The sequence below is a fragment of the Pseudomonas extremaustralis genome, assembly GCF_900102035.1.
In the GTDB taxonomy this organism is placed as follows: domain Bacteria; phylum Pseudomonadota; class Gammaproteobacteria; order Pseudomonadales; family Pseudomonadaceae; genus Aquipseudomonas; species Aquipseudomonas extremaustralis.
In genome coordinates, this window is sequence record NZ_LT629689.1 from 1,350,087 (window position 1) to 1,407,202 (window position 57,116).

At 61.6% G+C, this 57,116-nt stretch carries 50 protein-coding genes and 1 pseudogene (2 of these 51 cut by a window edge); 25 read left to right on the top strand and 26 right to left on the bottom strand.

Features of this window, described 5'->3' with window-relative positions; translation table 11 throughout:
* Nucleotides 1–1,016, bottom strand: partial view of an AMP-binding protein gene (locus BLR63_RS06545; protein WP_010565477.1) — the 5' portion only. The gene continues 64 nt to the left of window position 1, outside the view; only the first 1,016 of its 1,080 coding nucleotides appear in the window; its start codon is at nt 1,014–1,016; its stop codon lies beyond the left edge, outside the window.
* A 389-nt stretch (nt 1,017–1,405) separates the two neighbouring features.
* Between BLR63_RS06545 and BLR63_RS06550 the strand changes: the two genes are divergently transcribed.
* From BLR63_RS06550 to BLR63_RS06575, 6 genes are read left to right on the top strand one after another with little or no spacing between them, the layout of a single operon-like run.
* Nucleotides 1,406–1,912: a hypothetical protein gene (locus BLR63_RS06550; protein WP_010565476.1), complete on the top strand. Its 507-nt coding sequence runs from the start codon at nt 1,406–1,408 to the stop codon at nt 1,910–1,912.
* A complete protein-coding gene (locus tag BLR63_RS06555) occupies nt 1,909–2,730 on the top strand; it encodes a sulfotransferase family protein (RefSeq protein ID WP_197676788.1) in 822 nt (273 codons plus the stop codon). Before BLR63_RS06550 ends, BLR63_RS06555 begins: the two co-directional genes overlap by 4 nt.
* A 43-nt stretch (nt 2,731–2,773) precedes the next feature.
* On the top strand, nt 2,774–3,892 hold the full coding sequence (locus tag BLR63_RS32100) for an ESPR domain-containing protein (RefSeq protein WP_083365935.1): 1,119 nt from the start codon (nt 2,774–2,776) through the stop codon (nt 3,890–3,892).
* Nucleotides 3,893–3,942: 50 nt separating this feature from the next.
* Nucleotides 3,943–5,889 carry an autotransporter family protein gene (locus BLR63_RS06565; protein ID WP_010565472.1) on the top strand — a complete coding sequence of 649 codons (1,947 nt, stop codon included), beginning with the start codon at nt 3,943–3,945 and terminating at the stop codon, nt 5,887–5,889.
* Nucleotides 5,890–5,893: 4 nt separating this feature from the next.
* Entirely contained in the window at nt 5,894–6,754 is an 861-nt protein-coding gene (locus BLR63_RS06570) for an alpha/beta hydrolase (protein WP_010565471.1), read from the top strand.
* Nucleotides 6,744–6,938, top strand: a complete 195-nt coding sequence (locus BLR63_RS06575) for a hypothetical protein (RefSeq protein WP_010565470.1) — start codon at nt 6,744–6,746, stop codon at nt 6,936–6,938. Before BLR63_RS06570 ends, BLR63_RS06575 begins: the two co-directional genes overlap by 11 nt.
* Nucleotides 6,939–6,989: 51 nt before the next feature.
* Here the strand turns inward: BLR63_RS06575 and BLR63_RS06580 are convergent, their stop codons facing one another.
* Both BLR63_RS06580 and BLR63_RS32545 read right to left on the bottom strand, forming a co-directional pair.
* Complete coding sequence (locus BLR63_RS06580; RefSeq protein ID WP_420893342.1) at nt 6,990–8,087, bottom strand: methyl-accepting chemotaxis protein; 1,098 nt, start codon at nt 8,085–8,087, stop codon at nt 6,990–6,992.
* A 201-nt stretch (nt 8,088–8,288) separates the two neighbouring features.
* A pseudogene (locus BLR63_RS32545) lies at nt 8,289–8,555 on the bottom strand (PAS domain-containing protein); the annotation flags it as partial.
* A 163-nt stretch (nt 8,556–8,718) separates the two neighbouring features.
* On the opposite strand from BLR63_RS32545, the gene BLR63_RS06585 reads away from it, so the two are divergent.
* The gene (locus BLR63_RS06585) at nt 8,719–10,917 is read left to right on the top strand and encodes an OsmC domain/YcaO domain-containing protein (protein ID WP_010565468.1); all 2,199 of its coding nucleotides are present in this window, start codon (nt 8,719–8,721) and stop codon (nt 10,915–10,917) included.
* A 46-nt stretch (nt 10,918–10,963) separates the two neighbouring features.
* On the opposite strand, the gene BLR63_RS06590 is transcribed toward BLR63_RS06585, so the two are convergent.
* The 3 genes from BLR63_RS06590 to BLR63_RS06600 are packed head-to-tail and all read right to left on the bottom strand — an operon-like array spanning nt 10,964 to nt 13,486.
* Nucleotides 10,964–11,680, bottom strand: coding sequence for an ABC transporter ATP-binding protein (locus tag BLR63_RS06590; protein ID WP_010565467.1), 717 nt, complete (start codon nt 11,678–11,680; stop codon nt 10,964–10,966).
* Nucleotides 11,677–12,504 (bottom strand): ABC transporter permease, encoded by an 828-nt coding sequence (locus tag BLR63_RS06595; RefSeq protein WP_010565466.1) that lies wholly within the window; start codon nt 12,502–12,504, stop codon nt 11,677–11,679. The genes BLR63_RS06590 and BLR63_RS06595 overlap by 4 nt, the downstream gene beginning before the upstream one ends.
* Nucleotides 12,505–12,514: 10 nt before the next feature.
* Nucleotides 12,515–13,486 (bottom strand): aliphatic sulfonate ABC transporter substrate-binding protein, encoded by a 972-nt coding sequence (locus BLR63_RS06600; RefSeq protein ID WP_010565465.1) that lies wholly within the window; start codon nt 13,484–13,486, stop codon nt 12,515–12,517.
* Nucleotides 13,487–13,807: 321 nt separating this feature from the next.
* On the opposite strand from BLR63_RS06600, the gene BLR63_RS06605 reads away from it, so the two are divergent.
* Nucleotides 13,808–14,023, top strand: a complete 216-nt coding sequence (locus tag BLR63_RS06605) for a TOBE domain-containing protein (RefSeq protein ID WP_003173733.1) — start codon at nt 13,808–13,810, stop codon at nt 14,021–14,023.
* Nucleotides 14,024–14,074: 51 nt separating this feature from the next.
* Here the strand turns inward: BLR63_RS06605 and BLR63_RS06610 are convergent, their stop codons facing one another.
* Nucleotides 14,075–15,220, bottom strand: coding sequence for a MalY/PatB family protein (locus tag BLR63_RS06610; protein WP_010565464.1), 1,146 nt, complete (start codon nt 15,218–15,220; stop codon nt 14,075–14,077).
* 180 nt (nt 15,221–15,400) lie between these two features.
* Here BLR63_RS06610 and ggt point away from each other — a divergent pair, with 180 nt between their 5' ends.
* Entirely contained in the window at nt 15,401–17,125 is a 1,725-nt protein-coding gene (gene ggt / locus BLR63_RS06615) for a gamma-glutamyltransferase (protein WP_010565463.1), read from the top strand.
* Here the strand turns inward: ggt and BLR63_RS06620 are convergent.
* Nucleotides 17,119–18,240, bottom strand: coding sequence for an FAD-dependent oxidoreductase (locus tag BLR63_RS06620; protein WP_010565462.1), 1,122 nt, complete (start codon nt 18,238–18,240; stop codon nt 17,119–17,121). The two genes, ggt and BLR63_RS06620, sit on opposite strands and share 7 nt — an antisense overlap.
* Before the next feature lie 42 nt (nt 18,241–18,282).
* Between BLR63_RS06620 and BLR63_RS06625 the strand changes: the two genes are divergently transcribed.
* A complete protein-coding gene (locus BLR63_RS06625) occupies nt 18,283–18,756 on the top strand; it encodes a MarR family winged helix-turn-helix transcriptional regulator (RefSeq protein ID WP_231998139.1) in 474 nt (157 codons plus the stop codon).
* On the opposite strand, the gene BLR63_RS06630 is transcribed toward BLR63_RS06625, so the two are convergent.
* From BLR63_RS06630 to BLR63_RS06640, 3 genes are all read right to left on the bottom strand, one after another.
* The gene (locus BLR63_RS06630) at nt 18,718–19,266 is read right to left on the bottom strand and encodes an AAA family ATPase (protein ID WP_010565460.1); all 549 of its coding nucleotides are present in this window, start codon (nt 19,264–19,266) and stop codon (nt 18,718–18,720) included. The two genes, BLR63_RS06625 and BLR63_RS06630, sit on opposite strands and share 39 nt — an antisense overlap.
* On the bottom strand, nt 19,263–19,826 hold the full coding sequence (pnuC, locus tag BLR63_RS06635) for a nicotinamide riboside transporter PnuC (RefSeq protein ID WP_010565459.1): 564 nt from the start codon (nt 19,824–19,826) through the stop codon (nt 19,263–19,265). The genes BLR63_RS06630 and pnuC overlap by 4 nt, the downstream gene beginning before the upstream one ends.
* A 158-nt stretch (nt 19,827–19,984) precedes the next feature.
* Nucleotides 19,985–21,619 (bottom strand): methyl-accepting chemotaxis protein, encoded by a 1,635-nt coding sequence (locus BLR63_RS06640; RefSeq protein ID WP_010565458.1) that lies wholly within the window; start codon nt 21,617–21,619, stop codon nt 19,985–19,987.
* Between the two features lie 221 nt (nt 21,620–21,840).
* On the opposite strand from BLR63_RS06640, the gene BLR63_RS06645 reads away from it, so the two are divergent.
* Nucleotides 21,841–22,671: an undecaprenyl-diphosphate phosphatase gene (locus BLR63_RS06645; RefSeq protein ID WP_010565457.1), complete on the top strand. Its 831-nt coding sequence runs from the start codon at nt 21,841–21,843 to the stop codon at nt 22,669–22,671.
* Nucleotides 22,668–23,051: a DUF1294 domain-containing protein gene (locus BLR63_RS06650; protein ID WP_010565456.1), complete on the top strand. Its 384-nt coding sequence runs from the start codon at nt 22,668–22,670 to the stop codon at nt 23,049–23,051. The genes BLR63_RS06645 and BLR63_RS06650 overlap by 4 nt, the downstream gene beginning before the upstream one ends.
* On the opposite strand, the gene BLR63_RS06655 is transcribed toward BLR63_RS06650, so the two are convergent.
* Nucleotides 23,040–23,396, bottom strand: a complete 357-nt coding sequence (locus BLR63_RS06655; RefSeq protein ID WP_042946946.1) for an MmcQ/YjbR family DNA-binding protein — start codon at nt 23,394–23,396, stop codon at nt 23,040–23,042. The two genes, BLR63_RS06650 and BLR63_RS06655, sit on opposite strands and share 12 nt — an antisense overlap.
* On the bottom strand, nt 23,393–24,301 hold the full coding sequence (locus tag BLR63_RS06660; protein WP_010565454.1) for a LysR substrate-binding domain-containing protein: 909 nt from the start codon (nt 24,299–24,301) through the stop codon (nt 23,393–23,395). Before BLR63_RS06660 ends, BLR63_RS06655 begins: the two co-directional genes overlap by 4 nt.
* A 125-nt stretch (nt 24,302–24,426) precedes the next feature.
* Here BLR63_RS06660 and BLR63_RS06665 point away from each other — a divergent pair, with 125 nt between their 5' ends.
* Both BLR63_RS06665 and BLR63_RS06670 read left to right on the top strand, forming a co-directional pair.
* Entirely contained in the window at nt 24,427–25,038 is a 612-nt protein-coding gene (locus BLR63_RS06665; protein ID WP_010565453.1) for an FMN-dependent NADH-azoreductase, read from the top strand.
* Between the two features lie 229 nt (nt 25,039–25,267).
* Entirely contained in the window at nt 25,268–26,305 is a 1,038-nt protein-coding gene (locus BLR63_RS06670) for an alpha/beta hydrolase family protein (protein WP_042946945.1), read from the top strand.
* Here BLR63_RS06670 and BLR63_RS06675 read toward each other — a convergent pair.
* From BLR63_RS06675 to BLR63_RS06685, 3 genes are all read right to left on the bottom strand, one after another.
* Complete coding sequence (locus tag BLR63_RS06675) at nt 26,299–27,474, bottom strand: MFS transporter (protein WP_010565451.1); 1,176 nt, start codon at nt 27,472–27,474, stop codon at nt 26,299–26,301. The two genes, BLR63_RS06670 and BLR63_RS06675, sit on opposite strands and share 7 nt — an antisense overlap.
* A gap of 106 nt (nt 27,475–27,580) precedes the next feature.
* Nucleotides 27,581–29,167, bottom strand: coding sequence for an ABC-F family ATPase (locus BLR63_RS06680; protein ID WP_010565450.1), 1,587 nt, complete (start codon nt 29,165–29,167; stop codon nt 27,581–27,583).
* Between the two features lie 467 nt (nt 29,168–29,634).
* Nucleotides 29,635–30,021 carry a TIGR03067 domain-containing protein gene (locus tag BLR63_RS06685; protein WP_010565449.1) on the bottom strand — a complete coding sequence of 129 codons (387 nt, stop codon included), beginning with the start codon at nt 30,019–30,021 and terminating at the stop codon, nt 29,635–29,637.
* 399 nt (nt 30,022–30,420) lie between these two features.
* On the opposite strand from BLR63_RS06685, the gene BLR63_RS06690 reads away from it, so the two are divergent.
* The gene (locus BLR63_RS06690; protein WP_042946942.1) at nt 30,421–31,737 is read left to right on the top strand and encodes a Wzz/FepE/Etk N-terminal domain-containing protein; all 1,317 of its coding nucleotides are present in this window, start codon (nt 30,421–30,423) and stop codon (nt 31,735–31,737) included.
* Nucleotides 31,738–31,999: 262 nt separating this feature from the next.
* Complete coding sequence (lpxO, locus tag BLR63_RS06695) at nt 32,000–32,899, top strand: lipid A hydroxylase LpxO (protein ID WP_010565447.1); 900 nt, start codon at nt 32,000–32,002, stop codon at nt 32,897–32,899.
* Nucleotides 32,900–32,918: 19 nt separating this feature from the next.
* Here lpxO and ligD read toward each other — a convergent pair whose 3' ends face one another.
* Nucleotides 32,919–34,274 carry a DNA ligase D gene (gene ligD / locus BLR63_RS06700; protein ID WP_010565446.1) on the bottom strand — a complete coding sequence of 452 codons (1,356 nt, stop codon included), beginning with the start codon at nt 34,272–34,274 and terminating at the stop codon, nt 32,919–32,921.
* A gap of 196 nt (nt 34,275–34,470) precedes the next feature.
* On the opposite strand from ligD, the gene BLR63_RS06705 reads away from it, so the two are divergent.
* Together BLR63_RS06705 and BLR63_RS06710 are read left to right on the top strand one after the other, a co-directional pair.
* Nucleotides 34,471–34,785, top strand: a complete 315-nt coding sequence (locus BLR63_RS06705; RefSeq protein WP_010565445.1) for a hypothetical protein — start codon at nt 34,471–34,473, stop codon at nt 34,783–34,785.
* A 12-nt stretch (nt 34,786–34,797) separates the two neighbouring features.
* Complete coding sequence (locus BLR63_RS06710; RefSeq protein WP_010565444.1) at nt 34,798–35,952, top strand: PQQ-dependent sugar dehydrogenase; 1,155 nt, start codon at nt 34,798–34,800, stop codon at nt 35,950–35,952.
* Between the two features lie 25 nt (nt 35,953–35,977).
* On the opposite strand, the gene BLR63_RS06715 is transcribed toward BLR63_RS06710, so the two are convergent.
* Together BLR63_RS06715 and BLR63_RS06720 are read right to left on the bottom strand one after the other, a co-directional pair.
* Entirely contained in the window at nt 35,978–36,457 is a 480-nt protein-coding gene (locus BLR63_RS06715) for a nuclear transport factor 2 family protein (RefSeq protein WP_010565443.1), read from the bottom strand.
* Between the two features lie 28 nt (nt 36,458–36,485).
* Entirely contained in the window at nt 36,486–37,037 is a 552-nt protein-coding gene (locus tag BLR63_RS06720; protein ID WP_042946956.1) for a TetR/AcrR family transcriptional regulator, read from the bottom strand.
* Nucleotides 37,038–37,162: 125 nt separating this feature from the next.
* On the opposite strand from BLR63_RS06720, the gene pssA reads away from it, so the two are divergent.
* Together pssA and BLR63_RS06730 are read left to right on the top strand one after the other, a co-directional pair.
* Nucleotides 37,163–38,506 carry a CDP-diacylglycerol--serine O-phosphatidyltransferase gene (pssA, locus tag BLR63_RS06725; RefSeq protein WP_010565441.1) on the top strand — a complete coding sequence of 448 codons (1,344 nt, stop codon included), beginning with the start codon at nt 37,163–37,165 and terminating at the stop codon, nt 38,504–38,506.
* Between the two features lie 124 nt (nt 38,507–38,630).
* On the top strand, nt 38,631–42,023 hold the full coding sequence (locus BLR63_RS06730; RefSeq protein WP_130926110.1) for a hypothetical protein: 3,393 nt from the start codon (nt 38,631–38,633) through the stop codon (nt 42,021–42,023).
* On the opposite strand, the gene efeO (BLR63_RS06735) is transcribed toward BLR63_RS06730, so the two are convergent.
* The 4 genes from efeO (BLR63_RS06735) to efeU are packed head-to-tail and all read right to left on the bottom strand — an operon-like array spanning nt 41,921 to nt 46,141.
* The gene (gene efeO / locus BLR63_RS06735; protein ID WP_081480371.1) at nt 41,921–42,739 is read right to left on the bottom strand and encodes an iron uptake system protein EfeO; all 819 of its coding nucleotides are present in this window, start codon (nt 42,737–42,739) and stop codon (nt 41,921–41,923) included. The two genes, BLR63_RS06730 and efeO (BLR63_RS06735), sit on opposite strands and share 103 nt — an antisense overlap.
* Before the next feature lie 27 nt (nt 42,740–42,766).
* Nucleotides 42,767–44,068 carry an iron uptake transporter deferrochelatase/peroxidase subunit gene (gene efeB / locus BLR63_RS06740; RefSeq protein WP_010565438.1) on the bottom strand — a complete coding sequence of 434 codons (1,302 nt, stop codon included), beginning with the start codon at nt 44,066–44,068 and terminating at the stop codon, nt 42,767–42,769.
* 14 nt (nt 44,069–44,082) lie between these two features.
* Entirely contained in the window at nt 44,083–45,285 is a 1,203-nt protein-coding gene (efeO, locus tag BLR63_RS06745) for an iron uptake system protein EfeO (protein WP_010565437.1), read from the bottom strand.
* Nucleotides 45,286–45,295: 10 nt separating this feature from the next.
* Nucleotides 45,296–46,141 (bottom strand): iron uptake transporter permease EfeU, encoded by an 846-nt coding sequence (gene efeU / locus BLR63_RS06750; protein ID WP_010565436.1) that lies wholly within the window; start codon nt 46,139–46,141, stop codon nt 45,296–45,298.
* Nucleotides 46,142–46,309: 168 nt separating this feature from the next.
* On the opposite strand from efeU, the gene BLR63_RS06755 reads away from it, so the two are divergent.
* The 5 genes from BLR63_RS06755 (at nt 46,310) to BLR63_RS06775 (ending at nt 52,409) form a co-directional block, all read left to right on the top strand.
* Nucleotides 46,310–47,329, top strand: a complete 1,020-nt coding sequence (locus tag BLR63_RS06755) for an AraC family transcriptional regulator (protein WP_010565435.1) — start codon at nt 46,310–46,312, stop codon at nt 47,327–47,329.
* 419 nt (nt 47,330–47,748) lie between these two features.
* Nucleotides 47,749–48,603 carry a DUF4123 domain-containing protein gene (locus BLR63_RS06760; RefSeq protein WP_010565434.1) on the top strand — a complete coding sequence of 285 codons (855 nt, stop codon included), beginning with the start codon at nt 47,749–47,751 and terminating at the stop codon, nt 48,601–48,603.
* Entirely contained in the window at nt 48,600–49,364 is a 765-nt protein-coding gene (locus BLR63_RS06765) for a hypothetical protein (RefSeq protein WP_231998140.1), read from the top strand. Before BLR63_RS06760 ends, BLR63_RS06765 begins: the two co-directional genes overlap by 4 nt.
* Nucleotides 49,365–49,472: 108 nt before the next feature.
* Entirely contained in the window at nt 49,473–50,192 is a 720-nt protein-coding gene (locus BLR63_RS06770; protein WP_083365937.1) for a hypothetical protein, read from the top strand.
* A 300-nt stretch (nt 50,193–50,492) separates the two neighbouring features.
* Nucleotides 50,493–52,409 (top strand): lipase family protein, encoded by a 1,917-nt coding sequence (locus BLR63_RS06775; protein ID WP_083365938.1) that lies wholly within the window; start codon nt 50,493–50,495, stop codon nt 52,407–52,409.
* Between the two features lie 97 nt (nt 52,410–52,506).
* Here the strand turns inward: BLR63_RS06775 and BLR63_RS06780 are convergent, their stop codons facing one another.
* The 3 genes in view from BLR63_RS06780 to mexE are tightly spaced (at most 15 nt apart) and all read right to left on the bottom strand, a layout consistent with a single transcriptional unit that may run on beyond the window.
* Complete coding sequence (locus tag BLR63_RS06780) at nt 52,507–53,922, bottom strand: efflux transporter outer membrane subunit (protein ID WP_010563082.1); 1,416 nt, start codon at nt 53,920–53,922, stop codon at nt 52,507–52,509.
* Entirely contained in the window at nt 53,919–57,098 is a 3,180-nt protein-coding gene (locus BLR63_RS06785; RefSeq protein ID WP_010563081.1) for an efflux RND transporter permease subunit, read from the bottom strand. Before BLR63_RS06785 ends, BLR63_RS06780 begins: the two co-directional genes overlap by 4 nt.
* Nucleotides 57,099–57,113: 15 nt before the next feature.
* Nucleotides 57,114–57,116, bottom strand: partial view of a multidrug efflux RND transporter periplasmic adaptor subunit MexE gene (gene mexE, locus BLR63_RS06790; protein ID WP_010563080.1) — the 3' end only. 1,239 nt of this gene lie beyond the right edge of the window; the window shows 3 of its 1,242 coding nt (coding positions 1,240–1,242); its start codon lies beyond the right edge, outside the window; its stop codon occupies nt 57,114–57,116.

A 57,116-nucleotide genomic window follows, 5' to 3' on the forward strand; every position in this document is an offset into this window, starting at 1 on the left:
TGGTGCTGCGGTTCTTGCCAGGCGCGCGGACGAATGCCCAGCGCGCCGAAGAACGCCGCGCTTTCCGGGGTCAGCGGCGGTCCCACCAGCAACGGCACGCGCAGGCGGCTCATGCCCAGCACATCACGCAACGGGCGCCGCACCAGCCAGTGCCCGAGCCAGCGGCGCACGGCCCAGCGGCTCGGTTGCAGGGCCCAGTGGTACAGGCGATGGCTGAAGGTGCCCGGCATCGGCAGGCGTTCACGCACCCACAGTTCCAGGCGCCCATAGGATTCACGGGTGCCCAGTACCAGGGTAGGGCCGAGTTCCCGGCGGTCGGTATCGCGGGTGGCGAGGGCCTCGGGGAAATTCAGGCGAAAGCCGGCGTGCAGCCAGGGTGCGAGCAGGTAGCGTGCCTGTCCGCTGGCGGCGAACACCCGCGCGGCCAGGGCCTCCTCATCGGCGCTCAAGTGTTCGCGCTCGACCAGCGCACGGGCGCCGGCGAGCAACTGATCGTGGTTCAAGCGCAGGGGCGTGTCGGCATAAAAGACGAACGCGGTGCGGCCCCATTGCGTGGCGCAGGCCGGTGGCGGTGTGGTCGCGATCAAGTCGGCATAGGCGATCAAGCCGTCGTCCAGGTGCTGATTCAGGCCACGCCCGTCGAGGTACAGCACCACCTGGCGCTCATCGAGTTGTTGCAACGCATCCAGGTCTTGCGCCAACACAAAGCGCGGCCGCAGCTCGGCCAGCAACGCGCGGTTATCACGCTCGGGGTCCAGCAGCGTGACGCTGCCACCCAACCACTGCGCGGCCAGCGCCAGCAACAACGCTTCGTGGCGCGCCTGGCTGATGATCAGCACATTATCGTCAGGGCCAAAGTTGCGTTGGTGCAGGGCTGCGGCCAGCTGGGCGACCTCATCGGCCAGCTCGCTCCAGCTGCGCGTGTGCCAGATGCCCAGGCGTTTATAGCGCAAGGCAATCGCCGCGCCTCGGGTTCGGGCTTGAAGCAACAGTGCCTGGGGCAGTGTTTGCGGCATGGGGGCCTCCTTCGGGGTTGATGCGAAGGGGATTGCACACGCCGTGCCAGGGGGATAAGTGCTTTTAATTCAATGAGATAGTTGGATTTTTTTCGGGGTGGGTCTGTGTGGATTCAGCACAAGCTGTCCAACTACTGTTGTTGCAACAACAGCCGATAGAGGGTGTGCCTGACCTGTACGAGCGCGTCCGTCCCGATTGCCACTGACGGAGTCATTGCGCAGCCCTGTTGAGTGATGTCATTATGCGATCGCTTGCCTATTAAGTGGCTGTTCCTCAGCATCATCCGCGAGCTTATCTCCCTATTTTCACTTATTTTTTTCGCCGACGATCACCCGCTCGGGCGTTTGCCGGTGGGTACCTGTACTCGACGCTTTGACAAGAGATTGCCGTGTTATCGATCAGCGAATTCAAGCAATACCGGATTTTCTGGGTATGGCAGCAAGTCACTCCGGACGTGCGCCAGGCCCTGATCAGTTTTTGGCAGGACAACGCGGCGATCAAGGACGCGTTCGAGGCTTGGCGGCGCACCTTCGAGGTGGCCTGTGTGGCCTTGAACCCCAGCGGACAGATCATTGGCGTGAGTTCGGTGTACAGCGCCCTCGGGGCGGGGGCGCCTTACTGGTTCTATCGCACCTTTATCCGTAAGGACTGCCGCGACGTGGGCCTCGCGCAGCGCCTGTTCACCGGTACTCGGCAACAATTGGCCCTGGCCTATACCGATGAGCCCCAGGCCCCGGTCGGCATGATGGTGGTTCTCGAAAACCCGAAACTGGAACGCCCGTCGGGTACCCGTATCAACCAGCGCGGGGGCCTTTCATTCCTCGGCTGCAACGAGCATGGCCAGAGCGTCTGGCACCTGTTGTTCCAGTCATCGGCTCGCCAGGAGGCCCCATGATGGCCGAACGAACCCTGCACTTTATCTCCGGGTTGCCACGTTCCGGTTCGACGTTGCTGTCGGCCTTGTTGCGGCAGAACCCGCGTTTTCACGCGCACATGAGCAGCCCCTTGGCCGGACTGGTCACCAACCTGATCAATGGCATGGGCGGCAGCAATGAATATTCGTTGTTCATCTCCGACCCGCAGCGCCAGCGCATCCTGCGCGGCCTGTTCGAGCAGTTCTACGGCGAAGAGTTCGCCCAGCCGGTGGTCTTCGACAGCAACCGCGCCTGGTGCGCGCAGATGCCCCTGCTGCACAGTCTGTTTCCCCAGAGCAAGGTGATCGCCTGTGTGCGTGACGTGCCCTGGATCATCGACAGCGTTGAGCGGCTGGTGCAGAGCAACATGTTGTTGCCTTCGGCGCTGTTCAACTTCCAGGCCGGCGGCACGGTGTATAGCCGCGCCGATATGCTGGCGAATGCCGAAGGCATGCTCGGCTACCCCTACAACGCGCTCAAACAGGCTTTTTATGGCGCCCATGCCAGCCGTTTGTTGCTGGTGCGTTACGAAACCCTGGCCAGCGATCCGCAGGCGGTGCTGGACGGCATTTACGCGTTTATCGACGAGCCGGCCTTCAGCCACGACCTGCACAACATCCAGTTCGACGCCCAAGAATTCGACAAGCGCGCCGGCACCCCTGGCCTGCACGATGTCAGGCCCAGCGTGCAGGCGCTGCCTCGGCCGACGCTGTTGCCTCCAGATGTATTTGCCCGTTTTACCAACGATGCCTTCTGGCAACACCCACAAAACAATACGCAAGGGGTTCGAATTCTATGAACGGCCCGGATGCGACTCGAAGTACAGCACTGGAGCGGTCTAGATGAACAAAGACATTTATCGGTTGGTATGGAACACCAGCCTGGGGGCGTTGCAGGTGGTTTCCGAGGCCGCGAAGTCGAAAAGCTGCGGTGGTTCGGGAACGCGCAGTCTTGGCGGGCAGTGCAAGGCCATGGTCTGGCCCCTGGCATTGCTGTCGTTGAGCATGGCGAGTTCCGCGTGGGCAATTCCCCGGATTACCGTCACCACGGGCGCCGACGCCGGCGCCGGGTCGTTGCGCGAAGGCTTGAGTTCGTTTGGTACGGTGCTGATCGACCCCAGTGTCAGCAGCATTGTCCTGAGTTCGAATGTGGCGGCGGCCAACGGGCTGACCTCGTTGACCGCCGCCGCACCGTTGACCATTGCGGGCGCGAGCCTGGCTGGCAGCGGCGGCTCGCTGAGCTTGAACGGCTCTAACGCCGGCACGCTAACAACGGCAATTTCGGGCGTGTTTACCGGCACTGCTTCCAATACGGGGTCGGCGTCCAATGGTGTTACAGGCGCCGACGGTGCCTATTCCCGAACAGGTACCGCTGGCACAGGTAGCGTAGGGACTGACGGCAGTTATGTTGCCCACACGGTCAATGCTTCCAGCGCCGTCAGTGGGAGCTTCTTTGCCCTCACCAACAATGCCACGGTGACCGGCGGGGCGGGTATGTCCATAGTGGCGGCAGGAAGCGGCGGAAGAGGCGGAAGAGGCGGCAACAGCGACTATTTATATTCGGGGACGCACGGTGGCACCGGCGGCACCGGCGGCGCGGGTAGCAGCGGTGGCGTAAGCGCTGGCGGTGGCGCAGGTGTTTCGGGGAGTTTTTTTGCGCTGGTCAACAACTCCACTATTTCCGGCGGTCACGGTGCCAATGGTGTTGCCGGTGGCGCGGGCGGAGCGGGAGGCAACGGTGGCGATTGGGGAAAATATGGCGGCAACGGCGGTAACGGCGGCCTTGGCGGTAATGGCGGTACCGGCGGTGCAGGCGGTGCTGGCGTATCGGGTGCCGGTATGCAGGTGTTCAATACGGGGACGATTCAAGGCGGCAACGGCGGCTTGGCAGGCGCCGCAGGCCAGGGGGAACCGCAGGCTCGGCAGGGTATGGCTATCGCTACACAGGTTCGTCAGGCCTAGCGGGCAGCTCCGGCCTGGCAGGCACCGCCGGCGCGGGCGGAGTAGGGCTTGTGTCCACGGGCAATTCGACTATCCATAACGCCGGGACCATCGCCGGCGGCTTCGCCAATGGCGGAGCGGGTGTGCGGGCCAATGCCATCGAGCTGTCCGGGGGCGGCAACACCCTGGTCCTGGAAGCCAACTCGGTCATCCTCGGCAACGTCGTGAGCCACTCAGGCAGCGCCGATACATTGGCCTTTGGCGGCGATATCAACGCCGTAAGCAACCGCTTCGACCTCGGCCAACTGGGGACCGTGGGCAGTGCCGCGCAGTACCAAGGGTTTGACAGTTTTGAAAAAGACGGCACCAGCGCCTGGACGCTGACGGGCACCGACACCGTCAGCAGGATCTGGGCGGTGAAGGCCGGCACGCTGGTCCTGGACGACAGCGCACAGTTGGCGGGCGCGCTGGGTATCCAGAACAGCGGCACGCTCAACACGGGCACCGCGTCCATCGCCGGCGGCGTGATCAACGCCGGCAACCTGAGCATCGGCACCGTCGCGACGCCTTATGCCACGTTGTCGATTGGCGGCGATTACACCCAAGGCAGCCATGGCGCGTTGAATATCAACGCGTTCAGCACGTCGCAGTACAGCAAGCTTGCGATCACGGGCAATGCGTTCCTGGCAGGAGCTCTCAACGTCGATGTGAAGTCCGGCAACACCCTGGGCATCGGTAATCAACTGCAAAATGTGCTCACGACGACTGGCCATATCAACGGCACCTTCGACAGCGTGAGCGACAATAGCCTGCTGTTCAATTTCACCCCGACCTACACCACCAACAGCGTCAGCCTGAATGTGGTCGCCGATGGTACTGGTGGCGGCAACAGCGGCGGCGGGGGCAATACGGTGCTGGGCAGCGTCCAGGCCCTTGGCAACTCGCCGGCTCGCGGCGCCGCGCAGGTGCTGGACGGTATTGTCGCCAGCAACCCCGGTGGGCGCCTGGCCGGTTATTTCATCCCGTTGAGCACCGAGGCTGAAGTCTCCAATGCCGCGACGCAGACCTTGCCGATACTGGCGGGCGGCTCCACTGAATCGGCGCGTACCGCGTTGAGTGGCATCAACGGCGTGATCCAGGGACGCAGCGAGGCGGTTCGCGGGTTGTCGTCGGGCGATGCGGCGTTCACCGACCAGCATCTGTGGATCAAACCGTTCGGCAGCTGGGCCGACCAGGAAAGCCGTGGCGGTCTCGCCGGGTTCAACTCGACGGTGGGCGGTCTGGCGTTCGGCCTGGATGCCAGCCTCAACGACCGCTGGCTGCTCGGCACGGCGTTCATCTACGCCAATGTGGACACGCGCAGCAGTGGCGACACCGCGCGCCAACAGTTGAAGACCAATGTGTATCAGTTGGTCGGCTACGGCACGTACCACCTGGACGACACCACCGACCTGAACTTCCAGATCGACGGCGGCCAGAACCATAACGAAGGCTCACGGGATATCGACTTTGCCGGGTTGCAGGCCAAGTCCAACTACGATTCCTGGACGGCCCACGCTGGCGCATCCCTGGACCGAACCTTCCACTTGAGTACGGCCACGCGCTTCACGCCGTCGCTGCGTGCCGACTACACCTGGATCAAAGACGAGGCTTACCGCGAAAAAGGCGCGCAAGACTTGGACCTGAGCGCCAAGAGCCGCTCCACCGACCAGTTCATCCTGGGCGTCGACGGCAAGCTCAGCCATGACTTGACCCAACAGGTCAGTGTCAGTGGCAATCTGGGCGTGGGCTACGATTTCCTGGCCAGCCGCGACTCGATCAGCACCAGCTTCGCCGGGGCGCCGGGTGCCAGCTTCACCACCTATTCGGGCGATCCGCAACGGTGGTTGGTGCGCGGCGGTACGGGGCTGAACTATCAGGTCAACGGCCAGTTGCAATTGGGTGTGCGCTATGACGTGGAGAAACGCACTGACTACCTCAATCAGACCGCTTCAGCCGAAGCGCGCTGGGCGTTCTAGCCTGGTGTTGCGCGCACGCGGCCTGCTGACGGGGCTGTTCAGCCTGTTGCTGGCCGGGTGCGCGGCTGCGCCGAATCAGCTCGAACTCACCCGACAGGCGCAGACGGTTGCGCAGGCCGGCGGGCTGGTCATGGCGCAGGTGCCGACCGAGCGTTTTGTCCTCACCGGTTTTTACCGGATCACCCGCCCGGACCTGCCATTGACGGTGTATATCGAAGGCGACGGCTTTGCCTGGCGCACGCGCAGCCAGCCCTCGTCGAACCCTACCCCGATCAATGCGCAAGGGCTCAAACTCGCCGCAGCGGACCCGGCACCGAATGTGCTGTACCTCGCTCGGCCCTGCCAATTCACGCCCATGGCCGTCAACCCGCGCTGCGAGGTCAGTTATTGGACCGGCAAGCGTTTCGCCGAAGACGTCGTCGTGACGATGAACCAGGCTATCAATCAGTACACCGCCCGCGTACCTGGGCAGCCGATTCATCTGGTCGGCTACTCGGGCGGTGCCACTATCGCCGCGCTGCTCGCCGCCAGGCGCGGGGATGTCATCAGCCTGCGCACGGTGGCGGGTAATCTGGATGTGGACGAGGTCAATCGCCTGCACCGGGTAACGCCTATGCCGGGCTCACTCAACGCCATCGACATCGCCCCGCGATTGATCGACCTGCCGCAAATCCACTACACCGGCAGTGACGATTCGGTCGTGCCCCCGGTGATTGCCCAGCGCTTCGCCGCTGCGACCGGCGGGCACTGTACGCAGGTGCGCGTCGTGCCGACGATGCGGCATGACAGTGACTGGGCGCGGGCGTGGCCGGCGCTATCGAATGAACCGCCACGCTGTATGAAGAGAGCCGACGATGAACGATGAATCCATGCTGCCCGGCTCCCCGCGTTTTGGTCACGAGGGCGCCGTGATCTGGCTCACCGGGCTGTCGGCCTCGCTGCAACCGCAGTTACGGCTTGAAACCGCGAGGGAATCCCTGGAGGCGAGCGTGGCAACGCTGCTGGGCTATGTGCTGGAAAAAATACCGCGACCGCTCAAGGCCGATTAAGCGCAATCACGTCGGGTCGCCCGTTGAACGGGCGACCTTTCGCGGTGCGAATCAGCGATTGAAGCGTTCGACCAGCGCATATTGGGTGGCAGCGGTGTTGGTCAGCTCTTTGCTCAGGTCGTTGGATTGATGGGCCTGTAGCGAGGTCTGGTCGGCCAGTTCAGCGATGGTGGTGATGTTGCGGCTGATCTCCTCGGCAACCGCGCTTTGTTCTTCGGTGGCGGCGGCGATCTGGGTGGTCATTTCGGTGATGTGCGAAACGGCTTCGCTGATGCCCACCAGGGCCTGGTCGGCTTCCAGTACCCAGGCCACGCCTTCCTGGGCCTGGCGCTGGCCGTGTTCCATGCTTTGCACGGCATTGTTGGAGGACGCCTGCAACTGGGTGATCAGCCCATGGATCTGCATGGTGGACTGGGAGGTGCGCTGAGCCAGCTGGCGCACTTCATCGGCCACCACCGCAAAGCCCCGGCCCATATCCCCGGCGCGTGCGGCTTCAATCGCGGCGTTGAGCGCCAACAGGTTGGTTTGATCGGCGATGCCTTTGATCACATCGACCACGCTGCCGATCTCGTCGCTGTCCCTGGCCAATTGCGCCACGGTGGCGCCGGTCTCGCCGACCATGGCGGACAGGCGTTCGATGGCTTGACGGGTATCGCGCGCCACCTCACGGCCACGCCCGGTCAGCACATTGGCTTGCTGGGTGGCATCGGCGGTGCGTTGCACGTGACTGGCGACTTCCTGGGTGGTCGCGGCCATCTGGTTGACTGCGGCGGAGACCTGTTCGGTTTCCGTGCGCTGACGATCCAGGCCTTTGGAGCTGGCGTGGGCCAGTTGATCGGATTGCCCGGCCAGGGCGCTGAGTTGTTCGGCGCTGTCCTGCAGGCGCGTAAGGCAGGTCTTCAGGCGCGCGGTCTGGCTGAGGAACGCGGTTTCCAAACGTCCTTGGGGGCCGCTTGCGTCACTGTACATTTGTGCGATCAAGGCATCCGAGGTCGAAGGCTCGACCCCCGCCAGCAGGCGTAAAGTGCTGCCTTGACGCCAGCGCGAGCACAGCAAGCCCACCGGCACCGCGACCGCCACGGCGACCGCAATGGCCACCGGTGCGCTGAGGAACAGGCCAGCCACGCTGCCCGCCACGCCGGTCACCATGTAGGGCACGCAGCCCAGGGTTGCCGGTAGCCAGGCATTGCGGCGCGGCACGCCGGCCTTGCCCTGGCTGATGCGCTGGTACAACGCCTGGGCGCGGCGGATTTCATCGGCGGTGGGCTTGACCCGGACCGACTCGAAACCCACCACTTGGTTGCCGTCGAATATCGGCGTGACGTAGGCGTTGACCCAATAGTGATCACCGTTCTTGGAGCGGTTCTTGACGATGCCCATCCAGGGCTGGCCTTGTTTGAGTGCACTCCACATGTGCGCAAATATGGCGGGAGGTACATCGGGGTGACGCACAATGTTCTGGGGGGCGCCGATCAGATCGGCGCGGTTGAAACCGCTGATATCAACAAATGCGTCATTACAGTAAGTAATGACACCGCGTACATCGGTGGCGGAGATGAGTTTTTGCTGCGGCGCGAGGGATATCTCACGCTGTGTGACAGGCTGATTGTTGCGCATTCCGACTACTCCCTGGTTGCACTCATACCATCGGCGCCGACAGGCAAAAGGTTAATGCACATTTGGCATTTAGCCAGCCGCCGGTCAAAAGCCTGAAATTTCCCGATGAAACACCTCATAATGGCCGCCATTTTCGTTTAGCCCGTTATTCTGGTGTGCCCCCATGGAAATCAAGGTCAACTTTCTCGACAACCTCCGACTTGAAGCCAAGTTCGACGACTTCACGGTGATTGCCGACCAACCCATCCGCTATAAAGGCGATGGTTCGGCACCGGGGCCGTTCGATTACTTCCTGGCGTCGTCGGCCTTGTGCGCGGCGTACTTCGTGAAGTTGTACTGCGAAACACGCAACATCCCCACGGACAATATCCGCCTGTCGCAGAACAACATCGTCGACCCGGAAAACCGCTACAACCAGATCTTCAAGATCCAGGTGGAGTTGCCGGCGGACATCAGCGACAAAGACCGCCAGGGCATTTTGCGTTCCATCGAACGTTGCACCGTGAAAAAAGTGGTGCAGGCCGGGCCCCAGTTCGTCATCGAAGAAGTGGAAAACCTTGACGCCGATGCCCAGGCGTTGCTGATGCCCAACTCGACGTCGGAGGCGGGCACTTATATCGTCGGCAAGGACCTGCCGCTGGAGCAGACCATCGCCAATATGTCCGGCATCCTTGCCGGCCTTGGCATGAAGATCGAGATCGCCTCGTGGCGCAATATCGTGCCCAACGTCTGGTCGCTGCACATTCGCGACGCGCACTCGCCGATGTGCTTCACCAACGGCAAGGGCGCGACCAAGGAAGGCGCGTTGGCGTCGGCGCTGGGCGAGTTCATCGAGCGTCTCAACTGCAACTTCTTCTATAACGATCAATTCTGGGGTGAAACCCTGGCCAATGCGCCGTTCGTGCATTACCCGGACGAGCGCTGGTTCCAGCCCGGCGGCAACGACGAACTGCCGGCGGAAATCCTCGACGCCTACTGCCTGAAGATCTACAACCGCGACGGCGAGCTGCGTGGCTCGCATTTGTACGACACCAACTCCGGCAACGAAGCGCGCGGCATCGTGTCGTTGCCGTTCGTGCGTCAGTCGGACGGCGAGGTGGTGTACTTCCCGTCCAACCTGATCGAAAACCTCTACCTCAGCAACGGCATGAGCGCTGGCAACACCTTGGCCGAAGCCCAGGTGCAGTGCCTGTCGGAGATTTTCGAGCGGGCGGTGAAGCGCGAAATCATCGAAGGCGAATTCGCCCTGCCGGATGTGCCGGCAGAGGTGTTGGCCAAATACCCCAAGATCCTGGCCGGCATTCAAGGCCTGGAAGCCCAGGGCTTCCCGGTGCTGGTCAAGGACGCGTCCCTGGGCGGTGAGTTCCCGGTGATGTGCGTGACCCTGATGAACCCGCGTACCGGCGGCGTGTTCGCCTCGTTCGGCGCGCACCCGAGCCTGGAAGTGGCGCTGGAACGCAGCCTCACCGAACTGCTGCAAGGTCGTAGTTTCGAGGGCCTTAACGACTTGCCACCGCCGACCTTCGAGGGCCAAGCGGTCACCGAGCCGAACAACTTCGTCGAGCACTTCATCGATTCCAGCGGCGTGGTCTCGTGGCGCTTCTTCAGTGCCCAGTCGGACTATGAATTTGTCGAGTGGGACTTCTCCGGCCAGGGCGAAAACTCCAACGCCGAAGAGGCCGCGACGCTGTTCGGCATTCTGGAAAACATGGGCAAAGAGTCCTACATGGCGGTGTACGAGCACCTCGGCGCCACCGCTTGCCGCATCCTGGTGCCGGATTATTCGGAAATCTACCCGGTGGACGACCTGATCTGGGACAACACCAACAAGGCGCTGTTTTTCCGCGAGGACATTCTCAACCTGCACCGCCTGGACGATGAGGAGTTGCAGGCGTTGGTCGAGCGCCTGATCGAAAGCGAGCTGGACGACTACACCGATATCACCACCCTGATCGGCATCGAGTTCGACGACAACACCGCCTGGGGCCAACTGACCATCCTGGAGTTGAAGCTGCTGATCTTCCTCGCCTTGCGGCAGTTTGAAGAGGCCAAGGAGTGCGTGGAGATGTTCTTGCAGTACAACGACAACACCGCCGAGCGCGGCCTGTTTTACCAGGCGATGAACGCGGTGCTGGAAATGGAACTGGACGACGACTTGGAACTGGCGGATTACGAAGCCAACTTCCGCCGCATGTTTGGCAATGAACGCATGGATGCGGTGATCGGCTCAGTCAACGGCAGTGTGCGGTTCCACGGGTTGACGCCGACCAGCATGAAGCTGGAAGGGTTGGATCGGCATTTGCGCTTGATTGAGAGCTATAAGAAGCTGCATGGCGCGCGGGCTGCGGTCTCTATCCGTTAACGCTGGCACGCTGGGGTGAGCCTCCGTGCTCACCGCCTATCCCGCCTCAGATCACATGGGCCCGCTGCAACTCCGTCAGGGACAACGCCTTGAGCCGGGCCAGCAGCGGGTCGCGCCGGTCCCGTGGGTGGGGCAGGTCCACCGCCAATTCCTGGCGAATGCTGCTCGGTCGGTTGTCCATCACCAGCACCCGATCACTCAGGTACAGCGCTTCGTCCACATCATGGGTCACCAGCAACAGGGCGATGGCATGGTGTTCGGCCAGTTGCAGCAGCAGGTCCTGCAGTTTCATGCGGGTAAATGCATCCACCGCGCTGAACGGTTCATCCAGCAGCAACACCTGGGGGCGTGAATACAGGCCGCGGGCAATCGCGACCCGCTGGGCCATGCCACCGGATAGTGCCTTGGGCAAGGCCTGGGCAAACCCCTTGAGACCGACTTCCTCGATCAATTGCGTGACCCAGGCCTTGTCGTAGTGGTCGTCATCGCTCAAGCCGATGTTCTGCTCCACCGTGAGCCAGGGCATCAGGCGCGGTTCCTGGAACACAAACGCCACTTCGCCTTCGGGGCTGCGCAGTTCGCCCTGGAAGTCGGTTTCCAGGCCGGCGACGATGCGCAGCAACGTGCTCTTGCCGCAGCCGCTGGGCCCCAGCAGGCTCACGGCTTCGCGCGGTTGCAGCGCCAGGCTGACGTTTTTCAATACGGTGGTGCTGGCGAAGCTTTTACGCTGCACCCGGATTTCCAATAACGGCTGCGTGCTCATTGTTCCGCCCCTTGACCATTGAAGGTGTCGCGCCAGGCCAGGCAGCGTTTTTCCAGCGCGGCGAGCAGGCCATCGCTGACCTTGCCGAGTAACGCCAGCACGATGATTGCCGCCAGTACGATGTCCGGCCGTGAGGTTTCGCGCCCATCGCTGAGCAAGTAACCCAAGCCTTTGGTGGCTGCGATCAGCTCGGCCGCCACGAGGAACATCCACGCTAGGCTCAAGCCGCTGCGCAACCCGGTGAACAGGCCGGGCAGGGCGGCGGGCAACAGGATGCGGCGCACCAGGCGCCGCCGGCTGAAGCCATACATCTGCCCGACTTCCACCAGCTTGCGGTCGATGTCGCGAATCGCCGCCACACCGTTGACGTACACCGGGAAGAACGCGCCGATAGCGATCAGCACGATTTTCGAGGTTTCGTCGATGCCCAGCCACAGCAGCAACAACGGTACCCAAGCCAGGCTCGGGATTGAACGCAGCCCGGCGAAGGTCGGCTCCAGATAGGCTTCGGCGTCGCGGCTCAAACCGACCCAGGCGGCAAACACCAGGGCCAGGCTGGCGCCGATGGCAAAGCCCAGCAGCACCCGTGCGAGGCTGGCGCCGAGGTGTTTCCACAACGCGCCTTCAGCCAGATCGGTGAGCGTCACCGCGATCTCGCTCGGCGCCGGCATCTGGTAGGACGGCAGCCAGCCGATCCGCACTACCGCTTCGAGGATCAACAGGATCAGCACCGGCAGGGCCAGGCCTTTGAGCCGTCTGGGCCAGGCGCTGCGCCGGTTCACCACCGCTGCCGGAAGGGGCATTGCTTGGCTTTTGCTGGTCATCGCGAGCCCCTTACGGTTTCGGCAGGTTTTGGCCGAACGAGGTGTCGATCAATTGGTCGATCACCTGGTCCACATTGACCCCACGGCGCACCAACTCCTCGGACACCAGGATCGGTGCCGCCGCCTTGGACGACTGCACATCCTTGCTGCTCAGCAGCGGCGTGCTCAGGTCGGTACGCGACAGTTGCAACTTGGCCACGTCCAGCGGCAGGCCGGATTCGTCGGCGAGCAGCTTGGCGAATTCATCCGGGTGCTTCACCGCCCAGTCACGGGCTTTTTCGTAGGCGCCGAGGACCTTGGTGATGGTCTGTGGATGGGCGGCGGCGAACTTCTCGGTGACGCTGACCACGCCATAGCTGTTGAAGTCTTTGTTGCGGTACAGCAGGCGCGAACCGGCCTGGACTTGACTGGCGGCCATGTGTGGGTCGAGGCCGGCCCAGGCGTCCACGTCGCCTTTTTCCAGCGCGGTGCGGCCGTCCGGGTGTTGCAGGTGCACCAGTTCCACGTCGTCTTTTTTCAGCCCGGCTTTTTCCAGGCTGCGCAGGGTGAACAGGTACGGATCGGTGCCTTTGGTGGCCGCGATTTTCTTGCCTTTCAGGTCGGTGACGCTGTTGAGCGGCGAGTCCTTGCGAACCACAAGAGCGGTCCATTCGGCGCGGCTGTAGACATACACCGATTTGATCGGGCTGCCGTTGGCCCGGCTCAGCACGGCCGACAGGCTCGCCGAAGAGGCGAAATCCACGCCGCCGCTATTGAGGTATTCCAGGGAGCGGTTGCTGCCCTGGCTCAGTACCCAACCCACCTTGCTATGGGGCAGGGCCTGTTCGAGCCAGCCGAAGTGCTTGAGCACCAGGCTGACGGGCGAGTAGTAGGCGTAATCCAGATTGACTTCGGCCGGATCGGTTTCGGCCGCGAACGCTTGGGGTTGCAGGCACAGGGCGAGGGCGCAGGCGCCGAGTAAACGTTGGGTAAAAGGTTTCATGGAGCAGCTCCGGAGAAGGCGTTGAGAGACGGCTTTTCTTATATTCAGAAAATTGAGCTTTTTATGGCTCAATAATGCCTTATAGGAATATGCAGTCTCTGTGCCATCTGGCGCGGTGCCGGATTTGCTGGGGTTGGGGCCGCAAAGGCTGTTATGGAAGGCGACAAAGTGTTGAATCGCTGTTTGCAGCACAACACTTTTCATATATCTAAATGGAATAAATAAAGAGTTATATATTCCTTTTATTGTTTTCCCCAATAGCGCATTTTGAAGGCCTGCGCATTCGTGCGGATTGACCCAACAGCTAATAGGAAACCCGACATGACCATTAAAGCGATCAACGTGCGCAACCAGTTCAAAGGCGTAATCAAGGAAATCCTGCTGGGCGAGGTGGTGTCCGAAATCGATGTGCAAACCGCGTCGGGTATCGTGACGTCCGTGATCACGACCCGTTCGGTACGCGACCTGGAATTGAAAGTGGGCAGCGAAGTGATTGCCTTCGTGAAGTCCACCGAAGTGTCCATCGCCAAGCTGTGAACCCGGCAGAATGTGGGAGCGCCGCTCCCACCGCCGCTTGCAGTCGCGCGTCTAGCGCTGACGCAGCGCCCGTTCCATGCGCTGCACACCTTCTTCCAGCAACGCCCGTGGGCAGCCGAAGTTCAGGCGCACGAATTGCTGGCTGTCATCACCGAATTCGATCCCTGCGCTGAGCCCGACCTTGGCTTGCTCCAGGAAGAACCGGTGTGGGTCATCCAGGCCCAGGGCGCTGCAATCCAGCCAGGCCAGGAACGTACCTTGGGGCGCATGCATGACGATGCCGGGCAAGCGCGTGCGCACGGCGTCGAGCAGGTAGTCACGGTTGGCTTGCAGGTATTGCACCAATGCCTGCAGCCATTCGCCGCATTCAGCGTAGGCCGCACGGGTGGCTTCCAGGCCCAGGGGGCTGACGCTGTCGACCATGCCGCAGCGCGCGTTATTGAAACGCTCGCGGATTTCGGCGTTCTGCACCACGGCAAAACAGGTTTTCAAGCCGGCCACGTTGTAGGCCTTGCTCGCCGACATCAACGTGATGGTGCGCTGGGCAATCTCGGCGCTGAGGCTGGCGGTGGGGATGTGACGGCGGCCGTCGAAGCACAGCTCGGCGTGGATTTCATCGGAGATGATCAGTGCGCCGTGCTCCAGGCAGGCATTGGCCACGGCCAGCAATTCTTCGCGGGGGAAGACCTTGCCCAGGGGGTTGTGCGGGTTGCTCAACAGCAGCGCGCCGGCGCCGTTCAGCGCCTGGCGCAGGGCCGGCAGTGGCGTGATGTATTCAGCGCCGATCAGTTCGAACGGCACTTCGATACGCGGCAGGTTCCAGTGGCCGGGCGCCAGGCGGATCGGGCGATAGTTGGGGGTTTGCAGCACCACCGGCTGGCCGGGTTGCACGAAAGCGTGCAGCGCCATATTGAAGCCTGGTTCGACGCCGGGCAGAAACAGCAGCTCGTCAGGCTGCACGCGCCAGGCGTACTTGGCCCACAAATCGGCGACGATGGCCTCGCGCACGTCCGGGCCGGCCACGCTGTAGCCGAGGATCTGCTGGTCGAGGCGCGCGTGCAGGGCCTGCAACACGGCGGGCGGCGCGGCGATGTCCATGTCGGCGATCCACATCGGCAACACGTCGGGCGGGTAACGGTTCCATTTGGTGCTGCCGGTGCCGAGGCGGGGGTGGATCGTGTCGAAATCAAAGCTCATGGGGGGGCTCGTGTCGGAGAGTCAGGCGAAGAATGGCGCCGATTTTAGCGCCATTGGCCGTCCAGGCCAGCGCTGAATCGTTCCGTGACCGACAAACTCTGTCATAAAAACGCCATTGCGCTGGGTCTTGGGTTCGCTACGGGCTATTTTGGTGCATCTCAATAACCCGAGTAACCATGGATGAAATATCAACCCTTCAGCCGTACCTTGATTGCCACTGCCCTGGTGTTGACGGTCAGTGGTGTACACGCCGCGTCCCAGGCCCCGGTGGCCGGTGAAAACGGCATGGTGGTCACGGCCCAGCATTTAGCCACCCACGTTGGCGTGGATGTGCTCAAGGCCGGCGGTAACGCAGTGGATGCGGCAGTGGCCGTGGGCTACGCTCTGGCGGTGGTCTACCCGGCCGCGGGCAACCTCGGCGGCGGCGGATTCATGACCGTGCAACTGGCGGACGGGCGCAAGACCTTCCTCGACTTCCGCGAAAAAGCGCCCTTGGCGGCGACGGCCGACATGTATCTGGACAAGGCCGGCAACGTGGTCGAAGGCCTGAGCGCCAAGGGCCATCTGGCGGTTGGTGTGCCGGGTACGGTATCAGGCATGGAACTGGCCCTGAACAAATATGGCTCCCTCAAGCGCGCCCAGGTAATGGCGCCAGCGATCAAGCTGGCGGAAAACGGCTTCGCGCTGGAGCAGGGCGATATCGACCTGCTGCACACCGCCACCGGCGAGTTCGAGAAAGACAAGGACATGCGCGCAATCTTCCTGCACAACGGCCAACCGCTGCAGGTGGGCCAGAAGCTGGTGCAGAAAGACCTGGCCAAGACCCTGAAGGAAATCTCCGCCAAGGGCAGCGACGGTTTCTACAAAGGCTGGGTGGCCAAGGCGCTGGTGGATTCCAGCCAGGCCGGCAAAGGCATCATCACCCAGGCTGACCTCGACAAATACAAGACCCGTGAACTGGCGCCCATCGAGTGCGACTACCGTGGCTACCACGTGGTCTCGGCACCGCCGCCGAGCTCCGGTGGCGTGGTGATCTGCGAGATCATGAACATCCTCGAAGGCTATCCGATGGCCGACCTGGGCTACCACTCGGCCCAGGGCCTGCACTACCAGATCGAAGCCATGCGCCACGCTTATGTGGACCGCAACAGTTATTTGGGCGACCCGGACTTCGTCAAGAACCCGATCGAACACCTGCTGGACAAAAACTACGCCACGAAGCTGCGTGACGCCATCGAGCCGAACAAGGCTGGCGACTCCCAGGCAATCAAGCCGGGCGTGTCGCCCCACGAAGGCAACAACACTACCCACTATTCCATCGTCGACAAGTGGGGCAACGCGGTGTCGGTGACCTACACCCTCAACGACTGGTTCGGTGCTGGCGTAATGGCGAGCAAGACCGGGGTAATCCTCAATGACGAAATGGACGACTTCACCGTCAAGGTCGGCGTACCGAACATGTACGGGCTGGTCCAGGGTGAAGCCAACGCCATCGCACCGGGCAAGGCGCCGCTGTCATCGATGAGCCCGACCATCGTCACCAAGGATGGCAAGGCGGTGATGGTGGTGGGTACGCCGGGTGGCAGTCGCATTATTACCGCGACGTTGCTGACCATCCTCAATGTCATCGACTACAAAATGAACATCCAGGAGGCCGTGGACGCGCCGCGTTTCCACCAGCAGTGGATGCCGGACACCACCAACCTGGAGACCTTCGCGGTCAGCCCGGATACCCAGAAGATCCTCGAAAGCTGGGGCCACAAGTTTGCCGGGCCACAGGACGCCAATCACTTGGCGGCGATCCTGGTGGGCGCGCCGTCGTTGGGGGGTGAGCCGGTCGGTAACAACCGTTTCTACGGGGCCAACGACCCGCGCCGCAATACCGGCCTGTCCCTGGGCTACTGAGGCGCGAGGTGCTGATGCAGGTGGGCCAGGGACAGCGCCAGGCTGTCATGGGATAACTGGATGGCGGCGCCCTCGGCGCTGCCCTGGGCCGCCGGCAACACACGCTCGAACATATGGGTTTCATATGCCTGCACGGCTGCGGAGCCGTCAGGTGTCTGCAGCAGGTGCTGCGCCAGTTCGACAGCATCCAGCATCGCCGCATTCACCCCTTCGCCGCCAAACGGCGACATCAGATGCGCCGCGTCGCCAATCAACGTCAACCCGGGCCGGTGGGACCAGCGATGGCCCACTGGCAAGGCGTGGATGGGCCTGGCCACAACCTGTGGATTGGCCGCCTCAAACAGCGCCAGGATGTCCGGGTGCCAGCCTTTGAATTGGGCTTTCAACGATGACAGTTCGCGCGGAATGGCGGCCCAGTCTATCGGCACTCGGAAGATGGCATAGCCACGCAGATGGGCGTTGGCGTTGCGTTGCACGATGATCGCCCGGGCATCCCCTGCCACTTCCAGTTTGCCGCGGCCGACCAGGCGTGCGATTCGTGGGTGTCGACGGTCGACATCCTCGATGCTGAATTCGATAAAGGTCAGCCCGCTGTATTGCGGCTGGTACGGCGAGAGCAGCGGACGCACCTTTGACCAGGCGCCATCTGCACCGACCACCAGATCGAACGGGCCGTGTGTGCGGGCGTCCTGATGCAGCGTCCAGCGCGCGCCATCGGCGGGGCGGATGGCGTGGATGCCGACGCCCCAGTTCACACACCCTTCAGGCAGAGCGTCCAGCAGAATCTGGCGCAACGCCGTGCGGTCGACTTCCGGTCGATCAGCGGCTGCGGGGTTGGGGTCTTCAAACAGCAGGTGCCCGTGTTGGTCCATCAGCCGCGAGCCTTGGTCCTCGTAGCGCGCGATACGTTGGAAGGCGTGCTCCAGGCCGGCGTGTTGCAGGGCCAGTTGGCCGGATTCGGCGTGCAGATCGAGGGTACCGCCCTGGGGGCGCTCCAGTGGCCCGCGTTCGCGCTCGAACACGCGGACGGTGACGCCATGGCAAGCAAGGATTCGCGCCAGGGTCAATCCGCCGGGGCCGGCGCCGACTATGGCGATACGCAGTTGAGTGGGCATGGAAATTGTCCTTGGCAATGTGTATAGGAGCCTATACATTTGATGCATAGGCTCCTATGGAAAGTCAACGACACGATGAATGTTCAGACCCTTGCCCCAAACCCCATGCAACAGATCGGCCTTGCCCACCGTGGTTTTATTCGACTTTATGAGGGGCGCCTGCGAGCCCTCGGATTTGCGGTGGCGCAGATCCCGGTGCTGGCGGCGCTCAAGCACAGCGAAGGATTGCCGCAGGCCGAGTTGGTACGCATCGCCCGCGTCGAGCAGTCGAGCATGGCGCAATTGCTCGGACGCATGGAGCGCGACGGCATGATTCAGCGCGTGGTCGACCCAGCTGATAAACGCAGCCGACTGATCACCCTGACCGAGTCGGCGCGCGCACGCATGCCGGCGGCTAGGGCGATCATGGAGCAGGGCACCGCGCAGGCATTGGATGGCTTCAGTGCTGAGGATGAGGCGACATTGCTGGCGTTGTTGTTACGGGTGAATGCCAACCTGGAGCGTGCCGGCGAGTAGTTGCTCGACGGCGGCAAACGCGATGGCGCGGCGCGCGGCCCAGTCGCCGCGAATCAGCAGGACGGGCTGTCGATGGTGATTTATCCACGTCAGGCTGTCCTGGAAAAACGCCTGTCGGTCGGCCAATTCCGGCTGGCAGCGCTGGCCGTCTGCCGTCCATTCCACGTCCTCGGGGGACAGCAGCAGGTGCAGGTCGTAGTGGCGGGCCAGCAGTTCGTCGTCGAGCCAGGATGGGTAGTCGCCGAACAGGGTCTGGCTCCATAGCCTGTTGGTCAGCAGGTGCGTGTCGAGGATCAGCAGCCCAGGGCGCTCGGCGCGGGCGGCGTCTTCCCAGGCCAGTTGTCCACGGGCGATGGCCGGGATATCCGCCAACGTGGTGTCACGTTGATGGTGGTCGATGAAATGCCGCACATATTCGCCCACCATCAGCCCGCCAAAGTGCGCTTGCAACTGCGCGGCCAACCAGCTTTTGCCGCTGGATTCGGGCCCGGCCAGCACCACCACCTTCATGGGCGCAACGCCAGGTCGGCGCGCCATTCACGCCAGCCTTGCACGGCGATCACGGTGAACAACCCATAGAGCGCGGCGGTGAGGTAGAGGCCTTTGTAGAGGAACAGCCCGACGAAGATCACATCCACGGCAATCCACAGCGGCCAGCATTGCACGCGTTTCTGCGCCATCCACATCTGCGCCACCAGGCTGAAGCCAGTGAGGGTAGCGTCGAGCCAGGGTTGGGCCGCGTCGGTCCAGTGGGCCATGGCGGCGCCGAGCAGCAGGCTGCCGACCGTGCCGACCATCAGGCTGGCAATGATGGCCGGCCCTCCCAGGCTCGTGACCTGGCGTCCTTGCTGGATTTCACCGCTGCGGGTCCACTGCCACCAGCCATAGACTTGCAACGCGGCGTAGACCACCTGCAGCAACATGTCGGAATAGAGTTTCACGTCGTAGAACACCCAGGTGTAGAGCAGCACCATCGCCAGGCCGATGGGCCAGCACCACGGGTTCTGCTTGACCGTCAGCCACACGGAGACTACCCCCAAGGCGGCGGCGAACAGTTCAAGCTCGGACATGGTGGTTCCTTGGGGGGGCGTCGAAGAGGGCGGCGATTGTAACCAGAGGTGGGCCAATGTGGGAGGGGGCTTGCTCCCGATAGCGGAGTGTCAGCCGACATATGTCTGACTGATGTACCGTCATCGGGAGCAAGCCCCCTCTCACATAGGGCGTTTGACTAAACCTTGAACTGGCGCAACAACCCCTCAAGCTGCTCACTCAACCCGCGCAACTGCGCACTGGCCACGCTCGACTGCTCGGCCGCCAGCGCGGTGCTGTGGGACAAACCGGCCGCCTGGGTGACGTTCTGGTTGATGTCTTCCACCACATGGGCCTGTTGCAAGGTCGCGCTGGCAATCGAGGCGTTCAGGCCGTTGAGGTTGTGCAGGGCCTGGCCGATGGCGGTGAGGCTGGCCCCGGCCTGGCCGGCTTGTTCGATGGTCAGTTGCGAGGCGCTATGGCTGTCGCTGATGACCTTGACCGCCGCTTCGGAGTGACCTTGCAGGCGCTCGATCATCACTTGGATCTCGGCAGTGGATTTTTGCGTGCGCTGGGCCAGCAGGCGTACCTCGTCGGCTACCACGGCAAAGCCGCGGCCTTGTTCGCCGGCGCGTGCCGCTTCGATGGCCGCATTGAGTGCCAGCAGGTTGGTCTGGTCGGCGATGGAGCGGATCACCTCCAGCACGCCACCGATCTGGGTGCTTTCGCTGGACAGGGTGCGGATCACTTCCACAGCCTGGTTGATGGTGTTGGAGAGCTGATCGATCTGTTGCAGGCTGCCGTCGATGTTGACCTGGCCTTGCTGCGCCTGGGCCTGGGCGTCGCGCATTTCACTGGCGGCGTGTTCGGCGTTTTTCGCCACATCCTGCACGCCGTAGGTGACTTCATTGATGGCGGTGGCCACCAATTCCATCTGCTGGGACTGTTGCTGGCTGCGGTCATGGGCCTGGGAGGCGTTAGTGCCCAGTTCCTCGGACGACTTGCCCAATGCCGTGGCGCACACCTGCAATTGGCTGACCACCTGGCGCAGCTTGGCGGTAAAGCTATTGAAGTGTCGCGACAGTTGGGTGACTTCGTCCTGACCGTGGGTGTCGAGGCTGCGGGTCAGGTCGCTTTCGCCGCTGGCGATATTGGCCATGGCATTCACGGCGGCCTGCAGCGGGCGCACGATGCTGCGCACAATCAGCGAGACCAGCAGGGTCATGATGACAGCGATGACCAGGCCGATGCCCGAGGCTTTCCACACCTGCACGTTGAACTCGGCTTGCACGTCGTCCACATACACGCCGGAACCGATGATCCAGCCCCACGGTTCGAACAGCTGGATATACGAGGTTTTTTCCACCGGCGCATCGGCGCCCGGCTTCGGCCAGCGGTAATTGACGATGCCGGACCCCTTGGTTTTGGCCACGCTCGCGAACTCGTTGAAGATGGCAACGCCGTCCGGGTCGCGGATCGACGACAGGTTTTGACCTTCGAGCTTGGGGTTGATCGGATGCATGATCATCACGGGCGTGAAGTCGTTGATCCAGAAATAGTCGTCGTGGTCATAACGCATCACGCGCACCGCACTCAGGGCTTGTTTCTGCGCCGCTTCGCGGGTCATGACGCCGGAGGTTTCGAGGCTGTGATAAAACGTCAGGATTCCGCTGGCGGTCTGCACCACGTGCTGGGTCTGCAGGCGCTTGGCCTGGTACAGATCGCCATGAATCTGCTTGAGCATCAGTAAACCCAAGGCCAGCAGCATTAACACGGCGACTAGCAGGATCAGCCACAGACGCCGGCTGATCGACATATTGCGCAAACTGTTCATCGTCCTGTCACTCCGTGCTTTTTATAATTGCAGGCGTCGCATCGACTTTTACGCCTTGTCTGATAGGCTTTCGGCCTGAAATCGGAAAACCTGAGTACCGTCTGATTTTTCACGCAATTTTTGCAGGCCGGCGTTGATCATCAACACCGATGCCTTGCCGTCAGTGAACCACTAAAAAAGATCAATAAGGCATGCCGCCGAGCATGACCTTTGGGGGAAGTATGGATTTGTGGACCGCCTTTCAGGCGTTGATTTTGGGTGTGGTCGAGGGACTCACGGAGTTCCTGCCGATCTCTAGCACCGGGCACCAGATTATCGTCGCCGACCTGCTCGACTTTGGCGGTGAACGCGCCATGGCGTTCAATATCATCATTCAGCTCGGTGCCATCCTGGCGGTGGTCTGGGAGTTTCGGCGCAAGATCCTCGATGTGGTCACCGGCCTGCCGACCCAGCGCAATGCCCAGCGCTTCACGCTCAATCTGCTGATCGCCTTTCTGCCCGCCGTGGTGCTGGGGGTGATCTTCGCCGACCTGATCCATCATTACCTGTTCAACCCGATCACCGTGGCCACGGCCCTGGTGGTGGGCGGCGTCATCATGTTGTGGGCCGAGCGCCGCCAACACGAAGTGCACGCCGAGAGCGTCGATGAGATCACCTGGAAGGACGCGCTCAAGGTCGGCTTTGCCCAGTGCCTGGCGATGATTCCGGGGACCTCGCGCTCGGGCTCGACCATTATCGGCGGCCTGTTGTTCGGCCTGTCGCGCAAGACCGCCACCGAGTTCTCGTTCTTCCTGGCCATGCCGACCATGGTCGGTGCGGCGGTGTACTCGGGCTACAAGTACCGCGATCTGTTCCAACCGGCGGACTTGCCGGTGTTCGCCATCGGCTTTGTCACCTCGTTCATCTTCGCGATGATCGCGGTCAAGGGCCTGCTCAAGTTCATCGCCAGCCACAGCTACGCAGCGTTTGCCTGGTACCGCATTGCGTTCGGCCTGCTGATCCTGGCGACCTGGCAATTCGGCTGGATCGACTGGGCAGCGGCCAAGGCATGACGATCCAGCACCCACGCCTGAAAGCGGCGATCTTTGTGGTGTTGTGCGCCGCGCCGCTGTTGGGCTCGCTGCTGGTGTGGCTGCGCGGCGAAACGGTGCTGCCGCTGGTGGCCTATGGCGTGGTCAGCCTGCTCGCGTTCTTGCTGTACTGGAACGACAAACGCAAGGCCTGCACCGACAGCCGGCGCATCCCGGAAAATATCCTGCATGCCGTGGAGCTGGCGGGCGGTTGGCCGGGAGCGTTGATTGCCCAGCAGGTGTTTCGCCACAAGACGCGCAAGGTGTCTTACCAGGTGCTGTTCTGGGCCATTGTGCTGTTGCACGAGGTGTTTTGGCTCGATCAGATGTTCCTCGGCGGCACCTTGGGGTCAATCCTCTAGGCGCAATCCGATCTGCGTGCGCTTGGGCAGCTTGCTCACCACCAGTTGGTGGGAGCGGCGCAACAAGCCTCGCAGCTCCTCGGCGCCCAGCGGGTAGGGCGTATTCATGATGATCCACTGCGCGCGGGCCAGATACGGCGCCGGATGGATGCCGGGGCGGTCCACATGGCCCAGGAACAGATCCTTGTCGACCTTGAACGCCAGCGAGTCACCGCGCAGGCCTTGCAGGGCGAACATCTTGTTGCCGGCGATCGAGAACACCCGTACGCCGCCCCATTTATAGTCCTCCCGCGCGCCGGGCAGGCTCAGGCAGAAGTCGGCGACTTGTGCTTCGGTCATTTTCATAGCAAGCGGTCTCCGCAGCTTTTAAAGCCTTCTTCCAGGTAATCGATCCAGGCGCGAATCGCCGGCAGCACGCCACGCCGATGCGGGTACACGGCCTGCAGCCAGCCGCCGGGCAACGACCATTGGGGCAGCAGTTGCACCAGGCGACCGTTGGCCAGTTCTTCCTCGCAATACATCATCGGCAGCACGGTAAAGCCCAGGGCCATGATCGCGCTGGCCTTGCGCACGATGAAATCGTCGATGCCCAGGCGTGCCTCCATCACCAGGTCGTGAGGCTTGCCCTGGGGGTCGAGAATCCGATGATGCACCAGGCGGTCGGCTTCCAGTGCGCCGAGAATGGGCAGTTGCTTGAGGTCTTCAAGGGTGTTCACCTGGCGGCCGCGCATCAGTTCGGGGCTGGCGACCAGCACCGTCTGCGCCGGGCGCAGGCGCTTGGTCACCAGCAGCGGGTCTTCGTCCCCCAGTTCGCGTACGCGCAGGGCCACGTCGATACCTTCGGCCACCAGATCGACACGGCGGTTGACCAGGGTCATTTCCAGCTGCACCTGGGGATGGGCGGCGAGAAAGCCGGCCACCAGCTCCGGCAGGATGTGCTGGGCCAGCCCCACCGGGCAGGTGACTCGCAGCCGCCCACGGGGCTCGCTGGACATGCTGGCCACGGCTTCGTCGGCCATTTCCGCTTCCAGCAGCATCGCCTGGCAATGGCGCAGGTAGCGCTCGCCGACAGCGGTGAGGGTCAATTGGCGTGTAGTGCGTTGCAGCAGGCGTGCGCCCAGGCGTTCTTCCAGTTCGGCAATGCGCCGCGACAGCCGCGATTTGGGTATCCCCAACTGCCGCCCGGCAGCCGCGAAGCCGCCGGCTTCCACGACTTTGGCGAAATAGTAGAGGTCGTTGAGGTCTTGCATGTTCAGCCTATTGTCCTGTCAGTGGGACAAACTATCGCATTGCAGGCGACTTATCGTCTATTCGTTTCATGCGTAGCATCACCGCCATCTGATCGCCACTGACGATCCCACCTCGGAGATCCACCATGAAACTGTTGCATATCGATTCCAGCATCCTCGGCGACAACTCGGCGTCCCGTCAGCTCAGCGCTGCCGTGGTCAAGGCCTGGCAAGCGGCTGTGCCGGGTGTGGAAGTAACCTACCGCGACCTGGCCAGCGAAGGTATCAACCACTTCTCCGGCGCCACCCTGGGCGCACTGGGCACTGCTGCTGAATTGCGTGACGCCGCGCAAAAGCACGAGGCCGAACTGAGTGCATCGTCGCTGGCTGAATTCCTCGCCGCCGACGCGATCGTCGTCGGCGCGCCGATGTACAACTTCACCATTCCAACCCAGCTCAAAGCCTGGATCGACCGTATCGCGGTCGCCGGTCAGACCTTCCGCTACACCGAAGCCGGTCCCGAAGGCCTGTGCGGCAACAAGAAAGTCATCATCGTATCCACCGCCGGCGGGCTGCATGCAGGGCAAGCGTCTGGCGCCGCCCATGAAGGCTATCTGAAGCTGCTGTTCGGCTTCCTTGGCATCACCGATATCGAAATCGTGCGCGCCGAAGGCCTGGCCTACGGTGACGAAGTGCGCAGCAAAGCGATGAACGACGCCAGCGCGCTCATCAACCAACAGTTGTTCGCTGCCGCGTAAGGCTTGTGTAAAGTTCGCCTTTTCCCGGTTTCAATCTGAAGCCGGGCGCCTAAACTCTGTATTCTGGTCGCCTTGAAACGACCGGAGTGCGGAGTTTTTTCGTTTGCCTGCTGTCTTTACTTTGGCCCAGGTTATGCACACATGGGTTTATCACCCGGTGCGAGTACCTTGAACCATGGACTTTTCAACCCGACATACCGGTTTTCACGCAGCAAAGGTGGACATCCTCATGATGCGTCTTTGTGCTGTTATGGTTCTTTCCCTGCTTGGCGGCCTGATTTCAGTGCACGCCGCGCCTGCGCCGCACCCGCACTGGAGTGTGGGTTTCCATCGCATGACCTTTCTCGATCCGCTGGATCTGCAGCCGATGAAAGCGGTCGCCTTCTACCCCTCCACCGACCTCGAACACTCCACACAGTTGGGCCCCTATCGCGTGGCCGCCACCGAAGACGCCAAGATCGCCATCGGGCGTTTCCCGATGCTGATGCTGTCCCATGGCAACACCGGCACGCCGATGGCCCTGCATGACCTGGCCACGTCCCTGGCGCGCAAAGGCTTCGTGGTGGTCGCGGTGTTGCATCCGGGTGACAACTACAAGGATCACAGCCGCCTGGGCACGGTGAGCAACTTGTATGGCCGGCCGATCCAGATTTCCGAGGCGATCACCGCCACCTTGGGCGACCCGATGCTGTCGCCGTTCGTCAACGTCGATCAAGTGGGGGTGATCGGCTATTCGGCGGGGGGTGAAACCGCGTTGATCCTGGCAGGCGCCAAGCCGGATTTCGACCGTCTGCGCCGCTATTGCCAGGAGCGCCCGGAAGACCGTGACGCCTGCACCACCAAAGGCGAGCTGGTAGTCGACCGCGACGACTTGCAACCGCAAGCCGATCCGCGCATTCATGCGTTGATGCTGATGGCGCCGCTGAGCCTGATGTTCGGCCGTCACACCCTGGCCGATGTGCACGTGCCGGTGCTGCTCTACAGCGGCGACGGCGACAAGCTGGTGGCCGTGGACAAGAATGCCGCCGCCCTGGCGCGCAAGCTGCCGCAACCGCCGGACTTCAAGCTGCTGGCCGGGGCAGGGCACTTCGTGTTCATGGCGCCGTGCGACAGCGACCAGTTGGCGGCGATGCCGGCTCTCTGCACCGATGCCGATGGGGTTGACCGCGAGGGCATTCACCGCGACCTGATTTCCGAGGCCGGGCGGTTTTTCACCCACACCCTCGGTCAGTCCACTCGCGCTGGCTTGCAGACCGCCGATCAGTAAGCGCGACGCTTGAGCAGCAAGGTCAGGCCCAGGGCCGTGACCGACAGCAGCGCCGCGCAGAAGAAAATCCAGCCGTAGCCCAGGTTCAGCGCGATAAAGCCCATCAATGGCCCGGCAATCGCCAGGGCCAGGTCGAAAAACACCGCATAGGCACTGAGCCCGGCGCCGCGGCTGCTGTCGGGCACCTGCCGTATGGCTTCCACGCCCAGTGCCGGGTATACCAGTGACAAGCCAAAACCGGTCAGCCCGGCGCCGATCAAGGCCACGCCGGTAGAGGGCGCCAACCACAGCAGTATCAGGCCCAGGGTCTCGATGCTCATGCAGGCAATCGCCGCACGAAAGCCACCAAAACGGCTGATGGCCGAGATAAACAGCAGCCGCGAGAGGATGAAGCACACGCCAAATACCGTGAGGCAGTAGGCCGCGCCGCTCCAACCACGGCTGAGGTAGTAGAGGGTGATAAAGGTGGTGAGCGTGCCGTAGCCGATTGATGCGAGGCACAGGCCGGCCCCAAACGGTGCGATGCGCCCGAACACCGCCCAGAATGGCAGGCGCTCGCCGCGCACCACCGGCACCGAGGGCTTGTTGCGGATCAGCACCAGGCCCAGCGCAGCCAGTACCGTCAGGGCAAGGCCCAGGCTGTTGTAGCCATACTCCGCCACCATCACCACCCCCAGCGGCGCGCCAATGGCGATGGCCCCGTAGGACGCAATGCCATTCCATGAAATCGAGCGCGCAGTGTGTTCGGTGCCGACCTGGCCCATGCACCAACTGATGGTGCCCACGCCGATCAGGCCCTGGGCCACGCCCAGCAGCAGCCGCGCGACGATCAGAATCCCCAGGCTCAGCTCGGGCAGGCTCTGCACCAGGGTGGCGAAAAACGTCAGCACGCCACTGACCAGGATGCCCGCCAGGCCCAGCACAATCGCACGCTTGGTGCCCACGTTGTCGGACATGCGCCCCGCCATGGGGCGGCTGAGCAGGGTGGCCAGGTATTGCGAGCCGATTGTGATGCCCGCCACCACCGCGCTGAAACCCAGTTGCCCATGCACGTAGCCCGGGATCACCGCGATCGGCAGGCCGATGCAGATGAACGCGATAAAGGTGTAGAAGACGATGGAGACGATCTGCAGGGTGATCGACAGGGAGGAGGGGGCAGCGTCGGACATGGGCACTCGTTCGCGGGCGGGCGGTGCGCGCATCATGGCATAACCTGCGCCTATAAATAAAAAGCCCCGTCACGGTGGACGGGGCTTTGGGGGCAGCGGGCGGTGCTTAGAACACTACGCCTTGGCTGCGCAGGTAGTCGTCATAGGTGCCGCTGAAGTCAATCACGCCGTTGGCGCTCAACTCGATGATGCGGGTGGCCAGGGACGATACGAACTCACGGTCGTGGCTGACGAAGATCAGCGTGCCCGGGTAGTTTTCCAGCGCCAGGTTCAGCGCCTCGATGGATTCCATGTCCAAGTGGTTGGTCGGTTCGTCCATGATCAGCACGTTCGGCTTTTGCAGGATCAGCTTGCCGAACAGCATGCGACCTTGCTCACCACCGGAGATGACCTTGACCGACTTGAGGATCTCGTCGTTGGAGAACAGCATGCGGCCCAGGGTGCCGCGGATTACTTGTTCGCCCTGTGTCCACTGGCCCATCCAGTCGAACAGGCTCATGTCGTCTTCGAAGTCATGGGCGTGGTCCTGGGCGTAGTAGCCCAGCTCGGCGGCGTCGGTCCACTTGATGCTGCCGGCATCCGGCGTCAGTTCGTTGACCAGGGTGCGCAGCAGGGTGGTCTTGCCGATGCCGTTCGGGCCGATGATCGCCACGCGCTCGCCGGCTTCGACCTGGAAGCTGAAGTCCTTGAACAGCGGCTTGCCGTCGAAGCCTTTGGCCATGCGATCGACAATGACCGCTTGGCGGTGCAGCTTCTTGGTCTGTTCGAAACGGATGAACGGGCTCACACGGCTCGAAGGCTTGACCTCGGCCAGCTGGATCTTGTCGATCGCCTTGGCGCGGGAAGTGGCTTGCTTGGCTTTCGAGGCGTTGGCCGAGAAGCGGCTGACGAAGGATTGCAGTTCGGAGATCTGCGCCTTCTTCTTGGCGTTGTCCGACAGCAGCTGCTCGCGGGACTGGGTCGCCACGGTCATGTACTCGTCGTAGTTGCCCGGGAACAGGCGCAACTCGCCGTAGTCCAGGTCAGCCATGTGGGTGCACACGCTGTTCAGGAAGTGACGGTCGTGAGAGATGATGATCATCAGGCTGGAACGCTGGGTCAGGATGTTTTCCAGCCAGCGGATAGTGTTGATGTCCAAGTGGTTGGTCGGTTCGTCGAGCAACAGCACTTCAGGATCGGAGAACAGCGCCTGGGCCAGCAGCACCCGCAGTTTCCAGCCTGGGGACACTTCGCTCATCGGGCCGAAATGCTGTTCCAGGGGGATGCCCAGGCCCAGCAGCAGTTCGCCGGCGCGGGATTCGGCGGTGTAGCCGTCCATCTCGGCGAACTCGGTTTCCAGCTCGGCCACAGCCATGCCGTCGTCTTCGCTCATTTCCGGCAGCGAGTAGATACGGTCGCGTTCGGCCTTGACCTTCCACAGCTCTTCGTGACCCATGATCACGGTGTCGAGCACGGTGAATTCTTCGTAGGCGAACTGATCCTGGCGCAATTTACCCAGGCGTACATTCGGCTCGAGCATGACCTGGCCGCCGGACGGATCGAGGTCTCCACCGAGGATTTTCATGAAGGTCGACTTGCCGCAACCGTTGGCACCGATCAGACCATACCGGTTGCCGGGGCCGAACTTGACCGAGACGTTCTCGAAGAGCGGCTTGGCGCCGAACTGCATGGTGATGTTAGCTGTGGAGATCAATTACTTTACCTATCAATGGGTTGCGAGCGTGGCGGCAGGAGCCTTCAGGCATGCATCAACAGCGACATCAAGGCGCGAAACCCGGTCGCTGAGCAAAAAATGGGGGGTGTGTGTTGGAATTTGGCGCGCATTGTCGCATATGTCAGGCGACAGTTGTATGGCGCACGAAAGATGGTTTTGCCATCGTCTCCGGCATTGCCAGCCATAGCAGGGCCAGAGCCACGGCGGCGCTGATCCCCACCAGCTACGCCACGGGCACCATGACCAGTTGCGCAGCGACTTTGCGTTGAGTTTCGTACTCTGGCCGGGGTTTTCTTGCCTGTGCCGCCAGCCGATCTGCAACGAGCAAAAAAATGCCCGCCGATAAAGGCGGGCTAAGGGATTCACTGGAGTAGGTAGGCTTCACCCTATAGGCCGTGAAGTGAAGGCATTGTGAAAATGCCGTCGCAAGTTCGCACGCTCACCGATCAAGCGCGGCGTACGAAAGTGCGCATGGTCTGACCTGGACCTGTACTGAACACGGTCGGCCTGGGCAGACCTTCGTCGGCCGCGATGAACACGAATACATCCCCCTCGAGGCGGTAGCTGGCGGGCAAAAGCTTGCCGGCGTCTTCGCCTATGGCGTCCACCCAGGTCATGCGCTTGGGGACGGCGGTACTGTCGAGGAAAAAACGGCCAGCCAACAACACCTCACCACTGACGGTCTTTACCTCGAAGCGGTCGCCGCTGATGGTGGTAATGGCTCCCGGTGCGCTGTGGGCGTCGACGGGGTTAAGTACGCCGCTGTCCTCAAGTGAGGTTTGCTCCCACTTGCCTTGAAGGGCTTGAACATCCGGATCTGAAATAGATGACATACAAATTCCTTTTTGCTGAAGGGCTAATCGCTGATCGTTAGGCGCAATGGGCCAGTTTTAACGATTTGACGCGTAATCGCGTGTAGGAATGATCCTGTTTTTCTTACTTATTGGCTTTTTTCCTTTCGTGACAGGCAATTAGCGCTAATTTGCCTGGCCGCTGGGTAACGTCTCGTAACGGATCGTCTAAGCTCGGAGTGTCTGTCAGGGCTGACCCCCGTGTAACTGAAATGAAACCTCTCGCCGTTAAAAGGTTGGGGGTGTTCAGTCAATTGGGTGGTCCTGTTGCTGGCAGAGGGCCGCGTATGTCGTGCCCCCAGACGTTGCCCCCTGTTTATTCAGTCGTTATTCAGGTCTGTTTTCGGGCGCTGGATTTCAACTCACCAGGGTGTATGAATTTTGAACAGCACTCCCCAGCTTCATCAGCATTTACCGTCGGACGAAATTGACCTCTTTGAGCTGTTTCACGCGATCTGGAAGCAAAAAAGACTGGTCATTGGGTGCACGATTCTGGCGGGCCTTCTGGGAATAGGCTACGCAGTCTTGGCTCCGAGGGTCTATCAGGTCAGCAGCGTGCTACGGCCTGCGGCAATCAATGAACTGGATGCTCTCAATCGCTCCGAAGTCTATAAGTTGCCGCCGGCAGATGCCTTGGCCAAGGTGGGCGCACAACTGGAGTCCTACGAGGCCCGCCTGGGCTTTTTCAGGGCCAACCCCGCCTTGTTCGAAGCGTTCCAGCGCCCAGGCCAAAGCCTGGAGCAGAGCTTTGAAGCATTCAATCGCAACGCGATAAACCTGGTGTTGCCGGACCCGAAGAGGCCCGACGCGCTCAACAATTACGTCCGCCTGGAAATGCAATACCCCAAGGGCATTGACGGCGTGGCGATTCTCAACGGGTTTGTCGACTACACCATTGCGCTGCAGCGCGAACAGGTGGGAGCCGACCTCAAGGTCATCGTCAATAACCGTCTCAACGAGCTCAAAGGCAAGATTGACGCGGCGCGCTCCAACTACGAGACAAGCAAGGCAGCGAAAATCGCCCGCTTGCTGGAGGCCGACAAGGTCAAGCGCGCTCGATTGCGGGACGAACTGACGGCTTTGCGCTTGCAACTGAAAATGGAACGCAACGGCCAACTGGCCGAACTGGATGAGGCGATCTCGATTGCCAGGTCTGTGGGGATCAAGAACCCCACGGTGCCGGCAGCCATGGGGGAGGATGCCTACCGTGGTTCAAGCCAAGTGATGCGCACCGTCGTGACCAACCAGAAGTTGCCGTTGTATTTCATGGGCACCGCGTTGCTGGAGGCCGAGCGAAAGGCGCTGCAGCAACGTACCAACGATGATTTCACCAACACGCGTGTGGCCGAGATCGGCAAGGAATTGCGCATGCTCGACGTCAATCGTGAAGTGGAGGTGCTCAATAGCCGCCAGAACGAAGATGTGTTCCTGCAGGGCGTCGAGCCGCTATGGGCCGAAGAAGCGCGGTTACGTGGCCTGAACATCGATATGAGCGCGCTTAAGTTGGTGACCGTGGACCGTCAGGCCCAGGCACCGCTGAATCCGATAAAACCCAAGGGCGCGCTGATCGTCGCACTGAGTGTGGTCGGCGGGCTGATGCTGGGGCTGTTGCTCGCGTTGACTCGTCATTTCGTCCAATTGCGCCGCGAGAACGGACCTTTCTCCGGGCTCGACGATCGCCGTCTATCCCGCCGATAACGTGGGCTCCATGCCATGGGGGCCTGCTTCAAGGCGGGCCCACCCAGGCGTCATTTCGTCACATTCGATCGACTGCTTTTCGTAATTCTTGGTTAACTTTTAGTTACAAGTTGTGGCTAAATAACCGCCAATGGCCGATGGAGTGTTCAATCCGTCGTTCGTGCCTATTGTGTGAATTGTGATTTCAGGTGCTGCTACCCATCCTCGGCCGTCGTGGGCGTGCAGGAGCAGTCTGTTCTCTTCTGACGTGTGACGAAATCCTTTGAAACTCATCATTGTTGTTCTCTACATCACCTCCATTGTGTATGTCCATCTGCGTGGTCGGGTGCGGCATAAGCTGGGTCGCCAGCTCAGTGATCACTCGACCTTCCTGGCCCCGGTCAACTGCTTCCTTTATCTGTTTTCCAAGCTGCCCAATCGACCGTTTCTGTCGACCAGCGATTTCCCCGACTTGAGCCCGCTGCAAGAGCATTGGCAAGAGATTCGCGAAGAAGCCGAGAACCTGATGCGCGCTGGCGAGATCAAGCGTTCGGACCAGTACAACGATGTGGGTTTCAACTCGTTCTTCAAATCAGGCTGGAAACGTTTCTATTTGAAGTGGTACGGCGACAGTCATCCGTCGGCGATGAAACTGTGCCCGCGCACCACCGAGCTGGTGCAGAGCATCGGCTCGATCAAGGCGGCGATGTTCGCTGAACTGCCGCCGGGTTCGAAGCTGGTGCGCCACCGAGACCCATACGCCGGGTCCTATCGCTATCACTTGGGCCTGGACACGCCGAACGATCCGGCCTGCTACATCAATGTGGATGGCGAAAACTATTACTGGCGCGACGGTGAGCCGGTGATGTTTGACGAAACCTACATTCACTATGCCGAAAACAGTACGCAGCAGAACCGCATCATCCTGTTCTGCGATATTGAGCGGCCGATGAAATACCGCTGGGCCACCGCGTTCAACCGCTGGTTCAGTCGCACGGTGTTGGCTGCCGCAGGTTCGCCCAATGATGCTGGCGACAAAACCGGTGGGCTGAACCGCGCGTTCACCCGCCTGTACAAGATCCGTTTGCGCGGCAAGGAACTCAAAAAGCGCAATCGCACGCGTTACTACCTGGAAAAGTGGCTGATCTTTGCTGTTTTTGCCGCGATCTTTGTGCTGATCTGAAGCCTGGCCCGGGCGCCACTCATGCCGGTGGCGTGGCGCCCAGCCTGTCCCACATGGCCTTGCTGATTTTTTGTCGATGGGCATAGCCCACCCATGGATCGGCATTCAACCCGCGCAAGCGTTCCTGCAGATTGGCAATGGTCCATTGTTGGGCGCCACGCAGCTCCTTGAGTTCTTCACGACTGACCGGTACCGACACCGGCAGCCCCGGCCTTGCCCGCACCGAATACGCCGCCACGGTGCTGGCGCCCCGCGCATTGCGCAGGTAGTCAATAAAGATCTTGCCCACGCGGTTCTTCGGGCCTGAGGTAGCGGTGAAGCGTTCGGGCGACTGCCGGGTCATGAACTGGGCGATGGCCTTGGCGAACGCTTTGACGGTGTCCCAGTCATCGCGCCGTGCCAGCGGTACGACGAGGTGCAAGCCTTTACCGCCGCTGGTCTTGACGAAAGCCTCCAGTCCCAATTCATCCAGCAACGATAACGTCCGTTGCGCCGCCTCGAGAATGGCTGTCCACGGCAGTGCCGGGTCCGGGTCAAGGTCCAGCACAAACAGGTCCGGGGTGTCGATCTTGTCCGCGGTGGCGCCCCAGGGATGCAACTCGATAGCGCCCATTTGCACGGCACCGAGCAGGGCGCTGGTGCTGTCGATTTCCATCAGGCGCGGATGGCCGGGGTCCAGTGCCGGGTCCAGTTGCTTGATGTGGGGAATGGCCAGGCGCTCGGCGTGCTTTTGGAAGAACTGTTCGCCGTCGATGCCTTCCGGCGCGCGCAACAGCGACACCGGGCGATGGCGCAGGAAGGGCAGGATCCACTCGCTGATGCTGGCGTAGAACGCTGCCAATTGCTGCTTTTGCGTGCCGCTCTGCGGGTCGATCACCCGATCGGGGTGGGTGATGTGCACGTCGATGCCGTTGAGCACGCTGTCGGGCTCGGCCTGAACGATGTCGTAGTCGGTGGCGGGGCGCGCGTGGGCGTCTTTTTCCTTGATCAGCAGCCACTGTTCCTGAGTGCCGCTGCCCTTGAGGTGAGTGCGCACCAGCGCCCAGTCGCCCGAGAGTTTCTCGCCGACCAGGGTGAAGACGAGCTTTCCGGCGGCATAGGCTGCGTGCGGGTCGCCATGGGGCTGCCACACGCCCCGGTCCCAGACAATCACATCGCCGGCGCCATATTGGCCGGCCGGGATGCTGCCCTCGAAATGGCCATAGCTCAAGGGGTGATCTTCCACTTGGATGGCCAGGCGTTTCTGACTCGGGTCCAGGCTGGGTCCCTTGGGCACGGCCCAGCTGAGCAGCACGCCGTCGAGTTCCAGGCGAAAGTCATAATGCAGGTGGCTCGCGTTGTGTTTCTGGATCACGAAGCTCAATGGCTTTGCCATGTCGTTCTCCTGCATGGCCCGTGGGGAGGAGGTATTCGGGTGACTCCCAGGCGGCGCGAAAAGTTTCCCCGGCCAGCGTCAGCAACGGCTGTGCGGACAGATCGTGTTACACCTGATGAGAAACTATTTAGTTACCCACGCCGAACCCTGAGCGTAGCGTGTTATCGAAAGCACGTACCCCCAGAGAGGCTTTGTCATGAACAGCTGTGTACGTCACGTTGCCGCGCTGGTCTTGGGCCTGGCGCTGATCCCCTTGGCGCAAGCGCAAGACCTGCCGGGCAGTAACAGCGGCAACAACGGCCCGATTCACCGCGCCAATCCCAATAGCATGCAGGGCACCCAATCCAATGTGCCGGCGATCCACGGTATTCAGACCGGGCCGACCACGCGCCCGCCGACCCTGGAAAACGGCGGCATCGGCAATCGCTATCCTCAGCGCGATACTGCCCCAAGCCGTCCGGCCACCGACACCAAAGCCCCCGTCTATGACGCCAACGGCAATCGCCGCTAAGGACACTGCCTTATGTTGATACGCAAAACCCTGGCCGCCCTCTGCGTCACCGCGATGCTGCCCCTGGCCGCCGTGTACGCGGCCGATGACCAGCAGTTTCCCAGTGAACAGGGCAGCATCACCGCCACCCCGATCGCTAAAGGCCTGGACCATCCGTGGGCGGTGGCGTTTCTGCCGGACAAGCAAGGTTTTCTCGTGACCGAGCGCCCCGGCCGCCTGCGCGTCGTCAGCCCCGACGGCAAGCTTTCGGCGCCATTGACCGGCGTGCCGGAGGTATGGGCAAAGGGGCAGGGCGGTTTGCTCGATGTGCTGCTGTCGCCGGACTTCAAGCAAGACCGCATGGTCTACCTTAGCTACGCCGAAGGTGGCGGCCAGGACGGTAAAGCCGGCACCGCGGTTGGCCGCGGGCGTCTGGCGACGGACCTGAGTGGCCTGACCGATTTCAAAGTGATCCTGCGCCAGGAGCCCAAGCTCTCCACCGGCAATCACTTCGGCTCGCGCCTGGCCTTTGACCGTGATGGCTACCTCTTCGTGACCCTGGGGGAAAACAACGATCGCTCGACCGCCCAGGACCTGGACAAGTTGCAGGGCAAAGTCGTGCGGATCTACGCGGATGGCCGCGTGCCCGACGACAATCCGTTCGTCGGCCAGCAAGGCGTGCGCCCCGAGATCTGGTCCTACGGCCAGCGCAACCCCCAGGGGCTGGCGTTGAACCCGTGGAGTGGCACGATCTGGGAAAACGAGCACGGCCCGCGCGGCGGCGATGAAATCAACATCATCGAACGTGGCAAGAACTACGGTTGGCCGCTGGCCACCCACGGCATCAACTATTCGCTGACGCCGATTCCGGAGGCCAAGGGCAAAACCGCGCAGGGCACGGTCGCGCCCCACCACGTATGGGAAAAATCGCCAGCCATCAGCGGTATGGCGTTCTACGACGCCGACCGTTTCAAGGCCTGGCAGCACAATCTGTTCATCGGCGCGCTGGCCAGCCAGGAACTGATTCGGTTGCAGTTCGATGGCGACACCATCATCCACGAGGAACGTTTGCTGGGTGGCCTGAAGGCGCGGATTCGAGATGTGCGCCAGGGGCCGGATGGCTACCTGTATGTGCTGACGGATGAAGACGATGGCGTGTTGTACCGGGTCGGCCTGAACCCGGATTGAGGGGCTTCGCGAACCAGCGTCGCAGCTAAAGACCCAGATCGGACAGCCCTGGATGGTCATCCGGGCGCCGTCCCAGCGGCCAATGGAACTTGCGCTCTCTTTCCGTGATCGGCAGGTCGTTGACGCAGGCAAACCGATGGGCCATCAGGCCGTTCTCATCGAACTCCCAATTCTCGTTGCCATAAGAGCGAAACCAGTTGCCGGAGTCGTCGTGCCATTCATAGGCATACCGCACGGCGATACGGTTATCGGTGAACGCCCACAACTCCTTGATCAGCCGGTAATCCAACTCCTTGGCCCACTTACGGGTCAGGAAACCTTTGGCTTCTTCGCGGTTATGGGCGAACTCGGCGCGGTTACGCCACTGGGTGTCCAGGGTGTAGGCCAGGGACACCCGCTCAGGGTCGCGGGAGTTCCAGCCGTCTTCGGCCAGGCGCACTTTTTCAATGGCCGATTCGCGGGTGAAGGGCGGTAGCGGTGGGCGGGTTTCTACGGTAGCTGGCATTTTGTGACTCCTGCCATGACGGCATTGATTAAAGCCCCAATAACGTCCGCGCCATGTGCTGAGCGTTATCGGCGGCAGTTGAGTCGCCCATGACCAGGGCAACGGTAATGGCGCCATCGATCAGGATCAGCAGCTGCGCGGCCTGCCGTTCGGGGTCGGGGGTGCCATGTGCTTGACACAGTTCAAGGGCGTACTCGAACAGTTTCTGTTTATGTGCCTTGGCCAGCCGGCGTACCGGGTTCTGCGGATCGCCGGTTTCGCCGCTGGTGTTGATAAACGCGCAGCCGCGAAAATCCGCGCTGTCGAACCAGGTCTTGAGGGCAGTGAACAGCGCGAGCAAGCGTTCGCCGCTGCCCTCGACACGCTCCACTTCATCACGCAACCACTGCATCCAGCGCTCGTCGCGGCGTTGCAGTGCGGCGATCACCAAGTCGTCCTTATTGGTGAAGTAACGGTAAATACTTTTGCGCGAGACACCGGCGGTTTTCACCAGCAAATCCATGCCGGTGGCGGCGATGCCGTGGCGATAGATCAACTTTTCAGTGACGTCGAGGATGATGGAGCGGGTCATGTCGTTCATGGTTTGAACAGTAGAACGATCGTTCTTCTTGGTCAATTAATTTTTTTCCATCTGTAACAGCAAGACCTGAGCACCCCCATGGTGTAAGCTCGGTGCCTCTTCGGATTCGACCCATTGCGAGCCTTATGCCGTCGTTCTTCAAACGTTCTCTGCTGCCCAAACTGCGTGGTTTCCCCCTCACTCCAGATGCCATCGAGGTGCTACCCGGCGCCGACGCGTTCCGCCGTTGCCTGTTGGAGAAAATCCCCCAGGCCACACGGCGCATCTACATCGTGGCGCTGTACTTGCAGCAGGACGAAGCGGGGCAGGAGATCTACGACGCCCTGCACGCCGCCAAGGCCGCACGACCGGAGTTGGACATCGTCGTGGTGGTCGACTGGCTGCGCGCCCAGCGCGGCTTGATCGGCGCCGGCAAGCAGCCGGGCAACAGCGCCTGGTACCAGGCCATGACCCAGAGCCACAGCAGCGAAGTGCCGGTGTACGGCGTACCGGTGCAAACCCGCGAACTGTTCGGCGTGCTGCACCTCAAGGGGTTCGTGATCGACGACAGCGTGCTGTACAGCGGCGCCAGCTTGAACAACGTGTACCTGCACAAGTTCGACAAGTACCGTTTCGACCGTTACCACCTGATCCACAGCAAACCGCTGGCAGACTCCATGCAGCACCTGGTCGAGCACGGCCTGGTGGCCTCCAAGGCGGTCAATCGCCTGGATTTGCCCAACCCGCCCACCACCCGCAGTCTGCGCAATGACATCGGCGATCTGCGCAGCCGACTCAAACACGCGGCCTACGACACCACGGCGGGGCTGTTGCCCAATGGCCACCTGTCGGTCAGTCCATTGCTTGGCGTCGGCAAGAACAACCCCTTGAACCGGGTGATCCTCGAACTGATCGCCAGCGCCCAGCATCAACTGACCATCTGTACGCCGTATTTCAACCTGCCACTGCCGGTGACCCGTGAGCTCAACCGCGCCCTGGCGCGCGGGGTGAAGATCGACATCGTCGTCGGCGACAAGACCGCCAATGATTTCTACATTCCCCCCAGCGAGCCGTTCAAGGTCATCGCCGCATTGCCTTACCTGTATGAAATCAGCCTGCGCCGTTTCGCCAAACGCCATCAGCCGATGATCGACAGCGGCCAGTTGAACCTGCACCTGTGGCGCGACGGCGACAACACCTACCACCTCAAGGGGATGTGGGTCGACCAGCGTTACACCTTGCTCACCGGCAACAACCTCAACCCCCGTGCGTTTCGTCTGGACCTGGAAAACGCCTTGCTGATCGACGACCCGCAAGGTCAGTGGCTGGCGCCGCGGCGGACCGAACTGACGCAGATTTTCCAGCACACCACCCGCATCGACGGTTATGCGCAGTTGCAGACCCTGGTGGATTACCCGCCCGCCGTCGGCAAGTTTTTGCGCCGGGTGAGTCGTGTGCGGATCGAGCGACTGCTGTACCGAATCCTGTAGGCCGGCGCTTGAAATCATCGGCAACGCAAGGGTAAAAGGCGTCGGAAGGGGCTTACATTCAGGCGGCATCAACTGTTCTTAGATGACCTCTCACCGTTCATGGACGGTTCTATCCGAGAGAGGAATGACTATGTTGATGCTGCTGCCGAGCACGGGCTCGCCCATTTTCACCGCTGCGCTCCCGCCCACTGAAGTACCTGCTGCGTCGCAGCAGGCCCGGCCTCAAACGCCGGTTGTACGCCAACGGCGCGCCCTTGCCGATGAGCCCGTCGCCGACCATCCATGGACCCGCCTACCGACCCGGGACCCTGACCGCGCCGCTGCCGCCGACGCGCAGTTGAGCGAACGTGTGGCCGCCGCCGAAGACAGCGGCCACACGCTGATCGAGGTACCGCCCGACAGCCGCGTGGGCCCGGCGATGCGCCTGTACCAGCAGGTGTTCAACCAACCAGCGCTGCAACAGTGGATCGCCGATCAGGGCCTGGAACCCTCGACCCTTACCTTGCATCGCCATCGTGTCGAGGGGTACGTCAACCACAACGGCGTGCGCCGCGAGGTGCGCTTTACCCTCACCGATCACTCCGGCTGGAACGAGGTGTCGCGCACCTTGCGGCCCATTCGTGACGCGCTCGACCCCATGGACCAGGGCTTGCCGGCAGTCGGGCGTGACGACGCATTGTGGTTGCCCCGCGAGCGGGTCGCCCAGGCCAACGTCGGCAACCTTGAACAAACCTGGCGCGTGATCGGCGATCTGGAAGAACGCCATGCCCTGGCGGATCACCTTGAAGCCGGGCTCGAAGACCTGCCGGACGCGGTGCGCACTGATTGGTCCGCCCACGCCAGCGCACTTTCACCGGCATCGTCGTTGCCGGCGCGCAGCGGGGCGGCGATGGAGCGCTTGCAGCGGTTTGTGTCCCGTCCCGAGATGCTCAGCCTGTTGCAGCGTGAAGGTTTCGACTGGACCGACCGGCCGTTTCGCGTATCCGAAGGCCGACTCGAACGCCTGAGTCCGGTGGGCGGTTGGGTGGACCTGAGCCACTACGTGGAAGCCGACGATGCGCTGCGCGCGGAGCTCAAGGCATTGACGACGCTCAGCGTGCCGCTGGGCAATGCGATTTACTCGACTCCGCGTTATGACATGCGCCAGCTCCTCGACTTCAAGGGCCTGGGCTCGCCGCGCACCGTGGCCGAAACCCGCAACGTGATCCAATGGCTGCGCCTCTCCCTGCCACCGGCGCCCGCGCTGGGGGACTACAGCGGATTGGCGCGGCGGCAGGGGCTCGCCGCCACGTTGACCGAGGACGACAAGAACACCCTGGACCGAATCGCTGGCATCCGCCTGGACGACATCAAGCCTGGCGAAATCGCCGGCTATTCGATCTATCAGCCGGCGAACATGGGACGCAGCTTCGCCGAGGTGCGCGGCGATATCGAGCGTCACTTGCAGGAACAGAAAGGGCTGACGCCTTCCCTGGCGGTGGTGGCCGCCGAGGTCTGCCTGGCACAAGCAGCGCCGGAAATGTGCGTGCAGGACTTGCCGGACTCGATGCGCATCGGCACCCCGGCCTGGATGGAATTGCGCCTGGGCTGTGCCATGGCCGATCATCACGCGCCGGGCACATCGCAGATGATGAATGAACGGCAGGTCACCGCATTGGCCACTCTGGCGCCCACTAGTGAGGGGCACGCGCAATTGATGCAACTGCGCGCCCTGAAAATCATCGTTGACTGGGGGGTATTGAACGGCGTCATCAGGCTGCGCAGCGATGGCGAGTACTCCCAGCACAATATCCAGGACGCCACGCGGGCGTTTTTTCAACAGCGCGACGACGCCACCGAGGCCTTCACCCGTGCCAGCACGGAACTGCCGACGCGCAAGGCGCTGGCCATCAAGGAACTGCTGCGGGTTTTCCCCGGTACCACAGTGGACGAACTCGAGCGCATGACCCTACAACTGGCCAGCGCCGAGGATCGACGCAACTTGCCTGTCTCGGAACCGCGCAGCCGTTCGCTGGTGGAAACCTACATGACCGGCGACCTGACGCCGGGTAAGTGGGTGTTCAGCGACGACATGCCCAAATCGCCTTTGCCTGCGCCGACGCCCTACCAGGTCGGGCGCACGCCCCATGTGACGGCTGCGGCACGTGAGGAGCTGGATCGACGCATTCGCCATCTGCCCGACCTCGACGAGCGCCTGGAAACGGCCGTCGACCAGCACTACAAACAACTGCAGAGCGCCTATGCCACCAAGCTCAAGCTGATGTTTGCGCAATTGCCTCTGGCCGAGCGCCAGGCGCTCGAATTAGGCAAGGTCGAACTCTTCACCCTGCGCGCCGAGACCGGTTTCAGTCGCGCCGAGGAGACCGCTGCACGCAAAAACGCGCAGCGGGCACGACAGGGCACATTGATGCGCGTGGAGCACGGGCAGTCGGTGGTGTATTACGAGGTGTTCGCCAATGGCAAGCTCATCAAGCGCACGGACTTGCCCGAATCGATCGAACTCAACGGCGTGATCCGTCGGCGGCGCTTTAATGCGTCCCAGGGCGCGGTTTATTTGCAGGTGGTGTGCGGCACGCAGATGCCTTTCGATTTCGAGGCCTATGCCACGGGCGCCAAACTGCGACCCGGGGTGATGTCCCCGGCGGTGATCGTCGAACCCTTGGGCGCTGCGTTCTCGGCAGGTGAACGACCCGCCGGGCAAACCCTTGAGTCCTTCGTTCCTTCTACCTACGGTTCTCCAAAAGTCGCCGGCATTGCCGACAGGATCGCCCAGGACAATTTCTACGAGCCGGCCGAATCCATGTTGCAACGCGCGCGCCAGCCGTTGCCGCTGGAAAAGCGTCGCGAGGCCCGGGATCGCGACCATGAGTTCCTGTTGGGGTTCGTGCCGTTTGTGGGGGCGTACCAAGAGTTCAAGAAAGGCAATGTCGGCAGAGGCTTGGCCAATCTAGGGCTGGATGTGATTGGCGTGGCTATCGGTGCGGGTGGGCAGGCACGTGGGCTGATCCGCTCGGCCAAGGCCCTGTCGGCTGACCCGCTGCGGCGCCTGGTCATGCGGCTCAAGCCTTCTGCGGCAACGTTGGCGTCGGCAAAACCTGCGGCGGCTTTCAGTGACCGTGCGTTTGACTTTATCAAGCAGTCCGGTCTGTTTGTCAGTGCGGCGCTGAACCCGCTGGATGGCTACCCGCAATTGATCAATGCGGCGACCAAAGGCTTGGTAAAACTGCCTTTGCTGGTGGCCGGGGGAGGGATGAAATGGGGCAAGACGGCGCCGCATTTGATTACGGCGGAGGAGAAACTGCGTGCCTACATGCTGATCGCGGCAGGGCAGGCGGGCAACCCTGAGGCGCCCGTCCTTGATGCGGCCCCGGTGACCACCCGCACCGGGGCGCGGGAGGCCAGGTTGCCATTCGATCAGTTCAGGCCCAGTTTGCCGCGCAGGGTCGAGAGGTCTTCAGCCAGCGTGTTGACCGGACCGACCAATGCCTTGCGGTCGTTTTCCTTGACCTTGTCATAGGTTTCAAAGCCGCCGTCCTGGGTCTTGTACTTGGCCAGGATTTTGTCGACGGCGGCGAAGTTTTTGTCGACCTTGGCCAGGAACGCCTTGTCCTGCTTCTCGATCTGGCCACGGAACAGGTCGACGATTTTCTTCGCGCCGTCGATGTTGCCCTGGAAGTCGTACAGGTCGGTGTGGCTGTAGCGGTCTTCTTCGCCGGAGATCTTGGTGGCGGCGACTTCTTCAAGCAGGGCCGCGGCACCGCCGACGACTTTCTCCGGCGGGAAGGTCAGGCCGTCGACTCGGGTCTTGAGGTCGTTGACGTCGGTGTTGAGCTTGGCGGTCAGCGTCTCCAGGCCCTTGGTGGAGTTCTGTGCGAACAGGGCGTATTCGATGCGGTGGAAACCGGTGAAGTCTTCGGCGGTCACGCCTTTTTCATGGTCGTCGACACGCGAGTCAATCGACGCATCCAGGTCGCTGAACAGCTCGGCGATCGGTTCGATGGCCTCGTAATGCACGCGGGTCGGTGCGTAGAGCTTCTTGGCGGTGGCCAGGTCGCCTTTGTTGATCGCGTCGGTGAACGCTTGGGTCTGGGTGACCAGCTCGCCGATTTCTTCGGTGACGTAGATCTTGTAGTCCGATACCGGGCCTACCAGGTCCAGCGGCGCCGTGGCGGCGAAGGCGGCCAGTGGCGAGAGGGTCATTAATAACGACAACGCGAGAGTCGACTTCTTCATGGGACAGTTTCCGCTGTGGGGGTTGGGTTAGGCGTTAGCGAGGGTGGCGTGCGCGGCGGCCAGCAGCGTGCGCCCGATGAAATCCTTGGGGCCCGTGACCCCCGGCAAGGTGAAGAAATAGCCGCCGCCGACCGGCTTGAGGTATTCCTCCAGGGGCTCGCCGTTGAGCCGGGTTTGCACGCTGATAAAGCCTTTTTCCAGGTCGGCCTGGTAGCCGATGAACAACAGCCCCATGTCCAACTGCCCGTTTTTATTGACGCCGTTGGAGTAGTTGAACGGCCGGCGCAGGATCAGGTTGGCCTGGGTCTGCGGGGTGCGTGGGTTGGCCAGGCGGATGTGGGCATCGAGCTTGGTCACCTTGCCGTGCGGGTCCTTGCCGTAGTCGGGCACCTGGGTTTCCCGCTGGCCATCCATGGGCGCGCCGGTGGTCTTGACGCGGCCGATGATGCTTTCCTGTTCTTGCAGTGGCGTGCGGTCCCAGCGTTCGACGAAGTTGCGGATGATGCGCACCGCCTGGTAACTGCCATGGGCGGCCCAGGCCGGTTCGTCGCTGCCCGGTTGGACCCACACGATCTGGTCCATGGCCTTGTTGTCGTTGGAGTCGGGGTTGGCCGAGCCGTCCCGGAACCCGAGAAAATTACGCGCGCTCTGCGCCGGCTCGCCGGGTTTGGCCGGGGCCTGGGGCGGTACGCTGCCTTCCTGCTTCCAACGCACCAGCAGCAGGTCGGGCAGGTTTTTCACGATGTCGCGCAGGGCGTGGATATTGGTGTCTGTCGTGTTGGAGCAAAACTGCAGGCTCAAGTCGCCATGGCACTGCGCCGCTTCCAGCGCATCGTTGGGGAATCCCACCATGCGGCTCAGGCGCTTGGGCTTGACGGCGGCCAGTCCGAAGCGTTCGTCGAACAGCGATTCACCGACCGATACGGTGATGGTCAAGTTGTCGGGCGTGACCACCGGGCCGAGGATGCCGGAATCGGTGGGCGGCAATTTCGGGTCGACTTGCGGCACGCTGCCGCCCGTCATCAGGAAGCTGATGCGCGCGTTCAAGGTGCGGAACAGGCGCTCCAGGTCCTGGCGGTCGGCGGCGAGCACGTCGAACGCCACGACCATGCCGCACGCCGGGCGCGGGGTGACGATGCCGGTCTGATGGTTGCCGTAGAAATCATGGTGGTCCTGGGTCTTGTCACTGCGCGGCGCGGTGGTGACTTGCTCGGCGACGGCCGCCATGGCCGGGCAGCTCAGGCTGCTGCCGGCAATCGCGGCGCCGGTCGCGGCCATGCCCAGCAGGACACGGCGGCGCTGGAGGTCAAACTGTTTTGGATCGTTCATGTAGGCGCTCGTCTTTACTGCAGGCCGGAAAGGCCAAGGGCGGGGTCGATTCCATCGAGTGCGGCGGCCAGAGCCTTGGCCTTGTCGGCGATCTGCTTGCGCTGATCGGCGGTAACGCTGTCGTAGGTGGCGTAGCCTTTTTCCACCTTAAAGCTTTGGAGCTGGGCGTCGAAAGCGGCGAGGGCACTGTCGACGGTTGGTAGCAGGCTTGCGGCGGATTTGCTCAGCAGTGGACGCATCAGTTCGACCACTTTGTGCGCGGCCTGCAGATTGGCGGCAAAACCGTTGAGGTCGACGTGGCTGTAGCGCTCTTCTTCACCGCTGATGGCTCGCACGTCCGCCAGGCTGTTGAGGTTGCGCACCACGATGCCGACCAGTTGCTCCGGCGGCAGCGACTGGGCCAACAGTTGTTGCTTGAGGGTGGTGACGTCGGTCAGCAGACGCTGTGCAATCGGCGCCAGGCCAGCGAGGCTGCGTTGCTGGAACAGGCCGTATTCGAGGCGGTGGAAGCCACTGAAGGCGGAGTCCTGTTCGCGTTTTTCAAAGTAATCGGCGCGGGCATTGATAGCGTTGTCCAATTCCGCCAGGCGCTGGGAGGCCGGGGCCAGGCGCTGGTAAGCCTCGCGGGCGGGCACGTAAAGTGCCTGGGCCTGGGACAGATCGCCGGCGTCGATGGCGTGTTGCAAGTCGCTCACGGCCTTGACCAGCGCGCTGCCCTGGCTGCTCAAGTACACGCGGAACTCTGACAACGGGCCGATAAACGCCACCATCGCGGGCTTGGCCTTGGCCTGGGCGTCGGACTCCGCGGTTGGCGTCACATGCAGGGTGCCACGCGGGTTGCTCAACAGTCCGCAGGTGATCGCGTAGTCGCCGGGGAGCAGGTTGGCGTTGATCACCTGGCTGAGGCCGGGAGCGATATTTTCCCGTTCTTCGATCACCAGCACGCCGTCGAGGATTTCCCACTCCACCGCGCGGTCGGAGCGGTTGATGATGCGAAAGCTGGCGCGGCCGGCCGGTACGGTCAACGCGTTGGGCTCGCAGGCGTGGCCATGGATGGTCACGGCGATTTCATTGCTGTTGGCCTGGCGCTTGTTGGCCGCCAGTTGCGAGGCGTAATAAAACAGGCCGCCGGCGGCGATCATCACGACCACCGAGCCCGCCACGGCCCAGCGCAGGGCGCGGGGTGGCGAAGCCGGTTGAGGAGTTGGATTGGACAAGAGACGGTCCTTAATGGCTGGAGACGGAAGAAGAGGGGACGGCAGGCGTGGCCGGGGCCGCCGGCAGGAAAAACATCACCAGCGCCACCACCAGGTAGATCAGATAGGCACCCAGGGTGCTGATGGTCGGCGCTTCCTGGTAACCGAACATCCCCGCCAGGACCGAACCCAGCGGGCTGTCCATCGGCAACGTCGCGCTGAAATCGAACAGCACGGTTTGCAGGCGGTTCCATACGCCTGCTTCGTGCAAGGCCTGCACCGAGTTGGCAAGGATGCCGGCGGCCACCACCAGGATGAACAAACCGGTCCAGCGGAAGAACGCACCGAGGTTCAGGCGCATGCTGCCGGTGTAGATCAGGAAACCGACGATGATCGCCAGGACCAGGCCGAGCAGGGCGCCAATCGGTGCGCCCGGGCCTTCGCTCTGCTGGAACACGGCCAGCAGGAAGAACACGGTTTCCAAGCCTTCGCGGGCCACGGCGAAAAACACCATCAGGATCAGTGCTGTCACCTGGTGCCGGGAACCGGCCAGGGCGTGGTCGAGGGAGGCGTGCAGGGCATGTTTGATCGAGCGCGCCACCTTGCGCATCCAGAACACCATGGAACTGAGAATGCCCACGGCCACAAGGCCCACCACACCCTCGAACAACTCCTGCTGTTTTTGCGGGAATTCGGCACTGACCAGCTCCAGGCCACCGCCCACCAGCAGGGCCAGCGCTGCCGCGAGAAACACACCGATCCACACGGCGGGCATCCATTGGCCGCGACCGGTCTGTTGCAGGTAACTGGCGATGATGCCAACGATCAATGCGGCTTCAATGCCTTCGCGCAGCATGATGAGAAAAGGAACGAGCATTCGGCACCGCGTGGTCAGTAGAGAGGATGCTAATTTGTAACATAATGATACTCATTGCTAAACAAGAAATACTGGCGATTACTGAACAATGGCTGAACGGTGGTGACGAACAGTCAGCGCCCTTATGATGCGTGCCATCGTGTATACCGTCGGATCGGCTAACTTCTCATGTCGGAAAAAGACACCATCTCCCTCCACCTAGTGCGCGAAGCCTTGTTGCAGAGCTGCGCGCCGGGGGAGGCCACCGTTGAGGTACTGAGCAAGGTCGGTATCGATCCGGCGCTGCTGCAAACGCCGTCCGCCCGCGTTCCCGCCACGGCCTATGCGCGGCTCTGGCGTTTACTGGCGCGGCGCATGGACGATGAATTCTTTGGCATGGACCCGCGCAAACTCCGGTCCGGCAGCCTGGCATTTCTCTGCCGCGCCTCACTGGCGCAACCGACCCTGGCGGCCAGCCTCGACACCGCCCTGGCGTTTCTGTCGCTGATGCTCGAGCGAATGCCGGCCCAGTTGGTGCGTCAACAGAGCCTGGCGGAAATCGTCTTGCTTGAGCCTGAGCCCGAACCGAGGCGGGCGTTTACCTATTTCACCTATTGGATGATCGTCCATGGCGTGGCTTGTTGGCTGGTGGGGCGCCGCATTCCGATCCTGGCCATTGAACTGCGCGGTCCAAGGCCGGACTTCTGCGATGACTATCAGGTGATGTTTTCCGACAACCTGCGTTTCGATCGCCCACGCACCCGCATGATCTTTTCCGCCGACTGCCTCGACCTGCCGATCAAGCGCAGCCCGGAGGAACTCAAACGCTTTCTCGCCCATGCCCCGGCCAACATCCTGGTCAAATACCGCGATCCCGACAGCCTGGCTGCCCGTATCAAACACGACCTGCGGCAAATGCCCGCCGACACTTGGCCGGAAACCGAGGGTCTGGCCGCCAGCCTGTGCATCTCCGCCTCCACCCTGCGCCGCCGCCTGGCGCAAGAGGGGCAGACCTATCAGGGGCTCAAGGACAGTGTGCGCAAGGAGCTGGCGATCGTGTGGCTGGCCGAACCGCAGATCAGTTTTGCCCAGATTGCCGAGCGGTTGGGGTTTGCCGATACCAGTTCGTTCTATAAGGCGTTTCGCAAGTGGGCGGGATCGAATCCGGGGCATTATCGGAGTCTGATTTTGGACGAGATCAGCCCGTAGGCTCTGTGGCGGCGGGGGATCACTCGCACGTCATGGCGTTTGGCGACTACCTCCCCCCTGTAGGCGTTCCTCGATCTGACGTTGCGACCAGGCCGCCATGTTTAAGCGTTATTAATCCTCTTTATTTGCGCTGAAACGCGGGCGAAAGCGCCTGTTGGTTATCCCCTCACAAACGTTCGCCAAAGAAGCACTCTGAATTGCGGAAAGTTCATACGCATTTCCGAGGCCTTTCCTGCATCAATCCATTTTTTCCATTTGCTAGCGTGCTCGCTGATTTAAACGCGTTCAGGCCAGACACCGCCTGAGCCTCGCGTTTTGTTTACTCTTTCGTCTTAAGGATAAGCCTATGTTCGCGCCTGCCCACGCTGAGCACTTCACGCTGCAGCTTCCTTCCTTTGCCTGCCCAAAGGAATGACACCATGACAACTACCTGCCCCCGCCAATGGATGGACGACCAGCTAAGACTCGGCCAGACCCTGTGCCTGATCCTGGACTCGGAAGGCGAACTCGTCGCTCGCCAAGCCTTGTTGAGCCCCCATGACCTCGAGCGGTACAGCTGCATCTACAGCCAGACGCCGATCAGCGATTTAGCCAACGCGGGGCCGTTCATCTTCCTTATCGACAATCCTGGCGATGCACGCCTCAAACCTCTCCTCGACGAGCCCGAGCGCAATTGGGGTTGGCTGGCGAGCATCCGCCACGGCGACCTGCCAGCGCTGACCCGCCACTGGCGCGAACGCTTGATCATCGGCACGCGGCCCCACCGGGCGCTGTACCGCTTCCACGACAATCGCGTACTGGGCCGTGCCTTGGCGCATCTCCCCGAAGAGGCCCGCCCCGAGTATCTGGGGCCGGCGATCAGTGTGTGTTATTGGCAGGGTGGCCAGTGGAACGTCGCCCACAATCCCGCGCCCGGTGAATACCCGCTGCCTGCCGACCCGGGCTGGCTGAACGTGCCGGTGTCGGATGATCGGGCGATGGCAATACTTCATTCCAATAACTACCGCTATCTGTGGGCAAAACACCATGAAGAACTGAGGCGACTCAGTCAGCGTCAAGACCCAAGCACTTGGCTCACCGAACAACTTTCATACGCTCAGCAATGGGGATGGACCGACCCTGAGCAAGTGCGTTTTTTGGTCATCCGCAAACTCACTGAAGCCGAGGCATCCATCATCAACAACTGGGCGCCCCATGAAGGTGAAGCGCCGCAAGTTCACTACGAACGCTTGTTCAATGAAGCGAAGTTCTGGGCCGGAGAAGGATCCCTATGAAGCACATAAGACACCTCACACACTCCTATCTGCGGGCCGTCTATATAAGCGTAATGGCCTGGACAGTTTCAGGCTGCTCACTCCTGCAAACCGAGAGTTTCAACTTCCAGGCCGAGTTGCCGGAAAACTTCACGATAAGCGCCACCACCTATTACGACGCGGCCTCGGGCGAGTCGTGTCCGGGGCATAAAGTGATCAAAAGCGATCAACCCAAGGGCACACAACTGATTGAACTCAAGTTGCCACTTACAGAAAAGGTAAAGGGGTGTTCCAGGGTATTGAAAAGCGTTGTGCTGAATATCAAAGGGCGATGGGGTGAGCGTGAACTGGACATGAGTTTGCAAAAAGCCGCTTTATACATTCGTGATGAGCCCACTGAAACAACTCGCCCTTTCCCCGCGTCGGGACCACTGGTCTTTCAGGGCCAGTGCCAGTGGTTTTTTCGCACTGTGGGATCGAGACGGTTTATCAGGAAAATCCTCCAGTGCCGGGCGCTCGACGCTAATGGAATCGTCCAGAAAAGCCTGGCCGGTGGATCAATGCTGCGCGATGGGTTAGCGGGCAGGACCGTGAAGTTGGTACTGACGGAGGCAAAAGAGGAACAACCGTATTTTGGGCGGTCATGGCTGGAAACACCTAAAGGCTGGAAGCCCTGTATCGAAACGAAGGAAACGTTCCGCTGCCAAGATCCGCCGACTTTCACTGACTTCAAAATGCCCGATGGACGTAACTGCACCGTCTATCCCAACTGCACTGAATAAAGGGCATAAAACAATGAGTTCGTATAACTCCGTGCCGGGAGAACAATAAACATCATGCACATACAACACTTTACTCACCAATGTTTGCGAGCCGTATGTATAAGCGTAATGGCCTGGGCAGTTTCAGGCTGCTCACTCCTGCAAACCGAGAGTTTCAACTTCCAGGCCGAGTTGCCGGAAAACTTCACGATAAGTGCCACCACCTATTACGACGCGGCCTCGGGCGAATCGTGTCCGGGGCATAAAGTGATCAAAAGCGATCAGCCCAAGGGCACACAACTGATTGAACTCAAGTTGCCACTTACAGAAAAGGTAAAGGGGTGTTCCAGGGTATTGAAAAGCGTTGTGCTGAATATCAAAGGGCGATGGGGTGAGCGTGAACTGGACATGAGTTTGCAAAAGGCCGCTTTATACATTCGTGATGAGCCCACTGAAACAACTCGCCCTTTCCCCGCGTCGGGACCACTGGTCTTTCAGGGCCAGTGCCAGTGGTTTTTTCGCACTGTGGGATCGAGACGGTTTATCAGGAAAATCCTCCAGTGCCGGGCGCTCGACGCTAATGGAATCGTCCAGAAAAGCCTGGCCGGTGGATCAATGCTGCGCGATGGGTTAGCGGGCAGGACCGTGAAGCTGGTGCTGACGGAGGCAAAAGAGGAAGAGCCGGCATTTGGTGATAGTTGGGTTAAGTTTCCAGCTGGTTGGAAGCGTTGTATGGGTAAAGGACCCGACGATTTTTATGGGTTTTGCTATGGAAAAACTACGGATTTCGTACCTTTCAAAATGCCTGACGGACGTGACTGCACCGTCTATCCCAACTGCACTGAATAAAGGACATTAATCATGAATTTGTATGAACCTATGAAAGATGAGGATAAGCCGTTTTTTAGCAGCAAGATGCTGGCCTGCCCATTAAGGGGACACTTTATTAGTTTTCAGTTGGTCGATGAGTTCGGTGATGGTAAACCCTATGCGGGCCTTGCCTATACCCTTCAAGACAGTGCAGAGCAACGCTATACGGGCAGGTTGGATGCCGATGGGTTTGCCAAAATCGAAAACTGCTATCAAGGGCCTGTCGTATTAACGCTAAATACGGAATATGTAGGAGAAGAAAATCCATATAAAAGACTCATGGAGCGTCTTTCGTACAAACTCCCCATCACCGAACTCCAAGTCCGCGCTGAACAAACCCGCTTCTTCCACAAAGACGGTTCCCCTCGCGAGCACAACCCCGCACTAAAACCGGGGGATGAGTTCATCCAGGTCGAAGTCCGGGACCTGGTCAAACACAGCGCACATCTACCGCCGCCGATTATTGACCGTAAATACCCGCCGGAAGACATCCTGATAAGAGCGCTCAATGAACTGAGGTTCAGTCCAGCCCCCGTAGCGACGTTTGGTGTCGGGCTGTTATCGAACCGGCACACCCTGCTCCAGGTGCGTCCACTGCGGGCGTTCCGCCCCATGCTCTCGACCGACAATCAGTTCTGTGCCTTGAACCTGTACCAACTGGCGATCATGGCGAACTTGAGTTATTGCGATTTCGGCCAGCACCCCGCCAAAGACCCGGTGGACAGGGTCAGCTTTCCATTGGACCCCAGCGTCGGTCACTTCTTTGGCGAAGCCCTTTCGAACTACCGGGAAAGCTGGAAAGTGGACAATGCCCAGTCGCCGGATCATCGCTACTACCCCCTCTACGAAGAAGTGCCTTACTCGAAACGCTTCGAAATCCTGCCGTTCGACCCCACCCTGTATGAGCAAAACAAACCGGGCGAAAACCAGGAACATCCCGCCAAGCTGCACTTTTTCGATGACTCCAGTGATAGCTGGCTGAGTGCCAAGAGCACTCAAGCATTCATTACCCATCACGATGAGGTCATTCTGATTTCCATCCGTGGAACCCTGGAGTTGGCCGATTGGTGGCGTGACGTGGATGCGGCGCAAGTGCCTTTTGAAGAGGGACAAGGCAAAGTCCATCGCGGCTTTTACGAAGCCTATAAGGCTCTGAAAGACTTTGTTCAGGACTATTTGGACCAGTTTCACGCCGGACAAAAAATCATCATCAGCGGCCACAGCCTCGGCGGCGCAATCGCATTGTTGCTGGCGGAAGCCCTTCGCAACGCCACGGACAACAATTACGACGTCCTCCTCTACACCTACGGTGCTCCCCGCACGGGCGATGCCACCTTCGTCGCCGCCGCCGAGCCGCTGGCGCACCACCGCGCGGTGAATAACAACGACATGATCCCCAGCGTCCCCGCGCCGTGGATGAACGCACGACGAAGCATCTGGATCCCGGGGTTCAAGGCCATGTTCATTACCAACCCGGTGCTGGGCGCCTTGATCTTTGTCGCCGGCCTTGTGCGGGTGGGCGGCGCGCCTTATCAGCACCACGGCACGTTGCATCACTTCATGCTCGTGCCGTTCAACCAGAAGGAAATGTCGTCGATTCTGTGGCGGCCGGGCTGCGACTCCATCGAGCAGGCCGCCTGCACCCGCGCGCTGGCCAAAGATGGCGACCTGCCTTACCGCGACGGCTGGATCACCCAACTCATGAGCCTGGGCGACCACAGCATCCCGCGCGCTTATATCCCGTTGTCCTGGGCGACCTTGCGGCGTTGGCAGCAAACCCAGGAAACCCGCGGGACGCTGGTCACTGAGCGTGAATACGCCCTGGTGGACCAGGCATTGAAGACCATGCGCTTCAAGGTTGAGGAAAAGTCCCGGCACATGCGCTACAACCAGCGCGATCTCACCGACGCCGACTACCTGCAGGCCGACATTGAGCTGACCCGCGAGTCGGACAAGCTTGCGCACTCGCTGCAGCGCCTGGAAAGGCTGCGCATAAGCCACCTGAGCCTTGCCGACGTGTACGGCAGCGCCGCGCAATCGCCCGCCCTTGAAATCGCGCTGGCGCGCTGGAAGGACCAGCGCGAGAACACCCTGCAGGTGCAGATTGCAATGATTCCCGAGCCGGACCCGGCCGAAGAACTGTTTGCCAGCCTGGCCGACAAGCCTCGACCGCTGGACTTGGATTCGCTGATCTAGTGGTTGGGGTAAATCCCAGGCCAAAAAAAGCCCCATGACCGAATGGATCACGGGGCTAAAAATTGGCTGGATGCGACCAACCAAAGGAGCTCTTACATCACTTCGCGCTGGCGACGACCGTGTCCGGCTGCCAGCCACCGCCCAAGGCCTTGTAGATCGCGACGATGCCGCGATACAGGTCGACTTCGGCCTGGGCCTGGGAATCTTCGGCGGCCAGGCGTTCGCGCTGGGCGTCGAGCAGCACGAGGAAGTCCACCGTGCCTTCGCGGTAGCGGATCGCCGCGAGGTCGGCGGCGGCGCGGCTGGATTCGCTCTGGCGGATCAGCGAGACCAAGCGTTGCTGGCGCTTGCCGTAATCGCTGAAGGCGTTTTCGGACTCTTCCAATGCCAGCAAGACTTGTTGCTCATAGGTCGCCAGGGCGCCGTCGGCCTCGGCGTCCGCACCGCGCAGGCGGGCGCGGACGCTGCCCAGGTCGAACGCGGCCCAAGTGATGCTCGGGCCGAGTGCCCAGGCGTTGGCGGCCGAGGAGCCGATCTGCGAACCGCGTCCGGCGGTAAAGCCGAGGAACCCGCTGAGGCTGACCCTTGGGAACAGGTCGGCCTTGGCCACGCCGATGCGCGCCGTGGCGGCGGCCAGTTTGCGTTCGGCACTGAGGATGTCCGGGCGACGTTGCAGCAGTTGGCCCGGGTCGCCGATCGGCAGTGCCTTGGCAATCGCCGGCAGGTTTTTCGGGCTCAGGTCTACGCTCAGCTTGTCGGGGCGCTGGCCGAGGAGGGTGGCGATGCGGTTGCGCTCGCGCACCTGTTCGGCTTGCAGTTGCGGCACGCTGGCTTCCACCGCCGCGAGGCGTGCGTCGGCACGTTCCACGTCGAGCTGGTCGCCCACGCCGGCGTCGCGCAGGCTGACGGTGATGGTGCGCGATTCCTGCTGGTTCTTCAGGTTGTCCAGGGCGATGCGTTCGCGCAGTTGCGCGCCGCGCAGTTGACCGTAGGCATCCACCAGTTCGGCGATCATCGTGACCTGCAGTTGGTACAGGTCGGCTTCGGCCGCCTGCTGCTCGGCGTCGGTGGCTTCCAGGTTGCGCTGGATGCGCCCGAACAGGTCAAGTTCCCAGGCCATGTCCAGGCCCAGGTCATAACGCTCGCTGTTGACGCGCTTAGTGGTCTGGCCGGGGATCTGCCCCTTGGCCAGGTCACTGCTGGCGCGGCTGGTGATGGTTGGCATCGCGTCATTGCTGGCGTCATCACGGATCGCCCGAGCGGCTCGCAGGCGGGCAAACGCGACGCGCAGGTCGCGGTTGCCTTGCAGCGACTGAGTCACCAACTGGTTGAGGGTCGGATCGTCGAACTGCTGCCACCAGATGCCTTCGAACTTGGCGTGGTCATACTGTTTGGCATCGGCGGCGGCGCTGATGTTGGCCGCCTCCGGGGTCTGGGTTTTGTAGTCCGGGCCTACGGCACAGGCGCTCAACGCCAGGACCAGCAAGCTCGGCAGGAATACTTTCACACTCATTGCTGTGTCTCCAGCTTCAAGGCCTTGGCCGCTTTGCGCGTTTCGCTGCGTTCCACAGAGCGACGGATCAGTACGTAGAACACCGGCGTCAGCAACAGGCCGAAGAAGGTCACGCCGATCATCCCGGAGAACACTGCCACGCCCATGGCATGGCGCATCTCGGCACCGGCACCGCTGGACAGCACCAGGGGCACCACACCCATGATGAATGCGAACGAGGTCATCAGGATCGGCCGCAGACGCAGACGGCAGGCCTCCAGCACTGCGGCGAGCGGGTCGAGGCCTTCCTGCTGTTTATCCTTGGCGAATTCGACGATCAGGATCGCGTTCTTACAGGCCAGGCCCACCAGTACGATCAGGCCGATCTGGGTGAAGATGTTGTTGTCGCCGCCGGAGATGATCACCCCGGTGATGGCCGACAGCAGCGTCATCGGTACGATCAGGATCACCGCCAATGGCAGGCTCCAGCTTTCGTATTGGGCGGCCAGTACCAGGAACGCCAGCAGCACACAGAGCGGGAACACGAACAGCGCGGTGTTGCCCGAGAGGATTTGCTGATAGGTCAGGTCGGTCCACTCGTAGGTCATGCCGTTGGGCAATTCCTCTTTCAGCAGTTTTTCAATCGCGGCCTGGGCCTGGCCGGAACTGTAGCCCGGTGCGGCGTTGCCGTTGATTTCAGCGGTGATGAAGCCGTTGTAGTGCATCACGCGGTCGGGGCCCGAGGTGTCGCTGACCTTGATAAAGGTCGCCAGCGGGATCATCTCGCCCTTGTTGTTGCGCACTTTCAGTTGGCCGATCTGGTCGGAGTCCTGGCGGAACTGTTGCTCGGCCTGCACGTTGACCTGATAGGTACGCCCGAAGCGGTTGAAGTCGTTGGCATACAACGAACCCAGGTAGACCTGCAGGGTGTCGAAGATGTCGCTGATCGCTACGCCGTGGGTCTTGGCCTTTTCGCGGTCGATGGCGGCATCGACCTGGGGCACGTTGACCGTGTAGCTGGTGAACAGGCCGAACAACTCCGGTACGCCACGGCTCTTGGTGATCACGTTCTGCACTTCTTTGTACAGCTCGTCATAACCCAGGTTGCCACGGTCTTCGATCTGCAGGCGGAAGCCGCCGATGGTGCCCAGGCCCTGTACCGGCGGCGGCGGGAAGATCGCCATATAAGCTTCTTCGATGTTGCTGTACTGGCCGTTCAACGCGCCGGCAATCGCCCCGGCGGACATGCTCGGGTCTTTGCGTTCATCGAACGGCTTCAAGGTCACGAACACGATGCCGCTGTTCGGGCTGTTGGTGAAACCGTTGATCGACAGGCCGGGGAACGCAATCGCGCTTTCCACGCCGGGCTGTTTCAGGGCGATTTCCGACATGCGCTTCATCACGCTTTCGGTGCGGTCCAGGCTCGCGGCGTCGGGCAATTGCGCGAAGGCCACCAGGTATTGCTTGTCCTGGGCCGGTACGAAACCGGTCGGGGTATGGGCAAAGCCGAAGAAGGTCAGCACCATCAGGCCGGCGTACACGAACAACGCAATAGCACTGCCGCGAATCACCCGGCGCACGGTACCCACATAGCCATGGCTGGCCTTCTCGAAAAAGCGGTTGAAGGGCCGGAACAGCCAGCCGCCGAGGATCTTGTCGAGAAACTTCGAGAAGCGATCCTTCGGCGCGTCGTGGCCGCGCAGCAACACAGCGGCCAGGGCAGGGGACAGGGTCAGCGAGTTGAATGCCGAGATCACCGTCGAGATCGCAATGGTCAGGGCGAACTGTTTGTAGAACTGCCCGGTCAAGCCACTGATAAACGCCGCTGGAATGAACACCGCACACAGCACCAGCGCCGTGGCGATGATCGGGCCGGTCACCTCGCTCATGGCTTTTTCGGTGGCCGGGAACGGCGCCAGGCCCAGCTCGATATTGCGTTCGACGTTCTCCACCACCACGATGGCGTCGTCCACCACGATGCCGATGGCCAGCACCAATCCGAACAATGACAGCGCGTTGAGCGAGAACCCGAACAGGTGCATCACCGCAAACGTACCGATCAACGATACCGGGACCGCCACCAACGGAATGATCGACGCCCGCCAGGTCTGCAGGAACAGGATGACCACCAGCACCACGAGGATCAGGGCTTCGAACAGCGTGTGCACGACCGCTTCGATGGAGCCGCGGACAAAGATCGTCGGGTCATACGCGATGCGGTAATCCATGCCCGCCGGGAAGTTCTTTTTCAGCTCGGCCATCTTGCTGCGTACATCGTTGGAGATGTCGATGGCGTTGGAACCGGGGCGCTGGAAAATCGGAATCGCAACGGCGGGCTGGTTATCGATCAGCGAGCGCAGCGCATATTGGCTGGACCCCAGCTCGACCCGGGCGATGTCCTTGAGGCGTGTGATTTCACCGTTGTCGCCGGCGCGAATCACAATGTTCTCGAACTCTTCCTCGGTGACCAGGCGGCCCTGGGTATTCACCGACAACTGGAAGCTGGTGTCCGTCGGTGCCGGCTGGGCACCCAGGGCACCGGCGGCCACCTGACGGTTCTGCTCGCGGATCGCGTTGACCACATCGGTGGCGGTCAGGTTGCGCGAGGCAGTCTTGTTCGGATCGAGCCATACGCGCAGGGAATAGTCGCCCATGCCGAACAACTGCACGTCGCCCACGCCGTTCAGACGCGCCAGTTCATCCTTGATGTTGAGGATCGCGTAGTTGGACAGGTAGAGCATGTCGTAACGCTGATCCGGGGAGGTCAAGTGCACCACCATGGTCAGGTCGGGGGAGGCCTTGTCCACGGTGATACCGATGCGCGTCACTTCCTCGGGCAGCTTGGGTTGGGTGCGCGTCACACGGTTTTGCACCTGCACTTGCGCGTTGTCCAGGTCGGTGCCCAGGGCGAAGGTGATGGTCAGGGTCAGCTTGCCGTCGGCGGTCGACTGGGAGGACATGTACAGCATGTTCTCGACGCCGGTGATCGCCTGTTCCAGCGGTGCGGCCACGGTTTCACCGATGACCTTGGGGTTGGCGCCGGGGAAGTTGGCGCGTACTACCACGGTCGGCGGCACCACTTCCGGGTATTCGCTGATGGGCAGCTTGAACAGCGAGATGGCACCGGCGATCAGGATCAGCAGCGACAGCACTGCGGCGAAGATCGGCCGTGAAATAAAGAACTTGGAAAAATTCATTTTGAGTCGTATCCCTTA

Excerpts from the sequence above, each read along its gene's own strand:
- BLR63_RS06715 (WP_010565443.1), bottom strand. The coding sequence starts at position 36,457 with ATGCCAGCTACCGTAGAAACCCGCCCACCGCTACCGCCCTTCACCCGC.
- BLR63_RS06645 (WP_010565457.1), top strand. The coding sequence starts at position 21,841 with ATGGATTTGTGGACCGCCTTTCAGGCGTTGATTTTGGGTGTGGTCGAG.
- pnuC (WP_010565459.1), bottom strand. The coding sequence starts at position 19,826 with ATGTCCGAGCTTGAACTGTTCGCCGCCGCCTTGGGGGTAGTCTCCGTG.
- BLR63_RS06685 (WP_010565449.1), bottom strand. The coding sequence starts at position 30,021 with ATGTCATCTATTTCAGATCCGGATGTTCAAGCCCTTCAAGGCAAGTGG.
- BLR63_RS06630 (WP_010565460.1), bottom strand. The coding sequence starts at position 19,266 with ATGAAGGTGGTGGTGCTGGCCGGGCCCGAATCCAGCGGCAAAAGCTGG.
- BLR63_RS06575 (WP_010565470.1), top strand. The coding sequence starts at position 6,744 with ATGAACGATGAATCCATGCTGCCCGGCTCCCCGCGTTTTGGTCACGAG.
- BLR63_RS06710 (WP_010565444.1), top strand. The coding sequence starts at position 34,798 with ATGTTGATACGCAAAACCCTGGCCGCCCTCTGCGTCACCGCGATGCTG.
- BLR63_RS06705 (WP_010565445.1), top strand. The coding sequence starts at position 34,471 with ATGAACAGCTGTGTACGTCACGTTGCCGCGCTGGTCTTGGGCCTGGCG.
- ligD (WP_010565446.1), bottom strand. The coding sequence starts at position 34,274 with ATGGCAAAGCCATTGAGCTTCGTGATCCAGAAACACAACGCGAGCCAC.
- BLR63_RS06555 (WP_197676788.1), top strand. The coding sequence starts at position 1,909 with ATGATGGCCGAACGAACCCTGCACTTTATCTCCGGGTTGCCACGTTCC.
- BLR63_RS06655 (WP_042946946.1), bottom strand. The coding sequence starts at position 23,396 with ATGAAAATGACCGAAGCACAAGTCGCCGACTTCTGCCTGAGCCTGCCC.
- BLR63_RS06785 (WP_010563081.1), bottom strand. The coding sequence starts at position 57,098 with ATGAATTTTTCCAAGTTCTTTATTTCACGGCCGATCTTCGCCGCAGTG.
- BLR63_RS06675 (WP_010565451.1), bottom strand. The coding sequence starts at position 27,474 with ATGTCCGACGCTGCCCCCTCCTCCCTGTCGATCACCCTGCAGATCGTC.
- BLR63_RS06595 (WP_010565466.1), bottom strand. The coding sequence starts at position 12,504 with ATGACCAGCAAAAGCCAAGCAATGCCCCTTCCGGCAGCGGTGGTGAAC.
- BLR63_RS06670 (WP_042946945.1), top strand. The coding sequence starts at position 25,268 with ATGATGCGTCTTTGTGCTGTTATGGTTCTTTCCCTGCTTGGCGGCCTG.
- BLR63_RS32100 (WP_083365935.1), top strand. The coding sequence starts at position 2,774 with ATGAACAAAGACATTTATCGGTTGGTATGGAACACCAGCCTGGGGGCG.
- BLR63_RS06625 (WP_231998139.1), top strand. The coding sequence starts at position 18,283 with ATGCATAGGCTCCTATGGAAAGTCAACGACACGATGAATGTTCAGACC.
- BLR63_RS06780 (WP_010563082.1), bottom strand. The coding sequence starts at position 53,922 with ATGAGTGTGAAAGTATTCCTGCCGAGCTTGCTGGTCCTGGCGTTGAGC.
- ggt (WP_010565463.1), top strand. The coding sequence starts at position 15,401 with ATGAAATATCAACCCTTCAGCCGTACCTTGATTGCCACTGCCCTGGTG.
- BLR63_RS06590 (WP_010565467.1), bottom strand. The coding sequence starts at position 11,680 with ATGAGCACGCAGCCGTTATTGGAAATCCGGGTGCAGCGTAAAAGCTTC.
- BLR63_RS06760 (WP_010565434.1), top strand. The coding sequence starts at position 47,749 with ATGACAACTACCTGCCCCCGCCAATGGATGGACGACCAGCTAAGACTC.
- BLR63_RS06720 (WP_042946956.1), bottom strand. The coding sequence starts at position 37,037 with ATGAACGACATGACCCGCTCCATCATCCTCGACGTCACTGAAAAGTTG.
- BLR63_RS06580 (WP_420893342.1), bottom strand. The coding sequence starts at position 8,087 with ATGGTGACCGGCGTGGCGGGCAGCGTGGCTGGCCTGTTCCTCAGCGCA.
- BLR63_RS06765 (WP_231998140.1), top strand. The coding sequence starts at position 48,600 with ATGAAGCACATAAGACACCTCACACACTCCTATCTGCGGGCCGTCTAT.
- BLR63_RS06605 (WP_003173733.1), top strand. The coding sequence starts at position 13,808 with ATGACCATTAAAGCGATCAACGTGCGCAACCAGTTCAAAGGCGTAATC.
- BLR63_RS06585 (WP_010565468.1), top strand. The coding sequence starts at position 8,719 with ATGGAAATCAAGGTCAACTTTCTCGACAACCTCCGACTTGAAGCCAAG.
- efeB (WP_010565438.1), bottom strand. The coding sequence starts at position 44,068 with ATGAACGATCCAAAACAGTTTGACCTCCAGCGCCGCCGTGTCCTGCTG.
- BLR63_RS06755 (WP_010565435.1), top strand. The coding sequence starts at position 46,310 with ATGTCGGAAAAAGACACCATCTCCCTCCACCTAGTGCGCGAAGCCTTG.
- BLR63_RS06770 (WP_083365937.1), top strand. The coding sequence starts at position 49,473 with ATGGCCTGGGCAGTTTCAGGCTGCTCACTCCTGCAAACCGAGAGTTTC.
- BLR63_RS06610 (WP_010565464.1), bottom strand. The coding sequence starts at position 15,220 with ATGAGCTTTGATTTCGACACGATCCACCCCCGCCTCGGCACCGGCAGC.
- efeO (WP_081480371.1), bottom strand. The coding sequence starts at position 42,739 with ATGAAGAAGTCGACTCTCGCGTTGTCGTTATTAATGACCCTCTCGCCA.
- BLR63_RS06775 (WP_083365938.1), top strand. The coding sequence starts at position 50,493 with ATGGAGCGTCTTTCGTACAAACTCCCCATCACCGAACTCCAAGTCCGC.
- BLR63_RS06600 (WP_010565465.1), bottom strand. The coding sequence starts at position 13,486 with ATGAAACCTTTTACCCAACGTTTACTCGGCGCCTGCGCCCTCGCCCTG.
- BLR63_RS06730 (WP_130926110.1), top strand. The coding sequence starts at position 38,631 with ATGACTATGTTGATGCTGCTGCCGAGCACGGGCTCGCCCATTTTCACC.
- BLR63_RS06620 (WP_010565462.1), bottom strand. The coding sequence starts at position 18,240 with ATGCCCACTCAACTGCGTATCGCCATAGTCGGCGCCGGCCCCGGCGGA.
- BLR63_RS06660 (WP_010565454.1), bottom strand. The coding sequence starts at position 24,301 with ATGCAAGACCTCAACGACCTCTACTATTTCGCCAAAGTCGTGGAAGCC.
- efeU (WP_010565436.1), bottom strand. The coding sequence starts at position 46,141 with ATGCTCGTTCCTTTTCTCATCATGCTGCGCGAAGGCATTGAAGCCGCA.
- pssA (WP_010565441.1), top strand. The coding sequence starts at position 37,163 with ATGCCGTCGTTCTTCAAACGTTCTCTGCTGCCCAAACTGCGTGGTTTC.
- BLR63_RS06640 (WP_010565458.1), bottom strand. The coding sequence starts at position 21,619 with ATGAACAGTTTGCGCAATATGTCGATCAGCCGGCGTCTGTGGCTGATC.
- BLR63_RS06650 (WP_010565456.1), top strand. The coding sequence starts at position 22,668 with ATGACGATCCAGCACCCACGCCTGAAAGCGGCGATCTTTGTGGTGTTG.
- BLR63_RS06665 (WP_010565453.1), top strand. The coding sequence starts at position 24,427 with ATGAAACTGTTGCATATCGATTCCAGCATCCTCGGCGACAACTCGGCG.